Below are 57,671 nucleotides of genomic sequence, written 5' to 3'. Positions count from 1 at the left end.
GCCGACTGGGTTGGACGAAGAGGTGATGGAGATCCGCCGTTCCAACAAAGAGCGGATCATAGCCGGACTGATACGCAAGATCGAACGGCGCCATGCCCCGGCTTCCCGGTTTCAGTTTGCGGAAGGAATGGGCTATGCCGAGAAATACATCAAGGTGCAGGAATGGTGGGATACCAGCCGTTTCCATCTTGCAATGGCTTTCAAAAGCCCGACGGAATTGAACTATTTCCTCGGCGGTTCCCTTTCGGTGGAGACGCTGGACCTGTTGGCGCGTGCCCGCAAGAAAGGCATGCCGTTCTTTGTGACTCCTTACTACCTTTCTTTGCTGAACACGAATACAAGCGGGTATGACGATGAGGCCATCCGTTCGTATATCCTCTATTCGAAGGAACTGGTCGAGACATACGGGCAGATCAAGGCGTGGGAAAAAGAAGACGTCGTCGTGGCGGGGCAGCCGAATGCCGCCGGATGGTTGTTGCCGGAAGGACACAACATACACCGCCGCTACCCGGAGGTGGCGATTCTCATTCCCGATTCGATGGGACGTGCCTGCGGCGGCTTGTGCGCCTCCTGCCAGCGGATGTACGATTTTCAGAGCGAACGGTTGAATTTTGATTTTGAATCCCTGAAGCCGAAGGAGGCCTGGGATCGGAAACTACGCCGCCTGATGCGCTATTTTGAAGATGACGCACAGCTCAGGGATATACTGATCACCGGAGGCGACGCGTTGATGAGCCAGAACGCGACGCTTCGCAACATACTCGATGCCGTCTACAAGATGGCGGTCCGGAAACGGAAAAACAACGAGAGCCGGCCTGATGGGGAGAAATACGCCGAACTGCAACGGGTTCGTCTGGGTTCGCGTCTGCTTGCCTATCTGCCTCTTAGGATTACGGACGAACTGGTTGGCCTCTTGAGGGATTTCAGAGATAAGGCCTCGCGTGTCGGTGTCACACAGTTTATCGTACAGACACATTTCCAGTCTCCATTAGAGGTCACGCCGGAAGCAAAGAAGGCGATCGAGGCTATCCTCTCCGCCGGCTGGATCATCACCAACCAGTTGGTCTACACCGTTGCCGCTTCCCGGCGAGGGCATACGGCAAAACTTCGCCAGACGTTGAATGCGATGGGGGTGGTGTGCTATTATACTTTCTCGGTCAAGGGCTTCCACGAAAACTATGCCGTGTTTACCCCAAACAGCCGTTCCTTGCAGGAGCAACAGGAGGAGAAGGTTTTCGGACTTGTCCCGAAAGAGAAACAGAAGGAGCTGTACCGGCTGATCCGCTATGAACGGCCCTTGGGAAAGAAACTGTCCGGTTTCCTGAAAGAGAACCATCTTCTTTTTGCCGCTACAGACCGCAGTGTGCTGAATCTTCCTGCCATTGGCAAAAGCATGACCTTCCGGACAGTCGGCTTGACGTCCGAAGGTAAACGCATCCTGAAATTCGACCATGACGCCGGACGTCGCCACAGCCCGATTATCGACCGGATGGGAGAGGTCTACATCGCCGAGAACAAGTCTGTCGCCGCCTACCTGCGCCAGTTGCAGGATATGGGCGAGGAGGTACGGGAATATGTCAGCATCTGGAACTATTCCGAAGGAGTGACCGAACCCCGTTTCGGTATTTACGAATATCCCGGTTATCCTTTTGATGTTACAGAAAAGATGACAAATCTTGAACTATAAAACGAGTATTTATTATCTTTGTTCGTGCTAAACCAATATTAAAATGATACAGAACGAAAGAGAAATACGACACGAGCATGTGTTACAGGCTGTTCGTCAGATGATGACAGCTGCCCGGACAGCTCCGAAGGGGAAAGGTATCGACATTATCGAAGTGGCAATGGTGACGGACGAGGACATCAAGCACCTTTCCGAAGAACTTGTCATCATGTCGGGCGAAACCGGTTTGAAATTCTTTTTGCGTGATGCCGACAATATCCTTCAAGCCGAAGCCATCATGATTGTCGGTACGCGCCAGCAGGTACAGGGCTTGAATTGTGCGCACTGCGGATTCCCGACCTGTGCGGAGAAGCCGGAAGCCGTTCCTTGTGCGATCAATTCGGTGGACTTGGGCATTGCGATCGGTTCGGCTTGTGCCACGGCATCGGATTTGCGCCTGGACACACGTGTGATGTTCAGTGCCGGACTGGCTGCACAACGTTTGGGGATGTTGGACGATTGTAAATGCGTGATGGCGATCCCCGTGAGCGCATCCTCGAAAAACCCGTTCTTCGATCGAAAACCCAAAACAGAGTAAGTCATGATAAAGTTTGATAACAAACTCGAACTGCGATACTACTTCAACGATAAATCCAACTACATGGATGCCATGATCAAACACCGTTCGGAAAAGGAGGTGCTCTCGCTTGTCCGGACGCTGGCAGACATGTTGGATATCAAAATGACTATTTATTGTGAGTCTTTAGCCCAGCAGGAAGGGTTTCGCGAAATCTGGTCGGTGGCTGGAGAGAACAGCCGTCTGATCTCCATTCTTCTCAATTTGTTTATGCAAGTGTGGACACGTCCGTCCCTTTTGGTCGGCGGGCAGCCGGCCCAGGACCGTTCGGCGGCCGACGAAGAAAAGATGCAGCGCGAAGTTGCCTTGTTGCGCACGAATCTCAGGAAGAAATCTCCCGGCGTGACAGTCACGCGCGAATTGGTGGAACTGCTAAGCGCATCGCCTCGCGTCTGCAAGTGCAAATCGAATTTTTACGAAGCTGTGCGCGGCTATCCGAAAGTGACGAAGTTCACCCTGCGCGAACTGAACGAAAACAACCGCAGCCGCTCGGGGTCGTTGGAGGTTAAACGCGAACAGTTTGACTATTATATCCTCCGTTCCGATGAGTTGCCTCCGGTCAAAGATAACAAAGCGACGATAGAAATCATCTCGCCTGTGCTGAAAGACGCCCGTTACCGCTGGAAAGGCATCTACAACAAAGGCGGCGAGACAATCGACTTCTACATGTGCGACGAAGACTTCAAGAAAGATATGTTCGATGAAAAGATCGTCTTCAAGAGTGGCATGTGTATCGATTGCGTGCTGGAGATACAACGGAAGATAAGCGAACTGGGTGAAGTGGTCAATATCAGCTACACGGTCGAAACCGTGATCCGTACCCGCTTCGATAAGATGGAAATCATTACGCCGCAAGGAAAACGCCATTTGCGTAAGTTAGAGGCGGAGAAAAAACAGTTGACGCTCGATCTTTTCGGCTGATACAACGCATCGCTGTCAACGCACAACGGACCGGAATGACTCTTTTGAGAGTTTCGCGGGCCTCCCATTGTGCATCGAAATAAATAAAAGAGGTTATGGCAAAAGCAAAAACCGTATATGTCTGCTCCAACTGCGGGGCTGATTCTCCGAAATGGATCGGAAAATGTCCTTCCTGCGGGGAATGGAACACGTATGTCGAGGAGATCGTGGCAAAGGAACCGGCCGGGAAACGGGCCGGGGCGGGATTTATCCGCCCTGAAGGGGCAGGCCCTGTGCGCCCTGTACTGCTTCGCGACATTACTTCCGAAGAGGAAACGCGCATCGACCTCGGCGATCAGGAGTTGAACCGTGTCCTCGGTGGCGGTCTGGTGAAAGGATCGTTGGTCCTGATCGGCGGCGAACCGGGCATCGGGAAGTCTACTCTCGTCCTGCAAACCGTTTTAGGATTGAAGGGACTCCGTACGCTTTACGTTTCAGGCGAGGAGAGCAGCCGCCAGTTGAAACTTCGTGCCGACCGTATCGCACATGAGAACCCGGATTGCTTCATCCTCTGCGAAACCAATCTCGAACAGATATTTGTCCAGGCCCGCAACGTACAGCCCGACCTCCTGATCATCGACTCGATACAGACCATTTATACCGAGCTGGTCGAGTCTTCCCCCGGAAGCGTTTCGCAGGTGCGTGAGTGTAGCGCGGCCATCCTGAAATATGCAAAGGAGAGCGGTACGCCTGTCCTCCTGATCGGGCACATCAACAAGGAAGGAAGCATTGCCGGGCCGAAGGTGCTCGAGCATATCGTCGACACCGTCCTGCAGTTCGAGGGCGACCAGCATTATATGTACCGCATCCTCAGGGGTATCAAAAACCGTTTCGGAAGTACGGCCGAATTGGGTATCTACGAGATGCGCCAGGACGGTCTTCGCGAAGTCAGCAACCCATCCGAACTGCTGTTGACGCAGAATCACGAGGGGTTGAGCGGCGTGGCCATTGCAGCGGCGATCGAAGGCATCCGTCCTTTCCTGATCGAGACGCAGGCGTTGGTTAGTTCGGCAGTTTACGGGACTCCCCAGCGCAGTGCGACGGGATTCGACCTGAGGCGAATGAACATGCTGCTCGCGGTGCTCGAAAAGCGTGCCGGGTTCAAGCTGGTTCAGAAAGACGTCTTTCTGAATATTGCCGGCGGGTTGAAGGTGAACGATCCGGCGATCGACCTGGCGGTGATCAGTGCGGTCCTTTCTTCGAGCCTCGATATTTCGATCGAGCCGGGTATCTGTATGTGTGGCGAGGTGGGGCTTTCGGGCGAGATCCGCCCGGTGAACCGTATCGAGCAGCGTATCCTGGAAGCGGAAAAATTGGGTTTCTCGCGTATTATCATCCCGCACAATAACCTGAAAGGCTTCGACACGTCCAAGTGCAAGATGCAGATCGTGCAAGTGCGCAAGGTGGAGGAGGCTTTCCGGCAATTGTTCGGATAAGTTTATATGTATATGAATAAAAGTGTTGTTTATCTATTTGTGAGTGTTCTCTTCCTGTTTACAAGCTGCGAGTACCGGTTGGGGGAGAATTTTGTGGATTTAGGGAGACTGCAGGTCGATTCGGTTTTGACGGATGTGCAGTTTTATGGTTTTGCCTATCATCAGGATGAAAAGGCCTATGTAGCCGAAAATAGCGGAGCTGCCAGTTGCGAACTTTTTATTTCGGCCGGGTTCGAAGTGGAAAGGATGATCGTCCGTTTAGGCGAGATGGAATGGGAAAGCACGGGGAAGCGATGTGATTTCATGCTGGATATGGATCGGATTCCGAATGGCTCTTATGAGTTGTCGTGCGAGGTTTTCGCCCGGATGAATAACGGGACGGTTGCCGGACAGGTCGGAGCCGAGCAGTATGTGGAAAAGCGCAGTTGGCCTCTCAAGATCAATGCGCGTACGGGAAGTGACAAAAACCTCCGGTATCGGATGGACGAAAACGGGCATCCCGAAATCTTTTGGGACGTGGACGAATCTCTTCGTGACGGATTTGATCATTTTACGATTGAATACAGCTATGACAATGTGGTTTATATCCGGAGAAGCAACCGTTTCGACCAGCGCTCTTTTGTCGACGAAACCTATGCTGGCGCCGGTGGAACTTACGAAGTCTATATTTATTTCAAAGATGAAACCATCCGTCCTTACTCTCTCGGTAAGGCTGTCTTGGATGTTTCCGATAATACGTCTAACCCTGAAAACAATCCGAAGAAATGAAGCGAACCATCTTGTTTATATGCCTTATGCTTGCATTTGTCCGGACGGGGCAGGCTCAGTCGCTGACAATCGAATACAATATCGGTCACGGCACATATCAGATGTCCGATATGAAAGATATCCTGAAGAACCAGATGCTTCCCGTGACCAATGCGCTGGTTACGGATGAGTTTCCCGGTTATGTGACACAAGACACCCGTGTGGGGATCGAATGGCGGCGTCATCACGCGGGAGCTCTTTTCAACTATATGAATACGGCCGGCAAGAAGGGGGTAACGGATTATTCCGGTTCCTGCAACTACGAGCTGCGCAACAAAGGGTATAAGCTCGGCGCTTTTTACCGTTTCCGTTTGGTTAAGGAAGAAATCAGTATTTTTACGTTCGAACCGTACGTGCAGCTTTCGACGGGCGTTGTGCTGAACAGGGTGCACGAGTCGAATCGTTTGTTTGTCGAGTCTGATCCCGCAGCAGGATACGAGGAGGAAGATCGTTTTTCCGGCAAGAATTTCTTTGTGGAGCCGGCTTTCGGCATCAAGTTCGGCCTGTGCCGCCATGTCGCGCTGAACGTGAACATCGCTTATGAATGGGATGCCGTGAAGCAGAAGCATTCGTCCGGGCATACAGAGTTCCCGTCGGATTTTAAGGTGGACTGGAGCGGGTACAGGGCGCAGGCCGGTTTGATTTTTTATTTGAATCTAAAAAAGTAATAAACGATGATACAAGAATTACAACTCCGTATATTGCCCGAAGAGGCAGCCAACGAACAGTCGTTGAAGCAGGTGGTCGCTCGTGAGACGGGAACATCTGTTCCGCATATTCATACCGTCCGGGTGTTGAAGCGTTCCATCGATGCGCGTCAGCGGACCATCTATGTGAATGTCAAGCTGCGTGCTTTTATCGACGAGGAACCGGACGAACCGGAATTCCGGTCGGTGGAATATAAAGACGTGTCGGGCGGGAAACCTGTCGTGGTCGTAGGAGCGGGGCCGGGCGGTTTGTTTGCCGCCCTCCGCCTGATAGAGTTGGGGTTGCGTCCGGTCGTGATCGAACGAGGAAAGAACGTGCGCGAACGTAAAAAGGATATCGCCCTGATCAGCCGCGAGCATAAGGTGAACGAAGAGTCCAACTACAGCTTCGGCGAAGGGGGAGCCGGCGCCTATTCCGACGGCAAGCTCTACACCCGCAGCAAGAAACGGGGTTCGGTCGATAAGATTCTGAATGTCTTCTGCCAGTTCGGAGCAAGCACTTCGATCCTGGCCGATGCCCATCCGCATATCGGGACGGACAAATTGCCGCGCGTGATCGAGAATATCCGCGAACAGATCATCCGCTGTGGCGGGGAAGTCCATTTCGAGACCCGAATGGATGCCTTGGTCATCCGGAACGGGGAAGTGATAGGAGTCGAGACGAATACAGGCGAAAGCTTTTCGGGCCCGGTCATCCTGGCAACAGGCCATTCCGCCCGCGACGTGTATCGCTACCTTCACGACCGGCAAATCCCGATCGAGGCCAAAGGCATTGCCGTCGGTGTCCGGTTGGAGCATCCGCAGATGCTGATCGACCAGATACAATATCATCGCAAGGAGGGGCGGGGCAAATATCTGCCGGCAGCCGAATATAGTTTTGTGGCGCAATCCGGCGGCCGCGGAGTCTATTCTTTCTGCATGTGTCCCGGCGGCTTCGTCGTTCCGGCGGCAAGCGGTCCCCGGCAGGTGGTGGTCAACGGAATGTCTCCTTCCAATCGTGGTTCCCGCTGGTCGAACTCCGGCATGGTGGTGGAGATACGCCCGGAAGACTATCCCGAATTGATGAAGCACGAAGAAATGACGGTCAGCCAGGATTCGCCACTCGCGTTGATGGCCTTCCAGGAACGTTTGGAAGAAGTCTGCTGGTTGAACGGCGGGATGAAACAAACCGCCCCGGCGCAACGGATGGCCGACTTCGTGAACAAGAAAAACTCTTTCGATCTCCCCGAATCCTCTTATACGCCCGGCCTGCTGGCTTCTCCGTTGCATTTCTGGATGCCGGAGTTCGTCACCGGCCGCCTGCGTGAAGGCTTCCGCCATTTCGGCAAAGTCTCCAAAGGCTTCCTGACCAACGAAGCGGTAATGATCGGGGTCGAAACCCGAACCTCCTCGCCCGTCCGCATCCTGCGCGACAAGGAAAGCTACCAGCACGTAACCCTGAAAGGCCTTTTCCCTTGTGGCGAAGGCGCCGGCTATGCAGGCGGGATCGTTTCCGCCGCCATCGACGGAGAACGGTGTGCGGAAGGAATTGCCGGATATTTGTCCCTTATTTGAAACACCGGTGTTTCGAAAGCGAAACATATATGTTTTGAAGCCAAAACATATATGTTTTAAAATGAAAGCCTGCCACGCATTCCGATCTCCCCATCTTTGAAATAAAACCGTTCGTCATGCTCGGCCAGGAAACGGACGGTGGCGACGATTTTATCTTCGGTGAAAGGCAGAGATTCGTTCAAGGCGGAGGCCGGCAGGGATTGCCGGTCTGAAAGCAGTTCGAGCAGCCGGTCGCGTATGGCGTTGAAATCCCGGTTGGTCAGCCCGGAATCGTTTTTGGAAAGGCAGATATCGCAGCATCCGCAATCTTTCGTATCCATTTCTCCGAAATAGGCGAGCAACAGGCGGCTGCGGCAGATATCTTCCCTGCCCATGTATTCCTTCACTTTCTCGATACGCTTTTTCGCCCTTTCGCGGCGCTCTTCGTAAACGGAGGGAGGGATAACGAGATCCTTTTTTTTCAGACGTGGATGCGTATAGGTGATCCGGGCGGTAGCGGGAAAAGTCGATTCGTCCTCTTCTTCGGTATATTCGATGTAACCGGACAGTTCCAACAAGTTCAGCGCATGATACACCTGCAGCGGGAAAAAACCGCAAGTGGAACTGAAATCGACCATGGAAAATTCGTGTATGACCTCCTTCCCGTGTTCTTCCTGTATAGGGTAATACTTTTCCAATGATCCGTACACTTGCCTGATCAGGCTTTTTTCCGGAAATTCGTTCTCGATCCGTTTTTTTAGCAGGAAGTTGTCTATGTCCGTATAGAGAACCACTGCAAAGGCTTTCCGGCTGTCCCGTCCGGCACGGCCTGCCTCCTGGAAATATTCCTCCAATGATCCCGGCATGTCCAGATGGACCACCAACCGCACGTCCGGTTTGTCGATTCCCATCCCGAAAGCGTTTGTCGTGACTATAACCCGGCATTCGTTGTTTTTCCAGCGTTGCTGCCGTATCTCTTTTTCTTTGCGGCTCAACCCGGCATGGAAGAAATCGGCTGATATCCCGACTTGTCGAAGGAAAAGGGCCGTGTCTTTTGTCTGTTTCCGGTTTCGGGTATAGACGATGGCCGTACCCGGCACTTTTCCGAGTATGTAGGACAACGTGTACTGCTTGTTGTCCGTGTGACGTACGATATAGGCAAGATTCGGGCGGGCGAAACTTTTCAGGAAAACGTTTTTCTCCTTGAAAAGCAGCCGTTCCTGTATCTCGTCCACTACTTCGGGCGTGGCTGTCGCCGTCAGCGCCAGTACCGGTACGCCGGGCAGTTGCTCCCGTATGTCGGCAATATGGAGATAGGAAGGGCGGAAGTCATAGCCCCATTGCGAGATGCAATGGCTTTCGTCTACCACCAAGATGCAGACGTTCATGGCTCGCAGCTTTTCTTTGAAGAAGCCGGTGGCAAGGCGTTCGGGCGAGACATACAGAAACTTGTATTGTCCGGAAACGCAAGACTCCAATTCGGCCGCAATCTCCTGGTACTCCATGCCCGAATAGACAGCCGTAGCTTTGATCCCGACCCGGCGCAGATTGTCGACCTGGTCGCGCATCAGAGCGATAAGCGGCGTGACGACCAGGCAAATTCCCTCCATCGCCAGTGCCGGAACCTGGAAGGTGATCGATTTTCCACCTCCCGTCGGCATGAGCCCGAGCGTGTCTTTCCCGGCACAGACGGAACGGATGATATCCTCCTGTAAAGGGCGGAAAGCCGGGTATCCCCAATACTTTCCTAAAATCTTATGGTAGACATCCACCGCATCCCTTCATATATCGTTCTCCTTGATGTCCTTCACCATCAGTTGCAACGACGTGTTGCCGTTGTAGGTGTTCTCCTCGATGGTGTAGCAGATATTGAAAGGTTTCATCTCCTTGATATACGCATTGTGCTGGTGCATGCCGAAAGCGATGCCGTGTATCGGCGTGTTCGACTTGTCGTCGATCAGTTCCAGCTTGATATGTTCCAAGTCTTTCCCGACCAGTTTGCTGGTTCCGTAATCCTTGACTCCGAGCGAGCAGAATACGGGCTTCTGGTTGTCCGGGCCGAACGGGTTCATCTTTTTCAGTTCGCTCATGAACTTGGCGTTGATATCTTGCAGGTCCAGTACGGCATCTATGTCGATCTGCGGTATCATCTGTTCGGGGATGATCTCGTCGGCAGCCAGTTTGAGGAACCGCTGGGTAAAGGCTTCCAGATTCTCTTCTTTCAGGGAGAGCCCGGCGGCATAGGTGTGGCCCCCGAAGTTTTCCAACAGGTCGCGGCAGTTTTCGATTGCTTTGTATATGTCGAATCCCGTAACCGAACGTGCGGAACCGGTTATCAGTTCGGACGATTTCGTCAGGACGACTGCCGGGCGGTAATATTTTTCCGTCAGGCGTGAAGCGACGATCCCGATCACCCCTTTGTGCCACCCCGGATTGTAGACGATGATCGCCTTGCGGTCTTCCATATTCTGGAATTCGTCGATGATGGCGTTCGCCTCGTCCGTGATCTTCTTGTCCAGTTCGCGGCGTTCTTCGTTATATTGGTTGATGCTTTCGCTCTTTTCGCGTGCCACGTCCACATCCTTCGCCAGGAGCAGTTCGACCGCCTCCTTGCCGTTCATCATGCGGCCGGAAGCGTTGATGCGCGGCCCGATCTTAAAGACGATGTCGCTGATCGTGATCTCTTTGCCCGATAAGCCGCAGATGTCGATGATCCCTTTCAGGCCGAGGCTCGGATTGCTGTTGAGCTGTTTCAGGCCGTAATAGGCCAGTATGCGGTTTTCGCCGGTGATGGGGACGATGTCCGAAGCGATGCTGACGGCGGTCAGCTCCAGCAGTTTCTCCAGGTCGGCAAACGGGAAGTTGTTGCTTTTGGCGAATGCCTGCATGAACTTGAAACCGACGCCGCATCCCGACAGGTGTTCGTACGGATAGACGGAGTCCACCCGCTTGGCATCCAGCACGGCGACCGCATCCGGCAGCGTGTCGTCCGGCATATGGTGGTCGCAGATGATGAAGTCGATGCCCAATCGGTTGGCATATTCGATCTTTTCGATGGCTTTGATGCCGCAGTCGAGCGAGATGACCAGCGTGATCCCGTTATCCCGGGCGTAGTCGATCCCTTTATACGAAATCCCGTATCCTTCGTCATAGCGGTCCGGAATATAAAAATCCAAAGCCGACGAATAAGGACGCAAATACTTGTAGACCAACGAAACGGCGGTTGTGCCGTCTACGTCGTAGTCTCCGTAAATCAAAATCTTTTCTTTATTACCCAATGCTTTGTTCAAGCGCTTGACGGCCTTTTCCATATCCGGCATGAGGAATGGATCATGCAGGTCGTTCAAGCTGGGTTTAAAGAATTTCTTCACCTCTTCAACAGTGGTGAGTCCTCGTTGAACGAGCAAAAGACATACGACCGGACTGAGTCCCAGTTCGCCTGCCAGCTTGTCTCTCTTATGTAACTCTTCTTCTGTTGGGGTTCGAAAGTTCCATTTTGTAATCATTATATATTGTTTTTTCTTTTTTTTCGTCTCAGAAACATATCGGGTATGCGGGCTTATGGTGATAAAGCCCCCAATATATTTGAATCCGTAAAGTTAGATAATATAAATGGATATTTTTGTTTGGCGGCTTGCTTTTTTATTAAATTATAATTTCCGGGAAATTTGCATTCATTTCTTCTGCATGGGAATTGATGTCCCTTTTAGTGAATCCGCAATCGGATGCAAGTGTAATTTGTTTTTGCCAATGTCGTGTATATAAATGACGTTGTCAAGAAGATGTTCCGCATTGTCGAAAATATTTTCGGCAATGCGGAATATAGATTACATAGGCATCTAATTTTTATTTCATTTGTTTCCAAGTCCGCGAATGATTTGTACATTTGTGACATTATTGAAAACAACGATGACGGAAGACATTCAAAAAGCCTGCGAAATCATGCGGGCGGGAGGCATAATACTCTATCCTACAGATACGATCTGGGGGATCGGTTGCGATGCGACCAATGAGAAAGCCGTACAGAAAGTGTACGAGCTGAAGAAAAGAACGGACAATAAGGCCATGTTGGTATTGGTCGACAGCCCGGCAAGACTGAGCATGTACGTGTCGGATATGCCCGACATAGCCTGGGACCTGATCGAGGTGGCGGATAAACCGCTTACGATTATCTATCCTCATGCGAAGAATCTGGCGAAGAATCTTTTGGGTGAAGACGCAAGCGTCGGCATACGGGTGACCGGTGAAGAGTTCTCCCATAAACTGTGCGAACGTTTCCGCAAGCCGTTGGTCTCTACTTCGGCCAACGTGAGCGGCGAACCTTCGCCGGGCAATTTCAGCGAGGTGTCGGACATTATTAAGAACGGGGTCGATTATGTTGTGAAATATCGCCAGGATGATACGAGCAAGGCCAAACCTTCCAATATCATCAAATTAGGAGACGGTGGCGTTATTCAGGTAATCAGATAAAAATGAAGAAGAACAAGCAGGCGGAAAAATACATATTGTCGGATTTCATATCGGCTTCGGTTGCGTGGTTGTTATTCAATACCCTCCGTTATGAAGTCTTGTATGTCATTAATGAAGGGACAGATAGTCTGCTTGATTATTTGCTATATCCGGGCGTTCTTTCCGGCCAGATTGTCATTCCCTTTTTCTGGCTGGTGCTTTACTATTTTTCTGGCTATTACAACAAGCCGTTCGGGAAATCTCGCCTCACCGAACTTTTCTCGACATTCATCACCGTGTTGATCGGGACGATTTTCGTCTTCTTTACTTTGCTGCTCGACGATATTCCCCGGTCGATCGACATCTATTACAAGCTGTTCTTCGGAATGTTCGGATTGCAGTTCTTCCTGACCTATATCCCGCGTTTGCTGATTACGCAGAACGGAGTACGGAAAATAAAGAACCGGGAGTGGGCGATGAACGTGCTGATTGTCGGAGCGGGAGAGAAAGCGGTCCGCATCGCCCGCGATCTGTATCGCCTGGGCTATGATATTTGCGGCTTTGTCGCCGAAGACGAGAAGACGCCGGTCAAGGCCGACCGGAAACAGGTCGTGGGGACGGTGGCAGACATTCCGCTTCTGATGGGAAAAGTGAATGTGGACGAAATCGTTCTGGCTGTCGAGTCGAAGAATAACAAGGCGCTCATGGGCATCCTCTATTCGCTCTACCGGTATAAACGCCCGATAAAAGTGCTGGCGGACCGGTTCGACATGCTGTCGAAAATCCGGCTTCGGACGATACGGGGAATCCCGTTGGTCGACGTGACGGATAACAACTTCTCGCCGGCCGAACAAAACATAAAGCTTTTTCTGGACAAGGCCTGTTCCGCAGTGGCCTTGCTGTTGCTCTCTCCCTTATTCGTCTATATCGCGTGGCGGGTGAAGAAAGACTCTCCGGGGCCCGTGTTCTTCCGCCAGGAGCGGATCGGTTATCTCGGACAGCCGTTTTTGATGTACAAGTTCCGCTCCATGTATGTCGATGCCGAAGAGAACGGCCCGGCGCTTTCATCGGAAGATGATCCGCGTGTAACGCCTTTCGGACGTATCATGCGGAAATACCGGCTGGACGAATTGCCGCAGTTCTGGAACGTGCTGAAAGGGGATATGTCGATGGTCGGACCGCGCCCCGAACGGAAATATTTTATCGACGAGATTGTCAAGACGGCTCCTTACTACTATCTGCTGCACAACGTCCGTCCGGGCATTACCTCGTTGGGGATGGTGAAATACGGTTATGCGGCGAATGTGGACAAGATGGTGGAGCGTATGGAATATGATATATTGTATTACGAAAATATGTCGCTGACATTGGATCTGACAATTCTGATCTATACGGTTAAAACAGTAATCACCGGTAAGGGGATTTGACGAATTAGGAATTAAAAATAAAAAAATTAGAGGTTGTGTGATTATGAAGGATAATTTTCAATTTTTCTATCGCTTCCTGCTGTGGCGGGACAAGCATATAAAAGAGAAGCATTTCATACTGGTCGTGAGTTTCCTGGTCGGTATCTGCACGGCGGCGGCGGCTATTATCCTGAAGTCGATCATCCACTTCATACAGCATCTTCTGACCGGCAATTTCAATCTGGATGGAGCGAACTACCTGTACCTGCTTTATCCGGTGATCGGCATCCTGCTTGCCGGCTTGTTTGTGAAGTATATCGTACGGGATGATATCAGCCACGGGGTGACGAAGATACTCTATGCCATATCCCAACGAAAGAGCCGCATCAAACCCCATAACATATGGACATCCATTGTCGCCAGTTCCGTCACCATCGGTTTCGGTGGGTCGGTCGGAGCGGAAGCGCCTATCGTGTTGACGGGAGCGGCGATCGGTTCCAACCTGGGCCGCCTGTTCCGCATGGAGCAAAAGACGCTGATGCTGTTGGTCGGCTGCGGTGCTGCCGGTGCGATAGCCGGCATCTTCAAGGCGCCGATAGCCGGGGTGGTGTTTGTGGTGGAAGTTCTGTTGCTGGACCTGACGATGACGTCGGTGTTGCCCCTGCTCATCACTTCGGTGACGGCTGCGACGGTCTCCTATATCTTTACGGGTACGGAAGCGATGTTCCCCTTTTCGCAGACCGAAGCGTTTGTGATCGAGCGCATCCCTTATGTGCTGCTGCTTGGTGTCTTCTGCGGCCTGGTGTCTCTCTATTTCACCAAAGTCATGAACCGGGTCGAGGGGATGTACCGGAGCTTGAATAATTACTGGAAGAAATTCGTCGTCGGGGGGATCATGCTGAGTGTGCTGATCTTCATATTCCCGCCGCTCTACGGTGAAGGTTACGACACGATCTCGTCTTTGTTGAACGGACAGTTCTCCCATATCATGGATAAGAGTATGTTCTACAGCCTGAACGATACCTATTGGGGATTGCAGATATTCCTTACGCTGATCTTGTTGTTCAAGGTCTTTGCTTCGAGTGCGACGAATGCAGGCGGTGGTTGCGGTGGTATATTCGCTCCCAGTTTGTACCTGGGATGTATAGCCGGGTTCGTGTTTGCGCATGCGTCCAACTATTTTCCTTTTACGATGTATCTGTCGGAGAAGAATTTCGCCTTGTTGGGAATGGCGGGAATCATGTCCGGCGTCATGCATGCGCCGCTGACCGGTGTTTTCCTGATTGCCGAGCTGACCGGCGGATATGCTCTTTTCCTTCCGCTGATGATCGTATCCGTGAGTTCCTATATCACGATCAAGATGTTCCTTCCGCACAGTATCTATTCGATGCGTCTGGCCCAAAAAGGAGAGTTGCTCACCCATCATAAAGACCGTGCCGTGCTGACGTTGCTGAATACCGACAGTGTGATCGAGCGCGACTTCCTGACCGTCTCTCCCGAAATGTCATTGGGAGATATGGTGAAGGTGATTGCCAAAAGCGGGCGAAACACGTTTCCGGTCATCGACGAGCGAGGAATCCTGCTGGGGCTCGTCCTGTTGGATAACATCCGTAACATCATGTTCCGGCCGGAGCTATACAACCGTTTCCACGTCTCCAAGTTCATGGTCTCGGCGCCTGCCAAGATCCAGGTAGGGACGCCCATGGAGCAGATCATGCGTGTCTTTGACGATACGAAAGCCTGGAACCTGCCGGTCGTGGACGAGGAGGGACGATACATCGGCTTTATGTCCAAATCGAAGATATTTAATTCATACCGCGAAGTGTTGGTTGAAAACTTTTCAGGAGATTAAAAAAAATGAAGAAAGAAGATTTACGAATCGTTTATATGGGCACTCCCGATTTTGCGGTGGAGAGCCTGCGTGCCTTGGTTGAGGGCGGATATAATATAGTCGGGGTGATAACGATGCCGGACAAGCCGGTCGGCCGTCATGGCAGTGTCCTGCAGGCAAGTCCGGTGAAGCAATATGCCCTGTCGAAGGGATTGCCGGTGCTCCAGCCCGAAAAACTGAAAGATGAAGCTTTCCTTTCCGAGCTGCGGGCTTTGAAGGCGGACTTGCAGATCGTTGTCGCTTTCCGTATGCTGCCGGAGGTTGTCTGGAATATGCCTCGTCTGGGGACGTTCAACCTCCATGCCTCTTTGCTCCCCCAATACAGAGGAGCTGCGCCTATCAACTGGGCGGTGATCAACGGAGATACGGAAACCGGTGTGACTACCTTTTTCCTGACCCACGAGATCGACACGGGCAAGATCATCCGCCAGAAGCATCTGCCTGTTGCCGATACGGATGATGTGGGCATTGTTCATGATTCACTGATGACAATGGGAGCCGGCTTGGTGTTGGAGACCGTCGATTTGCTGTTGGAAGGAAAAACGGATGCTGTCCCTCAGGAAGAATTTTACAAAGATCCTTCCGAACTTCGTCCCGCTCCGAAGATTTTCAAGGAGACTTGCCGTATCGACTGGCATCAGCCGGTGAAAAAGATCTATGACTTCGTCCGCGGTCTGTCTCCCTATCCGGCGGCCTGGACCGAAATCGTTTCTCCGGAAGGCGTGCGCACCTCTTTGAAAATCTATCAGGCAGAGAAACACCCTGCCGCGCATGAACTTCCCGTCGGAACCATCCGGACCGATCGTAAGAGTTATATCGATATCGCAGTGGAAGACGGATATCTGCGTCTGCTGTCCGTGCAACTGGCCGGTAAGAAACGTCTGCCGGTTGCGGATTTCCTGAACGGGTTCAAGCAGATAGGAGAATATAAAGTCGATTGATAAAGAAAAGGGGCTGTCTAAAAAGTCCCTTTTCGGCAGTGTCAAAACAGCCTTTGCCACAATAAAGGGGTTGTCTGAAAAGTGTTCTCAAGGATGAATGAGTGACTTTTTAGACAACCCCTGATGTTTGGATTATGTCTATGTGTGTCCGGTGGCGTTACCACCCGTATCCCGGCTTATTTCTGTTTCCGGTTGAATTTGTCCAATACCTTTTCCTGGAATAATTGCATCAACTCGTAGAAGCTGGGGATAAACATCGTGGCAAAAATGGTGTTTACCGCCATGCCGAATACGACTGCCGCGCCTAAGGACAGGCGGCTTCCCGCTCCGGCTCCCGTTGCAAACAGCAAAGGCATGACTCCTAAGACGAATGCGAACGAAGTCATCAGGATCGGACGCAGGCGGACATGACCGGCTTCGAGCGCGGCTTCGCGTATCGGGTTACCGGCTTTGTGGTAGTCGCGGGCAAATTCGACAATCAGGATACCGTTCTTCGCCGAGAGGGCGATCAGCAGGATGATACCGATTTGCGTATAAATGCTGACCGGCACGCCCATGACGAAACATCCCAAAATGGCTCCTAACAAGGCGATCGGAAGTCCCATAATGGCAGCGATCGGGCTTGTCCAGCTTTCATACTGGGCCGAAAGGACCAGGAAGGCGACCAAAAGGGCCATTGCAAAGACGAGCATGGTGGTGGAACCCGCTTTCGTTTCCTGATAAGCGACGGAGGTCCATTCGTATCCGAAATTGTTGCCTAACTGTTCCTGTACGAGCTCTTCCATGGCCTGGATCGCTTCGCCGGAACTATATTTCGGATTGGCTATGCAGGTGATGGATGCCGACTTATACATATTATACAGGTTGATCTGGTCCAATCCCAACTGCTCCTTCACCTCCGTAAAGGCGGAGAAAGGGACCATTTTGCCTGACTTGTTTTCGAGGCTCAGGTGCAACACGTCGTCTATAAGTTTTTGAGCCTGGTCGTTGGCCTCGATCTTGACCTGGTAGATACGCCCGAATTCGACGAAATCGTTTACATAGGCAGCCCCCATGTAGTAGCTTAGAGTCGCGAAAACCTGGTTGAGCTGCAGGCCGAGCAATTGCACCTTGTCGCGGTCGATCTCCAGTTTGTATTGCGGAACGTTGGCTTGATACATGCTGGAAAGGCTGAGCAGTTGCGGTTTGCTCCGGTACGTGGCTTGCAGTGTTTCGATGGCATGCTGCATCTCCGTCGGTCCCAGATTCTTACGGTCCTCCAATTGGAGTTGCAGGCCTCCCGAAGCTCCCAATCCGGGGATGGCAGGAGGGACCATTGCGAATATCTGTGCTTCCTGGATGCCGTAGGCTTCGCGGTTGAAACGGTTTACGACGGCCGAGGCGGTATGCTCTTTGCCTTTTCGCTCGTTCCAGTTTTTCAGGATCACGAAATAGGTCCCGGCGTTCGAGAGTTCGCCGCCACCCATGATGGAGAAACCGTTTACCCCGATATAGGTCTTGACTTCTGGATAGCTGTCGAGGATCTTGTCGATCTGCTTCCCGACGGCTTCCGTACGGCTCAGGCTGGCTGCCGGCGGGAGCTGGGAGGATACCAGGAAATAACCGTCATCCTCTTCCGGGATGAATGTGGTCGGCCAGCGCATGAACATGACGACGGCAATGACCGTTATGACCCCGAATACCACCATCGTGGCAAACGGGCTTTTCAGCATGCGGCCGACAATGGCGTCATATATTTTCTGGGTTTTGCCGAACCCCTTGTTGAAGGCTTTGAATACAAAGAATTTCGGCTCTTTGTTCGCCTGCAGGAACAGGGCGCACAGGGCGGGCGTAAGCGTCAGCGAGTTGAAACCGCTTAAGACGGTGGCGGCAGCGATTGTCAGGGCGAATTGTTTGTATAATTGCCCGGAGATACCGCTGATGAAGGTCGTCGGGATAAAGACGGCCAGCAACACCAGCACGACGCCTACGATCGGGCCGACAATTTCTTCCATCGCTTCTGTCACGGCTTCACGGGCGGTATATTTCCCCGTATCCATGAGCCGCGACGAGTTTTCCACCACCACGATCGCGTCGTCCACCACGATCGCGATGGCCAGGATCAACCCGAACAAAGTCAGCGTGTTGATCGAGAATCCCAAGGCCGACATGACCGCCAGTGTCCCTATCAGAGAGACGGGGATGGTGATACAGGGAATGATGACGGCACGGAAGTTCTGGAGGAACAGGAAGATAACCAGTATGACGAGGGCTGTCGTCTCCAGGAAAGTGACGAGCACTTCGTCGATGGAGGCATTGATCACCTGCGTCGTGTCCAGTGTCACGTCATAAACGACTCCTTCCGGCAGGTTCGCCGCCAACTGTTCCATTTTCTCCCGTACCCCTTTGGCCACTTCCAGCGAATTGGAGCCGGGGAGCTGGTAAATGGCTATGGCGGCACTCGGCCGGCCTTTCAGTTTGGAGGTGACATTATAGGAAGAACTGCCCAGTTCGATACGGGCGACATCCTTCAGTCGGAGGATTTTTCCGCCCTCTTCCGTACGGAGGATGATGTCTCCGAATTCTTCAGGAGTCGTCAAGCGACCTTTAACCGTCAACGTGTACTGGAACGGATTGTCCGCTTGGGCTATCGGCTGCCCGACGTAACCGGCCGAAACCTGTGTGTTCTGTGTCGAGATTGCCTGGAAGATCATGTCCGGTGTTAGGTTACGGATACGCATGGCGTTCGGGTCGAGCCATATACGCATGCTGTAGCTTCCGGCTCCCATGACACTGACGGAGCCGACTCCCGGCAGACGTGTCAACTCGTCCGTCATGTTGAGGCTGGCGTAGTTGCTCAGGTATAGCCCGCTGTATGTGGAGTCGCGGGCGCTCAGCGTCAGCATCATGACGATGTTGGACGATTGCTTCTTGGTGGTGATGCCTTGTACGATCACGGCTTCCGGCAGGCTGCTTTGTGCAATGCTGACACGGTTCTGCACCATGACGGTCGCCATGTCGATATCGGTTCCGACTGCGAACGTGATGGTCAGCGAGTAGGCTCCCGAGCTGGAAGAGTTGGAGCTCATATAGAGCATTCCGTCCACACCGTTCACCTGTTGTTCGATGGGCAATCCTACGGTCTGCGCCACTGTTTCCGCATCCGCACCCGGGTAGAAAGCCGAAACCTGTACGGTCGGCGGCGTGATTTCCGGATATTGCGCGATAGGAAGTATATGTAGCGTGACCAATCCGGCTACCACCAGGATCAGGGCGAGGACGGTAGCGAATATCGGTCTGTTTATGAAGAATTTTACCATAGCTTTTTATTTTATAGGCTTAATACTCATGCCGTCTCTGACTTTCAGCAGGGCGGTTGTCACATATCGTTCGTCGGGGCGTATGCCGCTGATGACCTGCCGGAGCGTATCGTTCACCAACTGTCCGGGTTCGATATGGCGGTATCGTACGACATTCGAGTCGTTTACGACATACAGGAATTTCCCCAACTGGTCGGTTCCGATGGAGGCGTCGCGCACGAGGACTGCGTTTTTCTGTTCGCTGTAGGGCAGTGTGATCGTTACGTACAGCCCGCTTTTCAGTTCGCCGTCTTTGTTTTCGAGATTGGCGCGGACGTTCAGCGTACCGGTCGACAGGTCGACGTTGGGCGAGAGATAGTCCAATGTCCCGGTGTACCTTTTCCGCCCGTCCTGCCCGAGGCGTACGGAAATGTGGGTTGGCATCTTGACGTTCGGATCGTTCTGGGCGGCAATCATTTTCATCCGCATGAACTGGTTGTCTTCTATATTGAAATTGACGTACATGAGGTCGTCTTTATATAAGGTAGCCAAAGTGACGGGCTGGCCGGCACCGTTGATATAATTGCCTACGTCATAGCTGGCACGGGTGACACGTCCGTCGTAGGGAGCCCGAATGTAGCAATAGCTCAGGTTGGTCCGGGCGGTTTTCAAAGCAGCTTCGGCATTGTGTACGGATGCTTCCATTTCCGCTGCGGTCGATTCGGCTTGCAAGACCTGTATCTGGCTGACGGCTCCGCTTTTGGCGGCTTCTTTCATGCGTTCGTAATTGCTGCGGGCATATTCGACCTGGGCTTTGGCCGTGTTCAGCGCAGCTTCCGCCTGGCTGACATTGTTTTGGTAGACTTCCGGTTCGATCACGAATATCAGATCGCCTTTCTTTACTTTCGCACCCGGCACGAGTTGCGAGGATTGCAGGTATCCGTTCACGCGTGCTACCAGGTTGACCATGCGGTCGGAGCTCAAATAGCCCGGATAGTCTTTTGTCAGCGTGATGTCTTGCACGACCGGTGTCGCGACACTGATGGAAGGGGCCGGCGTCTCCGTCTGGTGACTTTTCTCTTTGCATCCGGCAAGCAGGATGATGGACAATCCCATAATCCCTATTTTAATAGCAGTCTTCATCTCTCTTATTTTTTTATTCTTAATTTTTAATTCTCATTTTCCCAACCGCCGCCTAACGCCTGGTAAAGTTGTATCAGGCTCAACAGGGACGAGCCTTTGGCTTGTGTCAGTTCGTTTTCGTAGGAGAGGAGGGAGCGTTGTGCGTCCAGGACATTCTGGAAAGGAGTAAGCCCCTGTTTGTAGAGGTCGAGCGAAAGTTCCAACGTCTGTCTCCCCTGGTTGACGACTTCCCGGAGCGCGACGATCTGCTTGATCGAGTTCTTATAGGAATTCATGGCATTGTCCACTTCCTGGACGGCTGTCAGCACATCCTGGTTGAATTGCCGGATCGACTCGTCGAGCTGTGCTTTTGCCAGTCGTGTCGTCTGCGCCAATTTCGTCCCCTGGAAGAAATTCCAGGAGATGGCAGGGGCGATCTCGTAGGTGAAACTGTTATGGTTGACCAGTTTGTCCAGATCGTGGGAAGCGAAGCCTACCGACCCCTTGACGAAAACCTTCGGCCACCAGTCCGATTTGGAAGCGCCGAGCGATGCCGCCTGTGCATTCACCAGGCGTTCGGCCGCGCGGATGTCCGGCCGGCGCAGCAGCAGGTTGGCGGGGATGCCGATGCCGACCGTCTCGATATATTCCGGCAGAGGTTTCCGCGTCTCCATGATTTTCCGTACGTCCCAGGGATAGAGCCCCATCAGTACGCCCAATGCGTTTGTGTACCGGATGATCCCGGCTTCCAGCATGGGCAGGGAAGACTTTGTGTCGTAGTAGACGGATAAGGCCTGTGCGACATCCAATTTCGAGACAAGTCCTGTCTCGTATCTTTTTTCCGTGATCATGACGACCGCCTGTTGCGACAGGCAGTTCTTTTTGACGACTTCCACTTCCTGTTGCAGTTCCCGCAGGTTGATGTAGGCAGAGGCCACCTGTGCGCAAAGGGAGACCATCACGGCGTTATAGTCCTCTTTGGAGGCTGCAAAGTTCTCTTTTTGGGCCTTTACGCGGTTGCGGATGCTTCCGAACACATCGAGCTCCCAGTTCATGGACAAGGCGGCATCGCTGTATTGGGTTGTCGTCTGCGGCAGGCTGCTTGTATGGCCGCTGCTTTGTTGGCGGGTCCAACCGGCAGCGAGCCCCAAGGTCGGCGAATAGCTGCCTTGTTGTATGCGCAGATTGGCTTTTGCCATAGCGATGCGGTCTGCCGCCATCAGGACGGAGTAGTTCTGCTTGACGGCCACTTCAATCAGCGAATCCAGCGTAGGATCGTTGAAGTTTTTCCACCACCGGTCGTCTACCGGCAATGTCTGTTGAAAATCACTGTCGTCTTCCTGCCACGCTTCCGGTAACGCGTGATCCAGGTATTTGTGCTCTTTCTGTGCAGGCAACGTTATCGGCAGGGACAGGCAGAGCACAACATAACACCATGTACGTATGTGCATAACTTTTTTGTTTAGATTTAGCCCTTAAAAAACAGACCTGCCGTATAAATGTTTGCCTCTTTTTATTTCTTTCTGTTTATTTTACATGTAGGCCGTTTGTTTCTTTACGCCGGAAAGTGAAGCTTTCAGTTTCCGGTAGACATATATGAAAGCCGGGACGAGGAACAGGTCTGCTGCTATCCAAGCGGTCGGGTCGCCATAGCAGACGGCCAGGAATCCGAATACCGGCACGGCGTAGATACTGACCAGCGTACGGGCGATCATTTCGGAAACTCCGGAAAGCATCGCCAGGTTGGTGTATCCTGCGCCTTGTATGGTGTAGCGCAAGATGCAGAGCAGTCCCAGGATCGGGAAGAAATAGCAGGAGACATGGAGGAAAAGTACCGTGTCCTTCAGTATTTCCGTTTCCGAAGCGTCTACGAACAACAGCGATATCTTGTCGGAGGTCAATATCAGGATTGTAAAAGTGAAGACGGCGTAGATCATCATCATCAACGAGCTGGCCTTGATCCCCAGCCAGATGCGTTCGGGTTTTCCGGCTCCGTAGTTTTGTCCCGTATAGGTTGCCATTGCTATGCCGAGGCTTTCAAAGGCGCAGATGAAGAACATCTTGATTCGCATGGCAGCCGTGAAAGCGGCTACGCAAGCTGTTCCCAATGCATTGTTGGCGCTTTGAAGCATGATGCTGCCGATTGCCGTAATGGAGAATTGAAGTCCCATCGGCACACCGATATACAAAAGGTTTTTGGCCAGAGGAAAGCGGAATTTCCGATCGTCGGCTGTCCCTCCCAGGATCGGGAAATGCTTGTACATATAAAAATAACAGAGAACTGCCGACACGCCTTGCGAGACGACCGTTGCGATACCGGCCCCCAACACGCCCCATCCCAGCACGAGGATGCAGAACAAGTCGAGCACGATGTTCAATACGGTAGAGAACAGCAGAAACCAGAATGGCGTTTTACTGTCACCGAGTGCACGTATGATGCTGGACAGCAGGTTGTAGAAGAACGTGCAAGGCACTCCGATAAACGTCACGAGCAGATAATAGTATGCTCCCTGAAAAATATTCTCCGGTGTCCGCATGCTTCGCAGGATATCGGCGCAGTATATGCTTGTCAAGACTGCAATAACGATCGACATCAGGGCTGCCAGCTGCAAACTGACCGTCACGTATCGTCGCATTGTCTTGTAGTCCTTTGCCCCGAATTTCTGTGCCACGGGGATTCCGAACCCGCAACAGCACCCGTTGCAAAATCCTAAAATCAGAAACACAACTGAAGTGCTTGCCCCGATCGCCGCCAGATCATTGATCCCCAAGAATTTCCCGACGATAGCGGCATCCACAAGCGAATAGGTCTGTTGCAATATGTTTCCCAGCAACAGCGGAAAAGTAAAATTGAGAATAAGCGGCAGGGGAGCCCCCTCCGTCATTTCTTTGGTAGTAGTAGCCATAAATATGAAACCTAAACAATTTGGGGGACAAAGATAGAGAAAAGGATGGGAAGTTGTTCTGATATGTGTATACGGATAATAAAAAACAGCGATGAAACGAAAAGTCTCATCGCTGTTTTTTATGAGAAGTTTGATTATTCTCCTTTTTCGATCTGTTCTTGTACAATCGCATCCACGACAGCGACAGTCGTCAGGTTCAAGATATCGCGCGTAGAACTTTCTACGTCGGTGAAGTGGATCGGCTTGTTCAAGCCCATCTGGATCGGGCCGATCGTTTCGCTGATACCGAGCGTGTCGAGCAACTTGTAAGCGCTGTTGGCCGAACTCAGGTTCGGGAAGATCAGCGTGTTGACGTCTTTGCCTTTCAGTTTGTTGAACGGATACATATCGTCACGCAGTTTCTTGTCCAGAGCGAAGTTGACCTGCATTTCGCCGTCTACCATCATATCCGGATAGTTTTTGTGCAAGTAGTCGATCGCATCGTGTACTTTTAGCGGGCTGCCCTGCTTGTCGGAACCGAAGTTGGAGTATGACAACATTGCCATGACCGGTTCGTGCGCGAAGAACTTCACGGCGTCCTGGGTCAGGCGGGCGATGTCGATCAGCACTTCCGTCGACGGGTGGCGGTTGATCAGCGTATCGGCGATGAAGAACGTCCCTTTCTTGCAAGTCAGGATGTTCAGAGCTCCGAAATGCGTGTAAGACGGACGGATGCCGATGATCTGCTCTGCCATCTTGGTCACTTCGGAGTAGCGGCTGTAAACGCCCGTCACGAAAGCATCGGCGTCGCCTGTCTCGACCATCATCATACCGAATGCGTTGCGGTCGACCATCTTTTCGCAAGCCTCTGCATACGTCACGCCTTCGCGGGCTTTCTTCTCGGACAGTATCTTGGCGTAACGATGGCGGCGTTCCGTTTCGCGGTCGTGGCGAAGGTTGACGATCTCGATACCTTCGAGGCTGATGTTTTCTTCAGCCGCGATCTTAGCCAAACGTTCTTCGTTGCCCAGCAGGATGGGGATGCAGATACCTTCGGCTTTTGCCTCGGCAGCGGCTTTCAGCATGTTGACATGGTTGGCTTCTGCAAAGACTACCCGTTTCGGATTGGCTTTTGCCATGTCGGTGAACGAACGGAGCAGCTTGTTGTCATATCCCATCATTTCGCGCAGGTGGTTTGCATATCCTTCCCAGTCGGTGATCGTCTTACGGGATACGCCGGATTCGATGGCTGCCTTGGCAACGGCACAGGAAACACGGGTGAGGAGTCGCGGATCGAGCGCTTTCGGCAGGATATAATCGCGTCCGAAAGTGGTGCGTTTCAGCTTGTAGGCAGCGTTTACGACGTCGGGAACCGGTTCTTTGGCCAGTTCGGCAATGGCATAGACGGCTGCTAATTTCATCTCTTCGTTGATCGCTTTGGCGTGCGTATCCAATGCTCCGCGGAAGATATAAGGGAATCCCAACACATTGTTGATCTGGTTCGGATAGTCGGAACGGCCTGTGGCAAAAATAATATCATCGCGTGAAGCCATTGCGTCGGCATACGAGATTTCCGGATTCGGGTTGGCCAAAGCGAACACGATCGGGTTCGCATTCATGGAGCGGACCATATCCTGCGTCAACACGTTGGCAACCGATAATCCCAAGAACACGTCCGCTCCGACGACGGCTTCCGCCAATGTCTTGATGTCGCGGTCGGTGGCGAAGAATTTCTTGGATTCGTTCAGGTCCGTACGATGCGTGGAGATAACCCCTTTGCTGTCGCACATGATGATGTTTTCCTTCTTTGCCCCTAACATTATGTATAGTTTCGTGCAAGAAATGGAAGCGGCTCCGGCACCGTTCACGACGATCTTCACATCTTCGATCTTCTTTCCGGCAACCTCCAGTGCGTTGATCAGACCTGCTCCGGAGATAATGGCCGTCCCGTGTTGGTCGTCATGCATGACCGGAATGTCCAGTTCTTCTTTCAGGCGTGTTTCGATCTTGAAACATTCGGGAGCTTTGATATCTTCGAGGTTGATGCCGCCGAAAGTGGGGGCGATGGCCTTGACCGTCTCGATAAATTTGTCAGGGTCTTTCTCGTTCACTTCGATGTCGAAGACGTCGATACCGGCAAATATCTTGAACAACAATCCTTTTCCTTCCATCACCGGCTTGCCCGCCAACGGGCCTATATCTCCTAATCCCAACACGGCAGTACCATTTGAAATGACGGCTACCAGGTTTCCTTTAGAAGTATATTTGTAAGCATCCAACGGATTCTTCTCGATTTCCAGACAAGGTTCGGCGACGCCCGGCGAATAAGCCAGCGACAAATCCGTCTGGGTACTATAGGGCTTGGTGGGAATGACTTCTATCTTTCCCGGTTTGCCTTCCGCATGATAGCGGAGTGCATCTTCTTTAGTGATCTTAGCCATAGACTTTATATGTTTATTTATTGTTTGTCTTTCGAAAATTGCGCACAAAAGTAACAATTTATTATGAATATGGCATCGGTCGCTTACATTTAGTTGCTCGATTTTTGTGTATTTGCTGGTCTCGGCTATTTGTTTTATCTTCGCGTTCTTAATTTAACAGGAGCAGAATGTGAAACAGACAATGGCTAAATATATGAAATGGTTGCTGCCTGCACTTTTTATAGTGTACTACAGCAGTATTTCTTTGTTTATGCACGTCCATGTCGAGAGTGGCACGACGATTGTCCATTCGCACCCGTTCAAGAAGACGGCAGACGGCACTTGCCATCATCACTCGTCTCTTTCGGAAGTCCAGCTGTTTCATTTGCTGACGATCGTGCAGGTGCAGGATGGCGTGGTTCATTCGTTACTCCTGCAGATTTATGCCGCATCGAATTATAAAGTAATTGAAAATCCGGTCTATCCGAATCACCTGATCCCCGTCCTGGGGAAACTGTCTCTTCGCGCTCCTCCTTTTGCCTGATAAAATAGCGTCTATCCGTTGGTGGAATTTCAAAAAGTTTTCACCTTTTGAGAAATGGTGGAAATAAATTTTCAGTCTCTTTCATATAGGTGAAAATTTATTTTCTCCGGCGGGAAACTTTATTTTCTCCTGCATGAAACAAAATTTTCATGCAAAGGAAGCTGCTGTTGCGTGTAAAGTTTTCCAGTTATTTTTTTATCATTATTTATTTTATCAGAACAAACGAAATGAATAAGATTGTCATAATTATACTATGCCTGTGCTGTGCCTTTACGGTTGCGCGGGCGGAGGATGGTCCTGCCTTGAATCCATCGGACGCGAACATTGTCGGGCATGTAGTGGACCGGAAAACCGGCGAACACTTGTCCTTTATTACGATCTTTCTGAAAGGGACGACTATCGGGACTGCGACCGACGCCACGGGACATTATTATCTGAAGAACCTGCCCGAAGGGACGTTCACGGTCGTGATGAAGACGATGGGCTATAAAACGGTCGAGACACCCGTGACGTTGAAAAAGGGAAAGACGTTGGAAATCAATTTCGAGGCGGAAGAAGAAGCCCTGTCTCTGGATGGAGTCGTGGTTTCGGCAAACCGGAACGAGACGACCCGCCGTATGGCTCCGTCGCTTGTGAACGTGTTGGATTCGAAAATGTTCGAGACGACGCATTCCACTTCGCTTGCCGACGGGCTGAACTTCCAGCCGGGCGTACGGGTGGAAAACAATTGCCAGAACTGCGGTTTCCAGCAGGTGCGCATCAATGGACTGGAAGGTCCCTACACGCAGATACTGGTGGACAGCCGTCCCATATTCAGTGCGCTGACGGGCGTGTACGGTCTCGAGCAGATTCCGGCCAATATGATCGAGCGCGTCGAGATCATGCGCGGCGGCGGTTCCGCCCTTTTCGGTTCTTCGGCCATTGCGGGCACGATCAATATCATTACGAAAGAGCCCTTGCGCAACTCGGCCCAGATCGCCCACTCGCTGACGATGGTCGGAGGAAGCCGGCCGGACAATAATACGACCTTGAATGCTTCTTTGGTGACGGACGACCACAAAGCCGGCATCTATCTCTTCGGACAGAGCCGCCACCGTTCGGCTTACGACCATGACGGAGACGGTTTCACCGAACTCGGCCAGTTGGAAGCCCGGACGGTCGGGTTCAGGTCTTATGTGAAGACGAGCACCTATTCCAAGCTAAGTTTCGAATACCATAATATAAGCGAATACCGGCGCGGTGGCGACCAGATCGGCCGGCCGCCTCACGAAGCGTGGGTGGCGGAACAGACGGACCACAGCATCAATGGCGGCGGCCTGAAGTTCGACCTTTTCTCCAAAGATTATAAACATCGGCTGAACGTCTATACTTCCGCGCAGCATACGAACCGGAAGAGTTATTACGGGACCAACCGCAATCCGGATGCCTACGGGCACACGACGGACATGACGGTTGTCGCCGGCTCGCAGTATTCCTATTCGGCCGACAAGTGCTTGTTTATGCCGGCGGAGTTTACCGGCGGCCTGGAATATAACTTCGACGAACTGAAGGACGAGATGTTGGGGTATAACCGCATCGTGGACCAGACGGTCCATATCGGTAGTCTGTTCCTGCAGAACGAGTGGAAGAATGAGAAATGGAGTTTCCTGGTCGGCGGCCGTTTCGACAAACATAATCTGATCGATCATCTGATCTTCAGCCCGCGTGCGAACGTCCGTTTCAATCCGACCGAAGACATCAATCTTCGTTTGTCCTATTCGAGCGGTTTTCGCGCCCCGCAGGCGTTTGACGAGGATCTGCATGTGGCGGCCGTCGGTGGCGAAGTGGCGATTATCCAGCTTGGCGAAGACCTGAAAGAGGAGAAGTCCAAGAGCGTCAGTGCTTCGGCAGACTTCTACCATCGTTTCGGCCCTGTCCAGTTGAACCTGCTGGTGGAAGGCTTCTATACGGACCTGAGCGATGTGTTCTTCTTGCAGGAGAAAGGACATGACGAGCAGGGCAACCTGATCATGGAACGCCGCAACAAGGACGGAGCCCGCGTGATGGGAGTCAATTTGGAAGGAAAGATGGCATATGCCTGGCTGCAACTTCAGGCGGGCGCCACCATCCAGCGCAGCCGTTACAAGGAGGCCGTGACTTGGAGCGAGACGAACCCGGACCTGCCGGCACAGAAAAAAATGTTCCGTACGCCGGATGTGTACGGCTATTTCACTTCCACCTTTACGCCGGTCAAACGTCTGTCCGTTTCGCTGACCGGGACCTATACGGGAACCATGCTGGTGCAACATCTGGCCGGTTACGTTTCGGATGACCGGGAAGAGAAAACGCCTGATTTCTTTGATCTGAATATGAAGGTCGCTTACGATTTCCCTTTGTATAAGTCGGTGACTTTGCAGGTGAATGCCGGCGTTCAGAACATATTCGAGGCCTATCAGAACGATTTCGATCAAGGCAAGGACCGTGACTCCAAATATATCTACGGTCCCGGAATGCCGCGCAGTTATTTTGTGGGGTGTAAAATCAGCTATTAAGCAGTGGGAAAAGAAAAGTCCGGTAAGGTTTTGGAGTTCTTTACCGGACTTTTTTTATTTTAATCGTTTGTCAATGCCTTCGGGGTTTTGGCTGTTGGGCCAGATGCCATGAATGTTTAAGGTATTCTTTTTGACATAATAAATAATACTATGATTTTTGTGTTCGACAAAGATCCGGTATTCTTTCTTATATAAAATATTATTAGGAACAGGCTGCCCCATATTGGGATTTAAAGCCAATAAATCAATGGTATGGAGAATCCCATCAATAAATTTGTCAGCCGTGGATATCCCCATTTTTTTCTTGTACCAAGCATAGATTGTCCGTGCTTCTTTTCGTGCTGTTTTACTCCATCTGATTTCTAATGGAGTCTCCATGAAGCTACGGCTTTTCTTACATCATCTTGTGTGTAATAAAATGGATCGTTTTCCGATTCGGTAAGCCGATTGAACTTCTCTTCATCGGTTAATGGTTTCATCGCATTCTCGATTTCTTCATCTGTGATGATATCTATATCATCAAGAAAGGTTTCATCCGGTTTGATTTGATGATGTTTATGGACAACCCTTTTGACATACCTCTTTACCTTAGCAAAACTTTCGTTGTCAAGGTTGGCAATCTGGTTGAACAGTTCGAGGCGTTCTCCTTGCAAATTCAATGTATTCATACTTTTACTTGTTTGGGTTTTGTAATATTCGCAAATGTAGTTCTTTTTCAGCAAGAAAGACGGATTTTACAGGCTTTTATTGATCTCGTCGATGTAATCAAGAATTTCATCCCTTCCTTCTTTCTTTTCGGAAGAGGAGAGGAGGATGGGAGGAAGTTCTTCCCATGATTCCAACAGCTTCGTCTGGTAAGCTTTCAGGTTTTCCTGCAGGCGGCCTTTGCTGATTTTGTCGATCTTTGTGAAGATGAGAGAAAAGGGAATGCCGTTTTCTCCAAGCCATTCCATAAATTCCAAGTCGATCTTTTGCGGATCGTGGCGGCAGTCGATCAGGACAAACAGGCACGTAAGCTGTTCGCGTTCCAGAATATAATCTTCGATGATCCGCTGGATGTTTTCGCGTCCTTCTTTTCCCCGTTGGGCAAAACCATAGCCGGGAAGATCGACCAGATACCATTGCCCGTTGATAAGGAAATGATTGATAAGCATAGTCTTCCCCGGTTTCTGAGAGGTCATGGCGAGTCCTTTTTTACCGGTCAGCATATTGATGAGGGAAGATTTGCCAACATTGCTACGCCCGATAAAAGCGTATTCCGGCAGGTCTCCTGCGGGACATTTCTTTACGTTTGTGTTACTGATAACAAATTCTGCACTTTTGATTTCCATTGAAACGGTGTTTTTTTATTGACAATTGGCAATTGACAATTGGATTGTCTCTTGTCATCGCCGCTCGTCATGTGTTAATATTCTTTTTTCTCCAAATTGCCCGTTGTCCGTTGTTTATTGTCCGTTGAACAAAGCCACAGTCCCCAGAAAGTGATAGCCCCGTTCAGCATCAACATCTCGTAGCCGAAAACATATCCCGTATGCCGTGTCACTAAATAATCCGTCAGGAAACAGATCAGAGGAGAGGCAATGCAAATATAAGGAACAAATTTGTCACGAGGATGTTTTTTCGTAAATAACCCGAACACAAAAAGGCCGAGCAGCGGACCGTACGTATAGGACGCGATCATGTAAATGGCATCGATCACGCTCCGGCTGTTGATCGCCTTGAACGCGAGTATGATGATGGCAAACAGGACGGAGATCATCAGATGGACCGCCAGGCGGGTGCGTTTGGCGGATTGCGCCTTCTCCTTTTCAACCCCTAAAATGTCGATGCAGAAAGAGGTCGTAAGGGCAGTCAAGGCTGAATCGGCGCTGCTGAAGGCCGCCGCGATGATTCCGATCGTGAAGAAGATCAGGATCGAATGTCCCAATATGCCGGAGGTACAGAACATCGGGAGAATATCGTCGTTCAGTGCCGGCAGCTCGATATGCTGCTGCGATGCGAGCGTCAGCAGCAGGACGCCAAGTGAAAGGAACAGGAAATTGACCGGAGTAAAGGCAAAACCATAGATGTACATGTTCTTTTGCGCGTCTTTCAAACTCTTGCAGGAAAGGTTTTTCTGCATCATGTCCTGATCGAGGCCGGTCATTACGATGGTGATAAAGATTCCGCTGAAAAACTGTTTCACGAAATGCTGTGTGCTGTTCCAGTCGCCAAACTCGAAGATGCGGAAGTGCGGGCTGGCCTGTAAGGTCTGTGCCATGCCTGCAAAATCCAGTTGCATCTTGTCTTTCACTTGCCAGATGATCACGATCAGCATGGCGACCAGGCATAGGGCTTGCAGCGTGTCTGTCCAGATGATTGTTTTGATGCCGCTCCGGTAGGTGTAGAGCCAGACCAGAAAGATGCTGATGACGACCGTAACGGCGAACGGTATGTTCCAGGCATTGAATACATAATGTTGCAGGATCAGCACGACCAGGTAGAGCCGCGCCGCCGCCCCCACGATCTTGGAGAGAAGGAAAAAGGAAGCCCCCGTTTTATAACTATGCCGCCCGATCCGGTCGTCCAAATACGAATAGATGGAAGTTAGCTGCAACTTGTAATAAAGCGGCAACAATACTTTGGCGATCAGGATATATCCGAAAAAGAACCCTAAGACGGTCTGCATATAGGTCATGTCTATGCTGCGCACCATACCCGGAACGGAGACGAATGTGACACCCGAAAGCGATGTCCCGACCATTCCGATCGATACGATATACCAAGGAGATTTGCGGTTGCCGAGGAAAAACGCTTCGTTGCTTGAACTTTTCCGCCCCGTGATCCAGGCTATCAGCAGAAGGATGCTGAAATAGGCGGCTATGATAAAGAGGATGATATAGCTGTTCATGATTTGTTGTTAATTTGCCGCAAAGATGCAGATAAAAATGAAAACTATCTGTAATTATTTTTCGATTCGTCGGTGAAATAGCTGTTTTCGCAGGAGAATTTGAGCTTTTTGTCTATTTTGTTTTGCTTATGTTATTAATTTCTTGTTCCTTTGTATCAGCTGGAGCTCGTGAGAGTCAAGGCAACCGGTTTTACAAGACCGGAGACAAATAGGTAAACACAATAAAGAAAAGGCTGCGATCTTCGGATACGCAGCCTTTTTGATTTATGATTTATGATTTATGTGTCGATGATAAATCATAAATCATAAATCATAAATCTCTTCAGTACCGTTTCTCAACAGAAGCACCGGGAAAGTAGTGGGAGAGAATCTGCCGGTAATCATATCCCTCGTCCGCCATCATGGCAGCTCCGATCTGGCACAGCCCCACGCCGTGCCCCCAGCCGGCGCCGGTCAGGACGAACCGTCCGGGAATGTCGAATTGAACCTCTTCTTTGTCCACGACAAAAGCTGAGCTGTACAGATGTGTTTCGGACAAGGTCCGGCGTATCTCCAATTCCTTGCCGATGGTAAAGGTCCGGCGCGTCCCGATGATCTTCAGCATCTCGATGCGGCCGGAAGTGCCGCGGCTGACCGGAACCAGGTCCAGGATCTGGCCGAAGTCGATACCGCTTTTGCGATGGATCAGTTCGGCTAATTCTTCCTGCCTGTAGGACACTTTCCAGCGATAAAAGTCTGTCGTCTCCAGATCGTAGTTGTTCAGCACCTGGCTGAGGATCTTTTTGTCGGATGTGTTGCAAAAGGCTTCGGGAGCGGAGCGAATCCATTTCTGCGCCTCTTCTTCCTGAGTGAGGTCCGGGAAGGTTGTCTCCCGGCTGTCTCTCAATGCAGTCAGGTAGGAATGGGAGACCGGTTCCCAGCAGTGTTCGAACTGTTCCGTTACGCCTCCGCAGCATTTGGAGAAGCGGGCGTCGCAGATCGTTTCGCCATCCGTCAGTATTTCGCCCCTTGTTTCGAGGATCACCTTTTGGACGACCGGGTTGGAAGCACGGGTAATTCCTTGGTAGCGCTGGCAATGGTCGTCGGCACAGACGTCGAAGATGTGATGGTCTTCGCGGTCGTACCAGCGCACCAGTTGTTCGTTGTCCCGGTAGCAGCTTTGCCATTTCTCCTCTTTTCCTCCCTGGCGGAAGTTCTTTTCGACCTGTGCGAGCAGCCAGCTGCGGGAGATGACGGCATGTGCCTTCAGCAGCTCTTTCGAAGCCTGTGCGTTCATTTCAGAGGAAATGACGCTGGTCAGGTATTCTTCTACATCTACTTGGTTGATGACCACAATCCCGTTTTCACCGGCCACCAGGTTGAACGCTCCTTTGAAGCATTGATCTTCCTGTCGTTGCCAGTGGAAGTTGCGACCTATGGTGACAGCCTTCAATTCGAAAGACGAGGATGGGGAGGCCGGTTCAAAGAATATCTCTTTGAACAGTTTCCCGTTAAAAACGATATTGTCGTTTACGAATAACGCGCGTTGTTCCCCCGTCAGGAATTTCCCGGTTTCCGTATGTACATATTCTCCATGAAATACAAACGAAACGGCTTTTTCCGTCATAATGCCGACGTTGACTACTGGTGCTTCCATTATTAATAATTATTTAATGTGCCAATATGCCCCAATGATAAGAACGCGGCTATAATTGGCACATTGGCATATTTTTTACATTATTCCTTCGCTTTTAACGAACTTACCGCCAAGTAAACGATTAGCAGGATGTACATCACGATGGCCAGTGCTCCGGCCATGTTGCTTTCCATCCATTCGGTATCGATCAGGTTGATGCCGGCAAAACGCATGGCTGCGCTGACGACTCCCATCAAGGCTCCGCCTGCGATGAAACCGGATGCCAGCAAAGTCCCTTTTTCCAGACGTGCATTGTTCAGTGCCTGGTCTTTGCTGCGGCTGCCTACATACCAACTTATGGCGCCACCGATCAGCAACGGCGTGTTCAGCTCCAGCGGGATGAACATGCCCAAGGCGAATGCCAGTGCCGGAATCTTGCAGAAGTTCAGAATGATGGCCAGTACGGCTCCGATAGCATACAACGCCCATGGAGCGCCCGAGCCGCTCATCAACGGTTCGATGACTGCAGCCATCGCATTGGCTTGCGGAGCGGCCAGTTGCCCGCTCGTGAAACCGTATGTCTGATTCAGGATCAGGATTACACCGCCTACGGTTGCTGCCGATACCAAGGTTCCGAGGAACTTCCAGCTTTCCTGCTTGGCGGGCGTGCTGCCGATCCAATATCCGATCTTCAAGTCTGTGATAAAACCACCTGCCATCGAAAGCGCCGTACACACCACGCCGCCGATGATCAGTGCCGATACCATGCCGGCCGTCCCTTTCAGCCCGGCGGCAACCAGAATGATGGATGCCAGGATCAAGGTCATCAACGTCATGCCGGATACGGGGTTGGTCCCGACGATGGCGATCGCATTGGCGGCAACGGTCGTGAAAAGGAAAGCGATTATCCCGACGATCAACAGTCCGATCAACGCATAATACCAGTTTTCCAGCACGCCGAAATGGAAGAACAGATATGTCATGATCAACGTTGCAAAGATCCCGATGGCGATCACTTTCATCGAAAGGTCTTTCTGTGTGCGGATCTCTTCCGTCTGCACGGCTCCCGTTTTTCCTTTCAGTTCTTTGGATGCCAGTCCTACGGCTCCCTTGATGATGCCCCATGATTTGATGATGCCGATCACGCCGGCTGTCGCAATGCCTCCGATACCGATATGGCGGGCGTAGGTGGTGAAAATCTGTTCCGCGCTCATGCTTCCTACCGTTTGCGTGATGGCGTCATTGCCGAATGTCAGGACATCGGCGCCGAAAACGGCAGACATCAACGGGATGATTACCAACCATACCAAGAATGAGCCGGCACAGATGATGGCCGAATATTTCAATCCGATGATATAACCCAAACCCAACACGGCGGCGCCGGTATTTACTTTGAATACGACTTTCGCCTTGTCGGCCAGCATCTCGCCGGCACCGATGATGCGCGTACTGACGGTCTCGCTCCACCAACCGAAGGTCGCGATGATGAAGTCGTACAGACCACCGATCAAGCCCGCATAGATAAGCGGTTTCGCCTGGTTGCCACCCTTCTCGCCGGACACCAATACCTGCGTGGTGGCTGTTGCTTCCGGAAACGGGTATTTACCGTGCATGGTCGATACGAAATACTTCCGGAACGGGATCAGGAGCAGGATGCCGAGGATACCGCCCAAAAGCGAACTCATGAATACTTCGAAGAAATTGATCGTGATCTCCGGATATTTGTCCTGCAAGATGTAAAGGGCGGGAAGCGTAAAGATGGCTCCTGCCACGATCACGCCGCTGTTCGCACCGATGGACTGGATAATGACGTTTTCACCCAGCGCGTTTTTACGTTTGAACCCGCTGGACAATCCGACTGCTATGATCGCAATCGGGATGGCGGCCTCGAATACCTGTCCGACTTTCAGTCCGAGGAAAGCTGCCGCTGCGCTGAACAGGACGGCCATGACAAGTCCCCAGAATACGGACCAGGGGGTTACTTCCCGATACTGTTTGTCGGGCGACAGGATGGGTTTATATTCCTCACCTTCTTTCAGTTCTCTGTAGGCGTTTTCCGGTAGCCCGCTCACCTTTTCTTCATCTTCCTTTTTCACGGTGTTTATTATTTTAGTTAGAAATTATCGTATATATACATGTCGCAAAGCTACATTATTTCTTGCTAAGAAACAAGTATGGCCTTGGAGCGTATATCTTCAGCAATCGATGGCGGTAATTATATAATCATCGCTGTGAAGCAGGGCACTGGTTTTATGTGAGGTATGAGGATGTTTTTTTGCAGCCTGGGGGAATGTTTTGCAGGCGGGAGATTTTGTTTATCTTTGCGGTGGAGGAAGATAAAGAAACGAATGAATCAAAAATATCCATCAGCCTTATTGGAAAATGCGGTGAACGCATTGTCGTCATTGCCGGGAGTGGGGCGGAAGACGGCGCTCAGGCTGGCGCTCTATATGCTCCGCCGGGATGTCGGCTACACGGAAGGGTTTGCGTCCGCCCTGTTGGCACTCCGCCGGGATGTGAAATATTGCAAGGTTTGCCATAATATATGTGACGATGACGTGTGCTCTATCTGCGCCGACCCGCAGCGTGACCATTCGACGGTCTGTGTGGTCGAGAATATCAAAGAAGTGATGGCGATCGAAAACACGGGGCAGTTTCGCGGCGTTTATCATGTCCTGGGCGGCATCATTTCGCCGATGGACGGGATAGGTCCGGGCGATTTGCAGATCGACAGCCTGGTACAGCGGGTTGCCGGAGGCGACGTGAAGGAAGTCGTCCTGGCGCTCAGTACGACAATGGAGGGCGACACGACGAACTTTTTCATCTACCGCAAACTCTCCACCTATGATGTGAAGATATCCGTCATCGCCCGTGGTGTCTCCATCGGCGACGAAATCGAATATGCCGATGAAATAACGCTGGGGCGTTCCATCGTGAACCGTACCAGCTTCAACGACTCCATCAAACTGTAACAGATTTATGATTTACGCAGCATTGATAAATCATAAATCATAAATCATAAACCCCCATGAAACTCTCAATCATAATAGTCAACTACAACGTAAAGTATTTTCTCGAACAGTGCCTCTGTTCCGTCCGTGCTGCCATCCAGGGGATGGAGGCGGAAGTGCTGGTGGTCGATAATCATTCGACCGACGGTTCTGTCGAATACCTTCGCCCGCGTTTCCCGGAAGTCACTTTTATCGAGAATCAAGATAATCCGGGATTTGCCAAGGCCAATAACCAGGCGATCCGGATCAGTAGCGGAGAATATGTCCTCCTGCTGAACCCCGACACCGTGATAGGCGAGGAGAGTGTGCGCTCCCTTTGTTTCTTTATGGACGAACACCCTGAGGCGGGCGGCATCGGGGTGAAAATGTTGGACGGGCACGGTGCTTTCCTGGCAGAGAGCAAGCGGAGTTTTCCTTCTCCCTGGGTGTCTTTCTGTAAGATATTCGGGTTGTCGAAACTGTTCCCTTCTTCCCGGCTGTTCGCCCGTTACAGCCTGCCGTATTTGAATAAGGAGAAGCAACATGAGGTCGAGGTCTTGGCAGGCGCTTTCATGTTCCTTCGTCGCGAAGCACTGGATAAAGTGGGGCTGTTGGACGAGTCTTTCTTTATGTATGGCGAAGACATCGACCTGTCATACAGGATTGTGCAAGGAGGCTATACGAATTATTATATCCCTGAGCGTATCCTCCATTATAAAGGAGAAAGCACGAAGCAGGACGATATGAAATATGTAAAAGCCTTTTACGGAGCTATGCTGATATTCTACCGGAAATATTATCCGCATTCAGGTTGGCTGATGGGCACGTTCATCCGTTTGGCTGTTTTGCTGAAAGCATCCCTTTCCGCCATCGCCGGCATGTTGGGGTTGAAACGGAAGCCCCGGACAAAACATCGCCGCCTGTTGGTGCTGTGCCGTGAAGAGGAATTTGAGAAGGTGAAGGCTGCTTGTGTGAAACGGATGCCCGATCTGGAATATGTCAATCTCTGGAATCTGGACGAAGAACGCGTGATGGATGCCATCTGCCGCCGCAACCAGATGAAACGCTTTACCGATTTGGCATTCTGCTATCCGGACACCCGTTTCGAGCAGATGCTTTTGTTGATGGACAAGATGGTCGATAAAAAGATCAACTATCATATAGTTATTAATGGAGAATTGAAAATTGACAATTGAAAATTGCACCGGGCGATTTCTCATTGTCAACTGTCAACTGTCAATTGTCAATAAAAAATGAACCTACTTCAAAACAATACCCTCCGCCTTCGTGCCTTGGAGCCGGAAGATTTGGAACTGCTCTATGCCTGGGAAAACAATCCCGAATGGTGGGAGCTTGGGAATACGTTAGCGCCTTATTCACGCTATCTGTTGAAAGAATATATAGCTGAATCCCATCGGGATATATTCGATTTGAAGCAGTTGCGCCTGATGATCGACCTTTGTGCCACGGGTGCGACGGTCGGCATGTTGGATTTGTACGATTTCGATCCGCATCACCGCAGGGCGGGAGTAGGCATACTGGTCGATCCGCTTTACCAGAAGAACGGACTGGCGACAGAAGCGTTGGAACTGTTGGTCGGATATGCTTTTTCTTATTTGAAGTTACACCAGCTTTTCGTGCATATCCCGATAGGAAATGAAGCCAGCAAAGCACTCTTCACCCGTTGCGGTTTTACCGTGACGGGCAGACTGGCAGACTGGATAGCAACCAAAGACGGTTATTCGGATGTTTTGATTATGCAGAGAATCAGGGAGAGAATTTATGATTTATGAATTATTATCAACATATAAATCATAAGTCTTTAGTTCAAAGACGGTTCTTTCGGATATTTGGTCCATGTCTCATATTGGCTGCCGAGCGATTCGAGCGATTTTTTCCAGAAGTCTTCACCTTCGGCCAGCAGCACGTTCCGGTTGGAGGAACGGCTTACAACCCATGAGTTTTGATCTATTTCATTATGCAGTTGTCCTTTTTGCCATCCGGAGTATCCTAAGAAGAATTTTATTTTCCCCTCGACAGGGTGTCCGTTCTTAATGTAACGTATCAATGCGTTGAAATCACCATCGAAATAGAGATGATCGTTTATCTTGAGGGAGTTCGGGATAATCAGGTCTCCCAAGGAATGGATGAAAAACAGGCGGTTCGAGCTGACCGGACCGCCTATATAGATCGGCATATCCGGAAATCCTTGCAAATCGGCAAAAAAAGTGTTGACCGACAACTCTGTTTTCTTGTTTAATACAAAGCCCGTCGACCCCTCTTGCGTGTGTTCGACCAATAGTACGACGGAACGTTGGAAGTAGGCATCTTGTAAGAAAGGTTCTGATATTAGGATACTTCCCTGAGCCGGAAGCACGTCATTATGAGTTATTTTGAATATGTTGTTATACATTGCCATGACAGAGTGATGCTTGCTGGTTAATAAAAACAGCGACAATATATAGCTTTTGAATAAAAGAAACAAACGAAAAGCCGGACTTTCATGTTAATGAACTATAAATAAAAGCCCGGCTTACGTTAATTATACAGTGTGATTCTCTTCGAACAGCTTCAGACGCTCTTCGAGAAGGGCATATTGATGCGGTTTGATAAAAGAAGTACAAGCACGCAGCCCTTCTTGGTTGCTGCCTGTCGTGCTCAAAGAGATGGCGCTTACGCCGTAATAAATAAGCTCTTCCATCAGTTCTCCGCCTGTCATTCCCGGATAGGTAATGGTGAAATAGAAGCCGTCCGCAATCGGTTCGTCCAGGTCATGGTCGTAGACAATCCGGAAACCATGATCGGTAAATATCTTTTTCAGCTTTTCCGCCCGGCGTCCGTATTCTTTTACTTCCGAAATGAAATCGAACGTCCCGTCTGCCGCTGCTTTGAACATGGCAGCCAATGCGAATTGTGCCGAATGGCTTGTGCCGGACGACAGGGCATACAGAACGCGGTGGATGTACACGGTTCCGAACGTTCCGCCCCCGTAGCGCTGTGTCAGTCCGGGATAGGCCCGGTGATACAGTTTGTCGGAGATTGCCGTGATGCCGATACGCTGGCCGGCGTAGCTGAATGCTTTTGAGCCGGAAATCTGCAAGATGTAATTATCCGTATAGCGGGCAACGGTGGCCTGGAAAGGTGCTTCAAACGGTTTGCCCAACGGTTTGCGGAAGTCCATGGCGAAATAGGCCAGGTCTTCGATCACGATCGTGTCGTATTTGTCTGCCATCTCTCCGATGATTTTCAACTCTTCTTCCGTCAGGCAGAACCAGGCCGGATTGTTGGGGTTGGAGTAGATCATGGCTGCGATGTTTCCTTTGGAGAGATATTGTTCCAGTATGTCCCGGAGTTTTTCGCCCCGGTATTCGTACACGTCGAACGATTCGTATTTATAGCCCATGACCGTGATCTGCTGTTTCTGGACCGGAAATCCCGGATCGATAAAGAGAATCGTGTCCTTTCCCGGCGTGCATTGTCCGCAGACGAGGAACGATGCGAATGTCCCCTGCATGGAACCGGTTACGGGGACGCAGCCTTCCGGCGCCACGTCGACATCGATAAACGCCTTGATAAAACGGGACGCTTCCGTTTTTACATCGGGTGTGCCGTTGATATTCGGATAGATGGAGGCAACGCCATTCTGAAGGGCCTTGATCTCGGCATCGACGCCGACCTGAGCTGCTTTCAGTCCGGGAACGCCCATTTCCATGTGGATAAATTCCGTTTTAGTCTCTTGTTCGAGTTGTGTGGATATGGCAACGACCTCGCGGATCGTCGCTTTCCCGAAATCGGGAAGTCCGTAGCCATCTATAATTTTTCTGGCCGTCTGATAATCTACCGGAGTATTCTTCATGATTGCTATTGTTGCTATTGTTTATTATGAAAGGCAAAAGTAAAAAAATAATCCATCCGATGTAAATTTTTTTCACGAAACTGTTGCGAGATTAAAAATAGTATTTATCTTTGCACCGCAATCGAGAGAGATTGTAAGATGAAAGTTCAGGTTCGGTAGTTCAGCTGGTTAGAATACATGCCTGTCACGCATGGGGTCGCGGGTTCGAGTCCCGTCCGGACCGCTAGAAAAAGGAAAAGCTCTGTAATTCAATATTACAGGGCTTTTCTTTTTTTTGCCATTTTGGGGCCGGGTTCTTGAGTTGAGATAATCATATATATTTCCGTTGTTGCAGACGAAGTTTGCTTATAATAACCTGTCACCTTTTTATAGACAATCGGAGGATTAGCGGGAGAAGCTTCGGGTCAATCCGAAACTTCGGATAGGCGGGTTTGGGAACAAAGATTATGAGGGCGGTGGAACGGGTATAATGCAAAAAGACCTGAAAGAAAAAATCTTTCAGGTCTTTTTGTGGGCAGTGATGGATTCGAACCACCGAAGGCGAAAGCCAGCTGAGTTACAGTCAGCCCCATTTGGCCACTCTGGTAACTGCCCTTGTTCAATTGTTTTGAGCCTCTTGTCGGATTCGAACCAACGACCCCGAGATTACAAATCACGTGCTCTGGCCAACTGAGCTAAAGAGGCATTCATTTTGTTAATGATGTCAATCTCTCTCGATTGCGGGTGCAAAGGTACGCATTATTTTTAATTATGCAATAGTTTAACGGAATAATATGTGACATTTTTCCCAAAAAGTCCTCTCAGAGTTCTGTTGGGAGCTCGGAGAGGACTTTTTGTTTATGCCGGTAAGGGAAGAACTTGGAATATCTTGATATTAATATCTTCTGCCAACGGTGTCCCAATCGATGATTTTCCACAAAGCATTCAAATGATCGGGACGGCGATTCCGGTAATCGAGGTAGTAGGCATGTTCCCATACGTCGAATCCCAGGATCGGTTTCAATCCGTGAGCAATCGGATTGCTACCGTTGGCTTCTTTGGTAATTGAGAGTTTTCCGTCTTTATCTTTGGCCAGCCATACCCATCCGGAGCCGAATAGAGCGGTCCCGGCAGCCACGAATTCTTTCTGGAAGTTTTCGAACGAGCCCCAAGTCGCGTCGATCGCTTTGGAGAGAGCGCCGGTCGGCCTGCCTCCGCCATAGGGGGAGAACTGAGTGAAGTACAGATTGTGGTTGAGCGTCTGTCCGGCATTGTTGAAAATAGCGCCGTCGGATTCTGCCACGATCTGTTCCAGGGTCGCGTTTTCGAACTTGGTTCCCTGAATCAGGTTGTTCAGGTTATTGACATAAGCCTGCAAATGCTTGCCATGATGAAACTCTATCGTTTCTTTGCTTATGACCGGTTCCAGCGCGTCGGCTGCATAGGGTAACTGGATTAATTCAAATTTCATAACTTTTTCTTTTTTATCTGTTATCTGACTATTATTTGTGATCAACAATAATAAACTGAGGCATAGTGTAAGCATGACCAATCTGTTTTATGTTGTTTCTATTATTCAAACATTCCCTGTTTGAGATTTGTTCATAGAATGAAATACATATTATTTATCGTAGGATAGACTTAGTCTATGAACGGAATATATTATCTTCGCCAACCAATAAAAATAAGCATAATAATGACAGAAATCCAGAAGACATTGGCTGCATTGCCAGAAGAAAAGAAAGCATTGTTCGTCCCGGTATTCGGAGATGTGGACAAGTTTTATACGGTCGTTTATCTGATTGCCCGCAACGAGCATGTGACGGAGCAGGAAAAACCGGACCGTTATGAGGACCGCCTGCAGGTGATCCGCCGGATTCGCGGCAAGGTGGAGAAACTGGTGAGTTCTTTCGGGCTGGACGGTTCAGAGATCGTGGCGGATATCGCCAGCGATTATTTTGAGGATTACGTGAATTACAAGGAGCCGGACATACGGATGACGAACGAAGAGTTTGTCGGTATTATCCAAAAGATCGCACAGTGAGAAGATAGAGGTGTGTCAAAATATATTTGTTCCCGCGTCAAGCGCGGGAACAAATATATTTTGACACACCTTCATTGTCATTGTTTTTTCAGCCGGTTTTCCAGCAGCCGCATATAGTAGCCGCCGACGACCGAACGGGCTTGGAATCCGCGTTGTGTTCCGTCGGAAGTGTAGTGCCAGTCGCTCAGCGGGACGCGCGAGGTCGTTTCGTTGGCGTATTTCCAGACCGGGAGCATCAGCGCTTCGAAATCGGCCGCATCACCGGTCAGGCAGGCGCTCCACAGGATCCAGTCGGATTTGGTATAGTCTTCGCGGTTGTCCAACGGCAAGCCATATTTGTTTTGTTTGGTCTTGTAGTAGGCTGTTTCCGTTCCGGCTATTTCCGAAGGGAAGATGTCCAGTCCTAACAGGCGGTCCCAGACGAGGTTGTATTTCTGGCTCCACGTGCCGGGCTTGTCGAAGGTCAGTTTGTAGTGGTCTCCGTCTTTTGCCATCGCGATCCATTTGCCGGCCATTTCGCGAGCTGCCGCCAGATAAGAATCCGCTATCTCCTTCTTACCCAACATTCCGGCCATCTTGCCGTAGCCAGCCACACCCATGATCGCCTTGATGGAGAGGTTGGTGTTGTGGGCGAAATGGCCGGCAAAATCGTCGGTGCATAACTGGTTGTCCGGGTCAAGGCCCTCTTTCTTCAGATAATCGGCCCAGATTGTCAATACGTCCCAATGTTTGGCCGCATAGCCTGCATTACCTTCGATTGTCGCGATGGCTGTCGCGAGGATCAGCATGTTGCCTGATTCTTCGACCGGCATATCGCCGCCGTAGGTCTGCCCGTTGGCCAGCGGATAAGTGCCGACATCGTGCGAGGGGAACGGCTTGTTCCATTTGCCGCTTTCGTTGTAGTAGAAGATCGGGTTCATCATCCCCTTCAGGAGTTCGGGATTGTAGCATAAGAACAGCGGCGCCGACGGGTAGGTGATGTCGACGGTCCCGATCGAGCCGTTGCTGAAATTCTCTTTCGAAAAGAACAGTAGGTTGCCCTCCTTGTCCGTCACCAGCTTATGGGCGGAAACAGCCTGGCGGTAAGCTAAGGCGCACAGTTCGGCATATTTTTGTCCGCCGGCAGCCGCCGTTTCCTGCATCAGCCGTCCGTCGAAATCCGCACACCGTTTCATCATTCCGGCATACTCTTTCTGCCCTTTGACGAAGGCGTCGAAAATATCCGTCTGCCCGTCGTGTTTCCAATATGCCATCCTGTTGTCGTTGAAATACTGGATGGCATACAAATCGTCATATCCGATCAGCAAATGTCCGGCCACGGTCTTTTCGCCGACATTGCCCAAGTTGTCCGAATAGGCGAGGACCGTCATCTGTTTTTCCATATCCGGAGACACATTGTCCGCCTTGCCCGACAATTTGCCGTCGGTCATGAATGCTTTCTTTGCCGCATAATATTCATCTATGGCAACCGTCACATCCGCCGATTGCGCGGCCGAGAGATAGAAATAGCCCCAGTCGATCCGCACGTCGTCTCCCTTCTTGCCCAAGACATCCTGGTCGACGGAGCCGGTCTTCAGATAGACATATCCGTCTTTTTCTATCTTCTCGAAAGAGACGAGCTGGTCCGTCGTGTTGACGGCCCATTGCGGGGTCGCCTCCAGGTATAACCGGACATCATGTGCCCGGCCGTCCAGCGAACGAGCCTGGTACGTAATATAATTGTACGGGGCAGTCATGGCCTCCAGATCGTCCATCAGCATCGGAGCCGTGAAGATCAGCTCCAGTTCGACGGGGCCGCATTCGAACGTATAGTACGTTTGCGTCGGCATGACGGTGGCCGACGTCTGGATTGCTTTGTCGTCAAACGTGTCTCCCCGTTTCACCTTTTTCATGATACCCATGTCCACATAGGCGCCCCCGCCATTGTTGCGGCAATGGGCGGCCAGGATATTTCCGGTCGGTTTGAGCGTGTTTGCCACTTCCTGCGGGATTTCCTTCAGCAGGTCGTAATCCAGCCCGTTGCCGGTTACGGCAACCTGTTTGCCGTTGATGTACAATTCGATGTTGTCGTCGTGCGAATATTGCAGGATCAGGTCTTCCTTGTCCGTCCCTTCGGGCCAGTCGAACGAGCGGCGTACCCAGATGTCGCCGTCCTGCCAGGGCGTGGAGCGATACGGGTTGTCGTCTGTCCCGAATGCGGCCTTGCCCGTTTTCCAGCCTTTTGCTTCATAGTCGACGGCGGTCCATTCTCCTTCCGGCTCTCCGAATGTGTAAGCCGCCTCCCACAGTCCGGAAGCCGCCGTGCCGACGACCGGCGTCACTTCGACTTTGTCCGTCCCCATGAACCGGTATGAAACGCCGTCTACGCGCAGGCTTCCCAGCAGCGGGAAGTTACGCCCGGTCCAGTGGCGCACGCTTTCTTCGTTCAGGCGGTCGGCAAACGACCAGGCACTGGTGTACGGGTCGATCGTCACCAACGGTGTGGCAGGCGCCCGCAATTCGTTTTTGGCAGCAGGGGCATATACTTCGCTTGCGATGCGCGTGTTTGACGAACAAGCGCTCAGCAGTGCGGCCGTACAAGCCGATAGCAGCATGATTTGTCTTTTCATTTTGTCTTTGTTATTATTGTTATGAATCTGAATAATCTCTCCTTTCGGTTGCCCGAAGTTAAAGAGAAAAAACGACAGTCCGAAACCGCAAGGCCTTTCCGGCGGCATATTGCAAGATTTTTGAAAACATTTGCAAGATTATTGAAATATCAAAATGTCACGCCACCCCGTCTAAATCGGATTAGTACCCCGTATATTGGGAATTACACTATAGGGTAATATTTTTTAACATATCTATATGCACACAATAATGGCTGTTTTGCCGACGAAATGACATCCGGTTCCAAAAGAAATCACAAACTATCACAACATAATATAGTTAGGATTGAGATATCAAACCACGAAGAATTCTTTGTAATGTCTGATTTTCTTTAAGAATTTCGGACATTTTATTACCACTTCAAGAGAGTAATATGGTATCTTTGCAAATGGAATCATTGCGGATATGAAGACAATACTAACAAAGGAGATACGAAATATCATAGACCGAAACGGGCCGAACAGGCTTTATATGGTAAGTGATTTTGCCCATCTCAATAATGACGGGTTGGTTACCCGTGCCCTTTCCCGACTAGAAAAGGAAGGTATGCTCATACGCCTTTCGCAAGGCCTTTATTTATATCCTTTACGAAATAAGTATGGTGTGCTTCGCCCGTCTATTGAAGATATAGCATACGCTATAGCAGAAAAGGATAAGGCTCGTATTATACCCAGTGGATTGACTGCGTTGAACAAATTAGGACTTTCTACACAGGTTACGATGAATGCGGTCTATTTAACAGATGCCGCAGCAAGGGAACTTACTATCGGGAATCGTAAAATCATCTTCAAGCGTAGTGTACCCCGCAATTTTGCTTATAAGACGGACTTGTTTCCACTTATAGCCGCTGCCATGAAAGAATTAGGGAAAGATAACGTGACAGATGAACAGGTCGCAATCATAAAACAAGCCATTGAAAAATATGGCAGTCCCGATGAAATCAAATACGATTACAGCATTGCTCCGCAATGGATTAAACAAAGACTTGCATTATGAATTTTACTAAGCTCATGTTAAAATAATCTTGTAGACGAAGCTTGGTTCAGACGAAAAGATGTATTCAACACTGTTGACGATACTCGGCATACATGGATGGCCGGTCCAAACAAAATTTCTTTTCCAGATAACAAGACTTGGAAGTCATACGTTTAGACGATAAGAATGGAAATTTCCTGCGGTGAAGCCCCATATCTAGTCAGTCGTTATGATACAACAATCGGGCTTCCGATAGAATAGAATCAACGCATAGGCATGCTAGACCGAAAGTATGTGTAGTCAGCGAAAACATGGAGACAAGCGGTGAATGGCTTGATATAGCGTAAGAAGCCTATAAAATATAGTGTTTATTGTGGAATATAAACAAAAATTGTGTGTTTTATTTCCTTGATATGCTTATATTTGTACCAGTATCAATGCATAATCAATGGAGGGTGTATTTATGGAAAAAAAGATTTTGGACAAAATCAAATTGACTCGTTTTAGTGAGAATGAGTTAGAAAAGCGTGCTATGAATGGCTTAAAAGGTGGTGCCTCCAAGTGTAGCTGCATGGGAGGTGGCGGAGCCAGTGAATATTGGTGTAAAGCAGTTCCGGTGAGTAAATAATGTTTTATTCAGAGAATTCAGAAAGTTTACTCTTAATTTAAGGTATCCGAAAACTCGTTTTTTATTGAGACTTTTATTCGTGAGTTTTTGAGTCTCGTAAAGAGGGTTTTCGGATATTTTTTTATCTCAAATAAACTCATAGATGAGTTTTTATGCATTATCAAATGATAGTTTAAAAGGTAACTAAACGATACGATTATGATACAAACGCTTATTCATTCGACAGTCAACAACAATTATTATATATATGATGATCGATCAAGATTATCATTGTTGATACACCCTGAAATTAAAAAAGTATATGAACAGTTTCGAGATGTTGATCCTTATTATTTGAAAAAGTATGCTTATTTGAAAAAGAAAGGTTTTTTTACAGAAACCGTAGTTCCACAATTTAAGAAAGTGAGTGAAATAGACGTTTTAGATAGTATTATACAAACTACGCAAATCGTATTTGAAGTTACGGATTCATGTAATTTAAACTGTGTATACTGCGGTTATGGAAAGATGTTTCAGGTAACAGATAAAAGGGAATATAATAATTTGTATATTGAGAATGCTATAAAACTTCTTAAGTATGTATTTAATTTAAAAGCTAAGAGCTGTAAAAATAAGCTGATGATTGGTTTCTATGGAGGCGAACCTTTACTGAACATGAATTTTATACAACAGATTATAGATGTTGTAAGTCAATTAAATACAAATAAGATATTAGATATAGAGTATTCGATGACAACAAATGCTACATTAATATATAAGCATTTGGATTTTTTAGTGGCAAACAAAATCTATTTAACAATTAGTTTGGATGGGGATAAAAACAATCATGCTTATCGAATTTTTGGTAAAGGAGAAAAAAATTCTTTTGATACTGTAATTCGGAATATCGATTTAATACAAGAAAAATGTGTAAAATATTTCGATAAATACGTGAATTTTATATCGGTTTTACATGATAGAAACTCTGTAAAAAATATTTATGAGTTTATTTATTCGCGATATAATAAAATACCTGCTATTATAGAATTAAATATGGCTGATTGTAAACCTGATAAAAAAGACGTTTTGGATAGAATGTTTCAGAGTAAAAGAGAAAGTGAAACAATATATCAAAATGAATGTTTGAACAAAATACAAAAAACACAGTATGAAACATCTTTTTTTCATGAATTAGTGAATTTTGTAAAGTATTACAATATAAATTACTATGTATTGAATAAAATAAGTCTCTACAATAAGAAAGAAAAATATCTACCAACAGGAACTTGTTTGCCGTTTTCTCTTAAAATATTTTTAACTGTTAAGAATAAACTACTGCCATGTGAAAAGATAAATTTTAGATATTCGTTAGGGAAAGTAAACGATAATGTTGAAATTGACTTTCAGGAAATAGCACAAAGATATAACTATTATTTTGAACATGCATTGGATATTTGTGAGCGTTGTTATTGTTATAAATTTTGTGGTTCCTGCATATTTCACTTTGTCAATATGGATAAATTGGATTCAGAGGATTTGAATTGTGATTATTTTCAAGATCAAGAAAATTTTGAGAAAACTCTATATGAATACTTTTCTTTTTTAGAAAAATATCCGAATGAATTTTTTTCTATTATAGAAAATTTAAATTAATAATAATTTGATATATGGAATTAGAAGAAAAAATCAATAACTACTGGTTTGCAATTGAACCATATGTGTTTGTCGGATTTTCAGATAAAGAAGTGGTATTGTATAACACTTTAGATAAACAAATTGTGGAATCAAATAAATTGGAAGTAGTAGAATTAATGCGTGAGACACTTCAAAAAGAAAATTGCGGTGTGCTATTCTTGTCATATGAAAGATATAATCATTTGGATATTAGGCAATTTATTTTTCAACTTCGAGAAAAATTTATGGGAGATATTATAGAAGTTGGTTTGTCGAATGGAAAACCAATACAGTTATTGCCTTATTATGATTTTATAACTAAAGGTGTTAATCCTAAAAATATCTATTTGTCAGATAATAAGAATGTATTAGAGAATTTATCAGAGATAAGTATTCATGTGGATTCGAACATTAGTGATAGACTGTTAATACCGATTTTAAGATCAATACCTAATATAGTGGTTTTTAATGTGGTTGGAGATTGGAATGACATATTAAATCATGAAGATCTGTTGTTTTTTTTAGTGAATCATTCTTCTAATAAATATATTATTTGTTCATATAAAAATTTAACTCATTTGCGAATTGATTTGAACAATTTTAAGTTTAAAGTATCTGTTCATTTACCAATAGAAATTAATGAATGGAATAAATCGATAGATATTTTATATAATCATTCTTTAGATGTGGAATACATTTTTGATGTATCTTCTGAAGAAGATTGCTTGAAAGTTGAGTTGTTAACTGAAAAGTATAAAATTGAAAAATTTCAATTAAATCCAATATATACAGGAGATAATATTCTCTTTTTTAAAAAACATATATATCTTTCTAAGGAAGATATTTTGTCTGCATCTATTTCAATAAAAGATTTTTATATTCGCCAATCGATGAATGCTTATGATTTTGGTAAAATCAATATTATGTCCAATGGTGATGTTTATGCGAATATGGATCATCCGAAGTTGGGTAATATATATATGAATAGTATTTATGATTTAGTACAAAAAGAAATAGAAGAAGGTTTATCTTGGTTTCGAATTCGTGATCAATCTCCATGTGATACATGTATATATCAATGGTATTGTCCTTCTCCATCCAAATATGAAATAGCTATCGGATATTCTAATCTATGTCATGTGAAACCTAATTCGAAAAAATATGAATAATCAAATGTATATTGTCAAACAATATTTCAAAATTACCTTTCGGAACCTTAATAGGTTTAAGATACAGTCATTTACAGCTGTTTTTGGACTCGCATTTGCTTTGTTATGCTTTGTCCCGGCTCTTTATTGGATGTATTATGAAACCACATACGATGGTTTTTATCCCGATGCAGATCAGATATGCCGCATTTATTCAGTGGAAAAGCAATCCGGAAAAATAAACGAACGAGTACCGGGTATTTTAGGAAAGAAATTACTCAAGCAGTTTCCGGTGATAGAGTCCTCCACAGATTTCATCTGTGAACGGTTGGATTATAACAATATCGAAAAGACCTATTACACTCAATTGAATACAATCTGTGCCGATACGGCTTTTTTTCGAGTTTTTCCGCAAGAGTGTGTTATCGGTGATATGCAGCAAGCATTGCAAGTTGCCGGAAATATGGTTTTGACGGAAACTATAGCCACGCGTTTGTTCGGCAGTGTGGAAAAAGCTATCGGGCAAAAATTGGAAAATTCGCTTTCCCGTATTTTTGGATCCTGCACAGTGACTGCGGTAGTCAAGGATCCGCCTTTGAACACCAATTTGCCATTTGATGCACTTCTCAACTATCCAGCCTTGCAAGACGCATCGATGATAATGCCGGAAGCGGAACAATGGAGCTATTTTAACAACAATTTGTATGTAAAAATCCATTCACATACGGATATAGACGGATTGGCCATACAACTTCGTGACTTTACTTCGCAAATAAACGTGAACCCCAATATCGAATTGAATATATTGCCGATAAAAGAGGTTCGTCATCATTTAAATACCAATTTGCCTTTCACGTTTAATTTCATACAATTATTAGTAGTGGCTGGAATTTTATTGATGTTAAGCGCGTTGTTTAATTTTCTGAATTTGTATCTTGGGCTATTCTTGCAACGTGTTCATGAATTTCGCCAACGTATGGTATATGGAGCAACAAATTTTCAAATTATTTTGCAGATGATGTTTGAACAAACCTGTATTGCATTAGTCGCACTACTGTTGGGAGGATGTTTCATTTCCCTTGTTTCTCCTTTGTTAGCCAATCTGTTGGGTATCGTGATGGATATACCGCTTTTGTTACGTTTTTCTGTTTTGTGCAGTTTGATTACGCTATTATGTCTTTTTGTTGCCAATCTTATTCCTTTATTGAATTTGAATCGTTTGATAATGAAAAATTTGTCAATGAAAAAAACAAGCCGGAAAAGTGAATTGCAGCGAATTGCCATATCGTTGCAATTCGCTGTAAGTATAGTGTTTATTGTTGCTGTTTCAGTGATAATGATGCAAATGCGTTTTATTTCCCAAAAAGATTTGGGGTTTGATCCTGATGGGATTATCCAGTTGTACAGTGCAAATGCTAAACTTGCGAATAATAAAGCCGCATTGACACAAAAACTCGAAGCAATACCGCAAGTTGTGAATATTTCTACGACCTCGTTTGAACCTGGACAAAATGTTCGATCAGATTTAATGACAAGCGAGGTTGAATGGCCTGGTAAAGATGATTTGGACAAGTCTGTTTTTCAATGGATCCCTGTTGGAGACAAATTTGCAGAAACGTTTGATTTGGAATTGTTGAAAGGCCGATGGTGGGGAAAAAACGAAAATAAGAAGATCGTTCTCAATGAAGAAGCAGTCCGGGTGATGGGACTTAATGAGCATCCGATAGGAACAGTTGTACGTATAAGCCCTTTTTTTATCAGTAGCGATGGATTGGCTCCGATGGAGGAATATGAAGTAATCGGCGTAGTAAGAAACTTCCACTCGTTATCTTTCCGAAGCCCTATTTATCCAAGTATTTTGCGTCCGGGCATGGAGGATATTTGGTATATTCGTGTTGTTTCAGGTCAAGAGCAAGAGGTTATTCAACAGATAAATTCAATTTTGCCGAGTGTAGATGTCTGTTTGACAGATAATCGCTTGATGCTGCTCAATGAACTATATGATCATTTGAATTATTCTGAGCAGGTTGGTTTGAAATTGTTTTCCATATTGGCAATTGTTAGTCTTTTAATATCTCTATTCGGCATTTATGCTGTAGCTACGACTGCGACCCAACGTCGCCGCAAAGAGATCGCTATTCGTAAAATTGCCGGAGCCGGGACTAAAGATATTATCAATTTGTTTTTTCGCGAATATACGATACTTATCCTTGTGGCAGGTTTTATTGCATTGCCACTGGCTTATTATGTCATGGCACATTGGCTTCAAAGATATGCTTACCATATAAATATTCCGTTGTGGCTATTGGCGGCAATATTGGGAGGTATTATTTTGATTGTGCTTTTTACTGTGTTTGGGCAAGTTTTAAAAGCTGCTAACGGAAATCTGGCCAAAGTTGTAAAAAACGAATAATTTAGAATAGCAAAGATTCTCTCTTTGATAACTTTTTTTGTGTGTCGGATATGTCTGCATGTGGAAGATTACTTCTATTTTTGCCAGTCATAATGTTTTTTATCAAAAATGTAACGAAAAAGGTGCAGCAGTTAGGATGCATCTTTAGGTGAAATCGATGAGATACTTTACTAATATTTTGCGTTGGATATCTTCACAGGAACACTTATATTTCTTGTTCGGCTTGCTTTTCATCATCCCGAACTGTGTTTTTCTGTTCACGGAGCCTCTTCCCGTTTCGGTCGGACTTGCCTCCATCATCATGCCTTTGGCGTTTTGGATGGGAATCTTGCTGCTGGCACGCAAACCCGGAGTGGTGGTCTGGTGCCTGTTGCCGAAGATCATATTGGACGGAGGGCAGTTGGTCTTGTTGTACCTTTTTGGCGAGTCGGTGATAGCGGTAGACATGTTCCTGAACCTGACAAGTTCGAACGCTTCCGAGGCGAGCGAATTGTTAGGAAACATTTTTCTCGTCATCATTTGCGTCTTTCTCTTTTATACGCTTCCGACCTTGTGGCTGGCTATGCGTTCGGTCCGCATGGAAGACAAGTTGAGCGCCGTTTTCCGTAAGAAATGGGCGTTCAGGAGCTTGGGGCTTTTCGTGGTGGGTGTGTTGCTCTGTTTTCTGCCCTCTTTGCAAAAGCACAGTTTCTCGCTCAAGAACGACGTCTATCCGGTCAATGCGCTTTATAACCTCTATTTTGCGATTACCAAATCGAACAAGAATGCCAACTATTCCGTTTCATCCGCCGATTTCAAGTTCAATTCGGTCCGGACGGAACGAGCGGATGGCAAACGGGAGATTTACGTGCTTGTGGTGGGAGAGACCTCGCGAGCTATGGAATGGAGCCTGTACGGGTATGAACGCAATACGACTCCGCGGATGAAAGAGCTCGACGGCATGGTCCATTTTACGGATGTCGTGACGCAATCCAACAACACGCACAAGAGCGTCCCGATCATCCTGTCTGCCGCCAGTGCGGAAAACTATGGCGTGATTTACGACGAGAAAAGCATTGTCACCGCTTTCAAGGAAGCCGGTTTCCGCACGCTCGTCATCGCCAACCAGAAATTGACCACTTCGATGATCGGAGCTTTCTACCGGGAGGCCGATACGTTTATCGACATGAGCACGTTCAACACCGGATCCTATCTGACCTCGTTGCACGATGCCGCCCTTTTGCCCTATCTGGAAAAGGAGCTGGACAAATCGGACGATGACATGTTTGTCGTCCTCCACACCTACGGGTCGCATTTCAACTATCACGAGCGTTATCCGGCCGAGTTCCGGATCTACACGCCGGACAAGGCCGAGGGCATCCGCCAGTCTTATAAGAAAGAACTGCGCAATGCTTATGACAATTCGATCCGTTACACGGATTATGTCTTGGGAGAAATCGTCGACATGCTGAAAAAGAAACAGTCCTGCTCGGCGATGCTTTATCTGAGCGACCACGGAGAGGATATTTTCGATGATGCGCGTGCCCGTTACCTGCATGCTTCGCCGATCCCGACTTACTATCAGCTCCATATCCCGTACATCATCTGGTTTTCGGACGATTACCGGGAGGTTTTCCCGGAAAAATACCGGACGGCGGTGTCTCACGGCGCTTACCCGGTCAGCACGAACAGCGTGTTCCATACGGTATTGGACATTGCCGGTGTACGGACTTCGGTGTCCGACTCCACGCTGGCACTGACCAACCCCGCTTTTGCCGTGCGCGACCGTATGTTTCTCGGAGACCACGACGAGCCGGTCCCTTTCTGGAAAGTAGGCTTGAAGAAAGCCGATTTCATTATGCTGGACAAATGGAAAATGGCCTATAAGAAAGACTGATGAGCACGCAAAACGGGCATATCGCAAGTAAAGTCATCGTGGGATACTTGTTGCTGATCCTGATGGCTGTGTGTTCGGTCGTTTACATCTATAACATCATCGAACAGTTTGCCGTCGAAGACGACCCGGACCATAAATCGCGCGAGAAGGTCTACCTCGTGACCAATACCTTGTCGCTGTTGTACGAAAGCGAAGCGCTCGGGCAAGTGATAGGGCGTCCGCAAGGAGAGATCAACCATTTCAACCGTACGCTGAACAAGGCACTGCAGAACATGGATTCTCTGCGTACGCTGGTCTCGAATCCCGCGTTGTATCCCAAGATCGACACGATCGACATGCTGATCGAACAAAAGCGCCGGAACACGCGCCGCCTGTTGGAAACCTGGCGCGAGGCGAATTCCGAGCAGCTCTACACGCAAAACATCGAGAAGGTGATCGCCCGGCAGGATACGATGGTCCGGCAGGTCGAGATACAGGAACGCGTGATCGTGCACCAAGATTCCGTAAAGACACCCCAGGCACGTAAGCAGCGCGGTTTTTTCCGTCGCCTTGCCGATGCCTTTTCTCCGCCCAAAACAGATTCGGTCGTTGTCGTGAACACGACCCGGCAGATCGTGACCGACACGCTGGTGAACACCTTTAACCCGGCGGATACGATCGTGACGGTCCTGAAAAACTTGCAGGACAGTGTGGCCGACCAGCGTAAGCAACTTGTCGACCGGCTTCTGGAACGCGCCGCCAACCTGCGCTACAACAACAGCATCATCACAAGCCGGATCAACCAGATGTTGCGCGACATAGAAGAAGAAGAGATGAACGCGTCGATGGAGCGTGTCGTGAAGAAGCAAGAGGTGCTGCGCGAAACCTCCTATCTTATTGCCGCCGTCGCCGTCTTGTCGCTGATTATCGTGGTAGTCTTTATCATCCTGATCACGCGCGATATCTCCAAGAGCCAATATTACCGGCAGCAATTGGAGAAAGCCAAGCAATATGCCGAAGACCTGCTCCACAGGCGGGAGAAGCTGATGCTGACGATCAGCCATGATATCCGGGCGCCGCTTTCGTCCATAATCGGCTATATCGAACTGCTGATGCGCCGTCGTCCGGACGAAAGGCAGCGCTATTATCTGGAGAACATGACCGGATCGGCAGACCATATCCTTTCGCTGGTGAACGGTTTGCTCGATTTTCACCGCTTGGAGTCGGGGCAGATGGAGATACAGAACGTGCCTTTCAGCGTGCGTACGCTCTTTAACGAAATATACGGGAGTTTCCGCCCGATGGCCGAGGCGAAGGGACTGGCTTTTGTCTTGAACATGAAAGAGGAGGGGATGGACCGTATCTATTCCGGCGATCCGATACGCCTCCGCCAGGTGGTCGGCAATCTCCTGTCCAACGCCATCAAGTTTACGCACGAAGGCCGCATCGTCCTGATAGTCAAATTGTCAATAGTCGATTCTCAATTGTCCGTTACCGTCTCCGACTCCGGCATCGGAATTCCGGAAGAGGAGCAGGAGAAGATTTTCGGCGAGTTCGCCCGCCTGTCGGAAACCGAAAAGGAAGAAGGTTTCGGCCTCGGGCTTTCCATCACCCGCAAGCTGATCGAGCTGATGGGAGGGACGTTGTCGTTGAAGAGCGTTCCGGGAAAAGGCAGCGATTTTACGATCGTCCTGCCGTTGCAGGAATCGGAAGTGCAGGCATTGCCGTCCGCCCCGTCTGTCGAAGAGGACGAAACGGAGACCGGCAGTTTCGGTGGGCGCGAAATCTATTGCTTGCTGGTCGACGACGATCCGCTTCAACTGGCGCTGACGGAAGAGTTTCTGAAACGGAACCATGTGGAGGTCGCCAGTTGTTCGAACCCGTTTGCCGTGGTCGATATTCTGCGTAACCGCTCTTTCGATGCGATCATAACCGACATACAGATGCCGGGCATGGATGGCTACGGCCTGCTCGACGCTATTCGTTCGTCGGGTGTCCCCGGAACGCAGGCCGTCCCCGTCATCGCGCTCTCGGCCAGTGTGGAAAACGAGCATACCCACTATCTGGAAGCCGGGTTCACCGGGTTCTTGAACAAACCTTTCACGGCTAAGCAGCTGATCACCTTGTTGAATAGCCTGCTGCAGGCCGATATACAAACCGAGGTGTCGCCCGAATTCAATTTCGATTCGCTCACCGCTTTTGCCGGCGAAGACAAAGAAGCCTCCGCATCCATTATCCGGACCTTTGCCGAGGAGACGAACAAGAGCATTTCGTTGTTGCGACAAGCCTTGGAGAAGACCGAACGTGGTCCGGCTGCCAAAATCTCCCATAAGCTGATCCCCCTTTTCACCATGTTGGGCGCTTCCGACCTGGTGGCCCAGCTGAGAATCCTTGAGAAGAACGACGAAGCGTTGACAGACGACGGCTGGAAACGGCTTTTATCCGAGGTGATCCGCCAGGCGGGTGTTATCGTGGGGCAGGCTGTGGAACGGTATCTGTAGAAAAATTCCCCACCGTGGTCTACGAATTCCCCATTCGTGATGAAACGATATTCAGCCTTTATGAAACATTCTGTATGACTTATCTGTTATATTAGAAGAGTTTACGAAAAATGAAGCATGTGCCGGGTCGAGTTTGGCACGATATTCGCTTCTTCTATGTCAAGAAGCGGAAGTGGACGTTTCTACATTAAAAAACCGTTTTAAAATTACTATGTTCGAGTATCTATTTTAAGTCTGCAAACAAAAAAAGCACCGAAAAGGGTGCTTTTTTGTTTTATATGACTTCTTTTTCCCTATTTTTGCTCTTCGTAAAATGGTCAATCATAAATCATAAATCATTACCAATGGAGCACGGACTTTTGGCTAAGTCGCCTCGTATCGAGGTGGTGGATGCATTACGCGGTTTTGCCGTTATGGCTATAATCTTACTGCACAATATCGAACATTTCAACCTTTATGACTTCCCTGCCGCTTCTTCGGCGTTTATGCAGGCGATGGATAAAGGGGTATGGGATACCTTGTTCTTCCTTTTTTCCGGGAAAGCATACGCGATTTTCTCCCTGCTGTTCGGGTTCAGTTTTTCATCCAATATGACAACCAGGCAAAGAAGGGTAAAGATTTCCGCCTGCGTTTCCTGTGGCGGCTTTTTCTCCTGTTCATTATCGGCTGTTTCAACGGGGCGTTTTTCCCCGGCGACATACTGGTGCTTTACTCCATAATCGGCGTGGTGCTCGTGTTGGCCTGCAAATGGAGTGACCGGGCAGTTCTCATTGCTGCTATTATCCTGATGCTCCAGCCGCTCGAACTCGGCAAGTTTTTCTATGCGCTGATGAATCCCGGCTATGTGCCGGCAACCAGCGGATGGTATATTCACAGCCAACGCATGTATCCATTCCTTTCGCAGCCGGATTTCTGGGCGATGGTCAAGTCTAACCTTTGGGACGGCCAGTTGTTCAGCCTGTTGTGGGCGTGGGGGTACGGACGTTTCTTCCAGACGGCCTCTTTGTTCCTGTTGGGCATGCTGATCGGGCGCAGACGGCTGTTTGTCAACCTGTCCGAACATCGTGTTTTCTGGATGCGGACGCTGATTATAGGTGCGGTCTGTTTTGTCCCCTTGTATTTCATTGCGGCTTCTCTTCCGAGCCTGATCTCCAATAAGGCGATGTTGACTCCGATGAACACGGTTGTCTCCTCTTTCCGCAATTTCTCTTTCATGTGCGTGTTGGTGGCCTGCTTCGTTTTCCTGTGGCAACAGGTTGCGG

The 57,671-nt window shown here is 49.0% G+C and carries 41 protein-coding genes, 3 tRNA genes and 2 pseudogenes (2 of these 46 only partly in view); 27 read left to right on the top strand and 19 right to left on the bottom strand.

What is annotated here, in order from left to right; translation table 11 throughout:
- From BQ9893_RS03940 to BQ9893_RS03910, 7 genes are all read left to right on the top strand, one after another.
- On the top strand, nucleotides 1-1,687 hold the 3' portion of the coding sequence (locus BQ9893_RS03940) for a KamA family radical SAM protein (protein ID WP_075964829.1). 425 nt of this gene lie to the left of the window's left edge; the window shows 1,687 of its 2,112 coding nt (coding positions 426-2,112); its start codon lies beyond the left edge, outside the window; its stop codon occupies nucleotides 1,685-1,687.
- 43 nt (nucleotides 1,688-1,730) lie between these two features.
- The gene (locus BQ9893_RS03935; RefSeq protein WP_075964828.1) at nucleotides 1,731-2,264 is read left to right on the top strand and encodes a ferredoxin domain-containing protein; all 534 of its coding nucleotides are present in this window, start codon (nucleotides 1,731-1,733) and stop codon (nucleotides 2,262-2,264) included.
- Nucleotides 2,265-2,267: 3 nt separating this feature from the next.
- Complete coding sequence (locus BQ9893_RS03930; protein WP_075964827.1) at nucleotides 2,268-3,224, top strand: hypothetical protein; 957 nt, start codon at nucleotides 2,268-2,270, stop codon at nucleotides 3,222-3,224.
- Nucleotides 3,225-3,319: 95 nt separating this feature from the next.
- Nucleotides 3,320-4,699 (top strand): DNA repair protein RadA, encoded by a 1,380-nt coding sequence (radA, locus tag BQ9893_RS03925; protein WP_075964826.1) that lies wholly within the window; start codon nucleotides 3,320-3,322, stop codon nucleotides 4,697-4,699.
- Nucleotides 4,700-4,711: 12 nt separating this feature from the next.
- Nucleotides 4,712-5,467, top strand: a complete 756-nt coding sequence (locus BQ9893_RS03920; protein ID WP_139322559.1) for a hypothetical protein — start codon at nucleotides 4,712-4,714, stop codon at nucleotides 5,465-5,467.
- Nucleotides 5,464-6,174 carry a hypothetical protein gene (locus tag BQ9893_RS03915; protein WP_075964824.1) on the top strand — a complete coding sequence of 237 codons (711 nt, stop codon included), beginning with the start codon at nucleotides 5,464-5,466 and terminating at the stop codon, nucleotides 6,172-6,174. Before BQ9893_RS03920 ends, BQ9893_RS03915 begins: the two co-directional genes overlap by 4 nt.
- A gap of 6 nt (nucleotides 6,175-6,180) precedes the next feature.
- A complete protein-coding gene (locus BQ9893_RS03910; protein WP_075964823.1) occupies nucleotides 6,181-7,767 on the top strand; it encodes an NAD(P)/FAD-dependent oxidoreductase in 1,587 nt (528 codons plus the stop codon).
- 56 nt (nucleotides 7,768-7,823) lie between these two features.
- Here BQ9893_RS03910 and BQ9893_RS03905 read toward each other — a convergent pair whose 3' ends face one another.
- The gene (locus BQ9893_RS03905; protein ID WP_075964822.1) at nucleotides 7,824-9,518 is read right to left on the bottom strand and encodes a RecQ family ATP-dependent DNA helicase; all 1,695 of its coding nucleotides are present in this window, start codon (nucleotides 9,516-9,518) and stop codon (nucleotides 7,824-7,826) included.
- 9 nt (nucleotides 9,519-9,527) lie between these two features.
- Nucleotides 9,528-11,252 carry a single-stranded-DNA-specific exonuclease RecJ gene (gene recJ, locus BQ9893_RS03900; protein ID WP_075964821.1) on the bottom strand — a complete coding sequence of 575 codons (1,725 nt, stop codon included), beginning with the start codon at nucleotides 11,250-11,252 and terminating at the stop codon, nucleotides 9,528-9,530.
- A 403-nt stretch (nucleotides 11,253-11,655) separates the two neighbouring features.
- On the opposite strand from recJ, the gene BQ9893_RS03895 reads away from it, so the two are divergent.
- From BQ9893_RS03895 to fmt, 4 genes are read left to right on the top strand one after another with little or no spacing between them, the layout of a single operon-like run.
- A complete protein-coding gene (locus BQ9893_RS03895) occupies nucleotides 11,656-12,216 on the top strand; it encodes an L-threonylcarbamoyladenylate synthase (protein WP_075964820.1) in 561 nt (186 codons plus the stop codon).
- Nucleotides 12,217-12,218: 2 nt separating this feature from the next.
- Nucleotides 12,219-13,622, top strand: a complete 1,404-nt coding sequence (locus tag BQ9893_RS03890; protein WP_075964819.1) for a sugar transferase — start codon at nucleotides 12,219-12,221, stop codon at nucleotides 13,620-13,622.
- Between the two features lie 43 nt (nucleotides 13,623-13,665).
- Nucleotides 13,666-15,453, top strand: a complete 1,788-nt coding sequence (locus BQ9893_RS03885) for a chloride channel protein (RefSeq protein ID WP_075964818.1) — start codon at nucleotides 13,666-13,668, stop codon at nucleotides 15,451-15,453.
- Between the two features lie 5 nt (nucleotides 15,454-15,458).
- Entirely contained in the window at nucleotides 15,459-16,433 is a 975-nt protein-coding gene (fmt, locus tag BQ9893_RS03880; RefSeq protein WP_075964817.1) for a methionyl-tRNA formyltransferase, read from the top strand.
- 176 nt (nucleotides 16,434-16,609) lie between these two features.
- Here fmt and BQ9893_RS03875 read toward each other — a convergent pair whose 3' ends face one another.
- The 5 genes from BQ9893_RS03875 to BQ9893_RS03855 form a co-directional block, all read right to left on the bottom strand.
- On the bottom strand, nucleotides 16,610-19,732 hold the full coding sequence (locus BQ9893_RS03875; protein WP_075964816.1) for an efflux RND transporter permease subunit: 3,123 nt from the start codon (nucleotides 19,730-19,732) through the stop codon (nucleotides 16,610-16,612).
- Between the two features lie 6 nt (nucleotides 19,733-19,738).
- Nucleotides 19,739-20,854, bottom strand: coding sequence for an efflux RND transporter periplasmic adaptor subunit (locus BQ9893_RS03870; protein WP_075964815.1), 1,116 nt, complete (start codon nucleotides 20,852-20,854; stop codon nucleotides 19,739-19,741).
- A gap of 26 nt (nucleotides 20,855-20,880) precedes the next feature.
- Nucleotides 20,881-22,284 (bottom strand): efflux transporter outer membrane subunit, encoded by a 1,404-nt coding sequence (locus BQ9893_RS03865; RefSeq protein WP_075964814.1) that lies wholly within the window; start codon nucleotides 22,282-22,284, stop codon nucleotides 20,881-20,883.
- 81 nt (nucleotides 22,285-22,365) lie between these two features.
- On the bottom strand, nucleotides 22,366-23,739 hold the full coding sequence (locus tag BQ9893_RS03860) for an MATE family efflux transporter (protein ID WP_075964813.1): 1,374 nt from the start codon (nucleotides 23,737-23,739) through the stop codon (nucleotides 22,366-22,368).
- Nucleotides 23,740-23,873: 134 nt separating this feature from the next.
- A complete protein-coding gene (locus tag BQ9893_RS03855) occupies nucleotides 23,874-26,159 on the bottom strand; it encodes an NADP-dependent malic enzyme (protein WP_075964812.1) in 2,286 nt (761 codons plus the stop codon).
- Nucleotides 26,160-26,328: 169 nt separating this feature from the next.
- Between BQ9893_RS03855 and BQ9893_RS03850 the strand changes: the two genes are divergently transcribed.
- Both BQ9893_RS03850 and BQ9893_RS03845 read left to right on the top strand, forming a co-directional pair.
- Nucleotides 26,329-26,682 (top strand): hypothetical protein, encoded by a 354-nt coding sequence (locus BQ9893_RS03850; protein ID WP_081415359.1) that lies wholly within the window; start codon nucleotides 26,329-26,331, stop codon nucleotides 26,680-26,682.
- 227 nt (nucleotides 26,683-26,909) lie between these two features.
- Nucleotides 26,910-29,213: a TonB-dependent receptor gene (locus BQ9893_RS03845; RefSeq protein ID WP_075965396.1), complete on the top strand. Its 2,304-nt coding sequence runs from the start codon at nucleotides 26,910-26,912 to the stop codon at nucleotides 29,211-29,213.
- Between the two features lie 54 nt (nucleotides 29,214-29,267).
- On the opposite strand, the gene BQ9893_RS03840 is transcribed toward BQ9893_RS03845, so the two are convergent.
- The 6 genes from BQ9893_RS03840 to BQ9893_RS03815 form a co-directional block, all read right to left on the bottom strand.
- Entirely contained in the window at nucleotides 29,268-29,591 is a 324-nt protein-coding gene (locus BQ9893_RS03840) for a type II toxin-antitoxin system RelE/ParE family toxin (RefSeq protein ID WP_075964810.1), read from the bottom strand.
- Entirely contained in the window at nucleotides 29,576-29,881 is a 306-nt protein-coding gene (locus BQ9893_RS03835; RefSeq protein ID WP_075964809.1) for a hypothetical protein, read from the bottom strand. Before BQ9893_RS03835 ends, BQ9893_RS03840 begins: the two co-directional genes overlap by 16 nt.
- Before the next feature lie 66 nt (nucleotides 29,882-29,947).
- Entirely contained in the window at nucleotides 29,948-30,544 is a 597-nt protein-coding gene (yihA, locus tag BQ9893_RS03830) for a ribosome biogenesis GTP-binding protein YihA/YsxC (RefSeq protein WP_075964808.1), read from the bottom strand.
- Between the two features lie 74 nt (nucleotides 30,545-30,618).
- Entirely contained in the window at nucleotides 30,619-32,103 is a 1,485-nt protein-coding gene (locus BQ9893_RS03825) for a sodium:solute symporter (protein WP_075964807.1), read from the bottom strand.
- Nucleotides 32,104-32,425: 322 nt separating this feature from the next.
- The gene (locus BQ9893_RS03820) at nucleotides 32,426-33,739 is read right to left on the bottom strand and encodes a SpoIID/LytB domain-containing protein (protein ID WP_075964806.1); all 1,314 of its coding nucleotides are present in this window, start codon (nucleotides 33,737-33,739) and stop codon (nucleotides 32,426-32,428) included.
- Between the two features lie 80 nt (nucleotides 33,740-33,819).
- Nucleotides 33,820-35,814 carry an OPT family oligopeptide transporter gene (locus BQ9893_RS03815; RefSeq protein WP_075964805.1) on the bottom strand — a complete coding sequence of 665 codons (1,995 nt, stop codon included), beginning with the start codon at nucleotides 35,812-35,814 and terminating at the stop codon, nucleotides 33,820-33,822.
- Between the two features lie 252 nt (nucleotides 35,815-36,066).
- Between BQ9893_RS03815 and recR the strand changes: the two genes are divergently transcribed.
- The 3 genes from recR to BQ9893_RS03800 are packed head-to-tail and all read left to right on the top strand — an operon-like array spanning nucleotide 36,067 to nucleotide 38,501.
- Nucleotides 36,067-36,690: a recombination mediator RecR gene (gene recR / locus BQ9893_RS03810; protein ID WP_075964804.1), complete on the top strand. Its 624-nt coding sequence runs from the start codon at nucleotides 36,067-36,069 to the stop codon at nucleotides 36,688-36,690.
- Between the two features lie 56 nt (nucleotides 36,691-36,746).
- On the top strand, nucleotides 36,747-37,904 hold the full coding sequence (locus BQ9893_RS03805) for a glycosyltransferase family 2 protein (RefSeq protein WP_075964803.1): 1,158 nt from the start codon (nucleotides 36,747-36,749) through the stop codon (nucleotides 37,902-37,904).
- A 57-nt stretch (nucleotides 37,905-37,961) separates the two neighbouring features.
- A complete protein-coding gene (locus BQ9893_RS03800; protein WP_075964802.1) occupies nucleotides 37,962-38,501 on the top strand; it encodes a GNAT family N-acetyltransferase in 540 nt (179 codons plus the stop codon).
- A 29-nt stretch (nucleotides 38,502-38,530) separates the two neighbouring features.
- Here BQ9893_RS03800 and BQ9893_RS03795 read toward each other — a convergent pair whose 3' ends face one another.
- Together BQ9893_RS03795 and BQ9893_RS03790 are read right to left on the bottom strand one after the other, a co-directional pair.
- A complete protein-coding gene (locus BQ9893_RS03795) occupies nucleotides 38,531-39,127 on the bottom strand; it encodes a YqgE/AlgH family protein (RefSeq protein ID WP_075964801.1) in 597 nt (198 codons plus the stop codon).
- Nucleotides 39,128-39,250: 123 nt separating this feature from the next.
- Nucleotides 39,251-40,564 carry an aminotransferase class I/II-fold pyridoxal phosphate-dependent enzyme gene (locus BQ9893_RS03790; protein WP_075964800.1) on the bottom strand — a complete coding sequence of 438 codons (1,314 nt, stop codon included), beginning with the start codon at nucleotides 40,562-40,564 and terminating at the stop codon, nucleotides 39,251-39,253.
- Nucleotides 40,565-40,713: 149 nt separating this feature from the next.
- Here BQ9893_RS03790 and BQ9893_RS03785 point away from each other — a divergent pair.
- Nucleotides 40,714-40,787: transfer RNA gene (locus BQ9893_RS03785), tRNA-Asp, on the top strand.
- Nucleotides 40,788-41,075: 288 nt separating this feature from the next.
- Here the strand turns inward: BQ9893_RS03785 and BQ9893_RS03780 are convergent.
- From BQ9893_RS03780 to BQ9893_RS03770, 3 genes are all read right to left on the bottom strand, one after another.
- Nucleotides 41,076-41,158, bottom strand: a tRNA-Tyr gene (locus BQ9893_RS03780).
- A 16-nt stretch (nucleotides 41,159-41,174) separates the two neighbouring features.
- Nucleotides 41,175-41,248 (bottom strand) — tRNA-Thr (locus BQ9893_RS03775).
- 190 nt (nucleotides 41,249-41,438) lie between these two features.
- Nucleotides 41,439-42,014, bottom strand: coding sequence for a superoxide dismutase (locus tag BQ9893_RS03770; protein ID WP_208610792.1), 576 nt, complete (start codon nucleotides 42,012-42,014; stop codon nucleotides 41,439-41,441).
- A gap of 225 nt (nucleotides 42,015-42,239) precedes the next feature.
- On the opposite strand from BQ9893_RS03770, the gene BQ9893_RS03765 reads away from it, so the two are divergent.
- Nucleotides 42,240-42,587 carry a hypothetical protein gene (locus tag BQ9893_RS03765; protein ID WP_075964798.1) on the top strand — a complete coding sequence of 116 codons (348 nt, stop codon included), beginning with the start codon at nucleotides 42,240-42,242 and terminating at the stop codon, nucleotides 42,585-42,587.
- A gap of 77 nt (nucleotides 42,588-42,664) precedes the next feature.
- On the opposite strand, the gene BQ9893_RS03760 is transcribed toward BQ9893_RS03765, so the two are convergent.
- On the bottom strand, nucleotides 42,665-45,196 hold the full coding sequence (locus BQ9893_RS03760; protein WP_075965395.1) for a glutaminase domain-containing protein: 2,532 nt from the start codon (nucleotides 45,194-45,196) through the stop codon (nucleotides 42,665-42,667).
- 445 nt (nucleotides 45,197-45,641) lie between these two features.
- Between BQ9893_RS03760 and BQ9893_RS03755 the strand changes: the two genes are divergently transcribed.
- The 9 genes and pseudogenes from BQ9893_RS03755 to BQ9893_RS03720 all read left to right on the top strand — a co-directional run.
- Nucleotides 45,642-46,232 carry a DUF6088 family protein gene (locus tag BQ9893_RS03755; protein WP_075964797.1) on the top strand — a complete coding sequence of 197 codons (591 nt, stop codon included), beginning with the start codon at nucleotides 45,642-45,644 and terminating at the stop codon, nucleotides 46,230-46,232.
- Nucleotides 46,233-46,253: 21 nt separating this feature from the next.
- Nucleotides 46,254-46,555 (top strand): annotated as a pseudogene (locus BQ9893_RS21995) (restriction endonuclease subunit M); the annotation flags it as partial.
- Between the two features lie 119 nt (nucleotides 46,556-46,674).
- Entirely contained in the window at nucleotides 46,675-46,839 is a 165-nt protein-coding gene (locus BQ9893_RS03750; protein ID WP_167369840.1) for a TIGR04149 family rSAM-modified RiPP, read from the top strand.
- A 198-nt stretch (nucleotides 46,840-47,037) separates the two neighbouring features.
- Entirely contained in the window at nucleotides 47,038-48,471 is a 1,434-nt protein-coding gene (locus tag BQ9893_RS03745; protein ID WP_075964795.1) for a radical SAM peptide maturase, read from the top strand.
- A gap of 14 nt (nucleotides 48,472-48,485) precedes the next feature.
- Nucleotides 48,486-49,661 (top strand): TIGR04150 pseudo-rSAM protein, encoded by a 1,176-nt coding sequence (locus tag BQ9893_RS03740; protein ID WP_075964794.1) that lies wholly within the window; start codon nucleotides 48,486-48,488, stop codon nucleotides 49,659-49,661.
- Nucleotides 49,654-52,053 (top strand): ABC transporter permease, encoded by a 2,400-nt coding sequence (locus tag BQ9893_RS03735; protein ID WP_081415358.1) that lies wholly within the window; start codon nucleotides 49,654-49,656, stop codon nucleotides 52,051-52,053. The genes BQ9893_RS03740 and BQ9893_RS03735 overlap by 8 nt, the downstream gene beginning before the upstream one ends.
- A 157-nt stretch (nucleotides 52,054-52,210) precedes the next feature.
- Nucleotides 52,211-53,929, top strand: a complete 1,719-nt coding sequence (locus BQ9893_RS03730) for a phosphoethanolamine transferase family protein (protein WP_075965393.1) — start codon at nucleotides 52,211-52,213, stop codon at nucleotides 53,927-53,929.
- Nucleotides 53,929-56,409, top strand: coding sequence for an ATP-binding response regulator (locus BQ9893_RS03725; RefSeq protein WP_075964793.1), 2,481 nt, complete (start codon nucleotides 53,929-53,931; stop codon nucleotides 56,407-56,409). Before BQ9893_RS03730 ends, BQ9893_RS03725 begins: the two co-directional genes overlap by 1 nt.
- 344 nt (nucleotides 56,410-56,753) lie before the next feature.
- Nucleotides 56,754-57,671, top strand: a pseudogene (locus BQ9893_RS03720) (DUF418 domain-containing protein); it runs 260 nt beyond the window's last position.

Source organism: Parabacteroides massiliensis, assembly GCF_900155425.1.
Classification (GTDB): Bacteria; Bacteroidota; Bacteroidia; order Bacteroidales; family Tannerellaceae; genus Parabacteroides; species Parabacteroides massiliensis.
Note: the sequence above shows the minus strand (reverse complement) of the source record. Positions and strands in the feature narration are given on the sequence as shown.

What these genes read in the sequence shown, in the direction of transcription:
- BQ9893_RS03935 (WP_075964828.1), top strand. Translation starts at nt 1,731, where the DNA reads ATGATACAGAACGAAAGAGAAATACGACACGAGCATGTGTTACAGGCT.
- BQ9893_RS03930 (WP_075964827.1), top strand. Translation starts at nt 2,268, where the DNA reads ATGATAAAGTTTGATAACAAACTCGAACTGCGATACTACTTCAACGAT.
- radA (WP_075964826.1), top strand. Translation starts at nt 3,320, where the DNA reads ATGGCAAAAGCAAAAACCGTATATGTCTGCTCCAACTGCGGGGCTGAT.
- BQ9893_RS03920 (WP_139322559.1), top strand. Translation starts at nt 4,712, where the DNA reads ATGAATAAAAGTGTTGTTTATCTATTTGTGAGTGTTCTCTTCCTGTTT.
- BQ9893_RS03915 (WP_075964824.1), top strand. Translation starts at nt 5,464, where the DNA reads ATGAAGCGAACCATCTTGTTTATATGCCTTATGCTTGCATTTGTCCGG.
- BQ9893_RS03910 (WP_075964823.1), top strand. Translation starts at nt 6,181, where the DNA reads ATGATACAAGAATTACAACTCCGTATATTGCCCGAAGAGGCAGCCAAC.
- recJ (WP_075964821.1), bottom strand. Translation starts at nt 11,252, where the DNA reads ATGATTACAAAATGGAACTTTCGAACCCCAACAGAAGAAGAGTTACAT.
- BQ9893_RS03895 (WP_075964820.1), top strand. Translation starts at nt 11,656, where the DNA reads ATGACGGAAGACATTCAAAAAGCCTGCGAAATCATGCGGGCGGGAGGC.
- BQ9893_RS03890 (WP_075964819.1), top strand. Translation starts at nt 12,219, where the DNA reads ATGAAGAAGAACAAGCAGGCGGAAAAATACATATTGTCGGATTTCATA.
- BQ9893_RS03885 (WP_075964818.1), top strand. Translation starts at nt 13,666, where the DNA reads ATGAAGGATAATTTTCAATTTTTCTATCGCTTCCTGCTGTGGCGGGAC.
- fmt (WP_075964817.1), top strand. Translation starts at nt 15,459, where the DNA reads ATGAAGAAAGAAGATTTACGAATCGTTTATATGGGCACTCCCGATTTT.
- BQ9893_RS03875 (WP_075964816.1), bottom strand. Translation starts at nt 19,732, where the DNA reads ATGGTAAAATTCTTCATAAACAGACCGATATTCGCTACCGTCCTCGCC.
- BQ9893_RS03870 (WP_075964815.1), bottom strand. Translation starts at nt 20,854, where the DNA reads ATGAAGACTGCTATTAAAATAGGGATTATGGGATTGTCCATCATCCTG.
- BQ9893_RS03865 (WP_075964814.1), bottom strand. Translation starts at nt 22,284, where the DNA reads ATGCACATACGTACATGGTGTTATGTTGTGCTCTGCCTGTCCCTGCCG.
- BQ9893_RS03860 (WP_075964813.1), bottom strand. Translation starts at nt 23,739, where the DNA reads ATGGCTACTACTACCAAAGAAATGACGGAGGGGGCTCCCCTGCCGCTT.
- BQ9893_RS03855 (WP_075964812.1), bottom strand. Translation starts at nt 26,159, where the DNA reads ATGGCTAAGATCACTAAAGAAGATGCACTCCGCTATCATGCGGAAGGC.
- BQ9893_RS03845 (WP_075965396.1), top strand. Translation starts at nt 26,910, where the DNA reads ATGAATAAGATTGTCATAATTATACTATGCCTGTGCTGTGCCTTTACG.
- BQ9893_RS03840 (WP_075964810.1), bottom strand. Translation starts at nt 29,591, where the DNA reads ATGGAGACTCCATTAGAAATCAGATGGAGTAAAACAGCACGAAAAGAA.
- BQ9893_RS03835 (WP_075964809.1), bottom strand. Translation starts at nt 29,881, where the DNA reads ATGAATACATTGAATTTGCAAGGAGAACGCCTCGAACTGTTCAACCAG.
- yihA (WP_075964808.1), bottom strand. Translation starts at nt 30,544, where the DNA reads ATGGAAATCAAAAGTGCAGAATTTGTTATCAGTAACACAAACGTAAAG.
- BQ9893_RS03825 (WP_075964807.1), bottom strand. Translation starts at nt 32,103, where the DNA reads ATGAACAGCTATATCATCCTCTTTATCATAGCCGCCTATTTCAGCATC.
- BQ9893_RS03820 (WP_075964806.1), bottom strand. Translation starts at nt 33,739, where the DNA reads ATGGAAGCACCAGTAGTCAACGTCGGCATTATGACGGAAAAAGCCGTT.
- recR (WP_075964804.1), top strand. Translation starts at nt 36,067, where the DNA reads ATGAATCAAAAATATCCATCAGCCTTATTGGAAAATGCGGTGAACGCA.
- BQ9893_RS03805 (WP_075964803.1), top strand. Translation starts at nt 36,747, where the DNA reads ATGAAACTCTCAATCATAATAGTCAACTACAACGTAAAGTATTTTCTC.
- BQ9893_RS03800 (WP_075964802.1), top strand. Translation starts at nt 37,962, where the DNA reads ATGAACCTACTTCAAAACAATACCCTCCGCCTTCGTGCCTTGGAGCCG.
- BQ9893_RS03795 (WP_075964801.1), bottom strand. Translation starts at nt 39,127, where the DNA reads ATGGCAATGTATAACAACATATTCAAAATAACTCATAATGACGTGCTT.
- BQ9893_RS03790 (WP_075964800.1), bottom strand. Translation starts at nt 40,564, where the DNA reads ATGAAGAATACTCCGGTAGATTATCAGACGGCCAGAAAAATTATAGAT.
- BQ9893_RS03770 (WP_208610792.1), bottom strand. Translation starts at nt 42,014, where the DNA reads ATGAAATTTGAATTAATCCAGTTACCCTATGCAGCCGACGCGCTGGAA.
- BQ9893_RS03765 (WP_075964798.1), top strand. Translation starts at nt 42,240, where the DNA reads ATGACAGAAATCCAGAAGACATTGGCTGCATTGCCAGAAGAAAAGAAA.
- BQ9893_RS03760 (WP_075965395.1), bottom strand. Translation starts at nt 45,196, where the DNA reads ATGAAAAGACAAATCATGCTGCTATCGGCTTGTACGGCCGCACTGCTG.
- BQ9893_RS03755 (WP_075964797.1), top strand. Translation starts at nt 45,642, where the DNA reads ATGAAGACAATACTAACAAAGGAGATACGAAATATCATAGACCGAAAC.
- BQ9893_RS03750 (WP_167369840.1), top strand. Translation starts at nt 46,675, where the DNA reads ATGGAAAAAAAGATTTTGGACAAAATCAAATTGACTCGTTTTAGTGAG.
- BQ9893_RS03745 (WP_075964795.1), top strand. Translation starts at nt 47,038, where the DNA reads ATGATACAAACGCTTATTCATTCGACAGTCAACAACAATTATTATATA.
- BQ9893_RS03740 (WP_075964794.1), top strand. Translation starts at nt 48,486, where the DNA reads ATGGAATTAGAAGAAAAAATCAATAACTACTGGTTTGCAATTGAACCA.
- BQ9893_RS03735 (WP_081415358.1), top strand. Translation starts at nt 49,654, where the DNA reads ATGAATAATCAAATGTATATTGTCAAACAATATTTCAAAATTACCTTT.
- BQ9893_RS03730 (WP_075965393.1), top strand. Translation starts at nt 52,211, where the DNA reads ATGAGATACTTTACTAATATTTTGCGTTGGATATCTTCACAGGAACAC.
- BQ9893_RS03725 (WP_075964793.1), top strand. Translation starts at nt 53,929, where the DNA reads ATGAGCACGCAAAACGGGCATATCGCAAGTAAAGTCATCGTGGGATAC.